Origin of the sequence: Clostridium sp. MCC328 (assembly GCF_018785465.1) — a bacterium.
GTDB classification, from domain to species: Bacteria; Bacillota; Clostridia; order Lachnospirales; family Lachnospiraceae; genus Pilosibacter; species Pilosibacter fragilis.
Genome location: NZ_WQPW01000029.1, coordinates 1 through 42,766, shown reverse-complemented (window position 1 = coordinate 42,766; position 42,766 = coordinate 1). Strand labels below are relative to the sequence as shown.

Annotated in this window: 39 protein-coding genes and 5 tRNA genes; 7 read left to right on the top strand and 37 right to left on the bottom strand. The window is 46.2% G+C overall.

Annotation, left to right across the window (positions count from 1 at the left end; all coding sequences use genetic code 11):
- Window positions 1–171: 171 nt before the first annotated feature.
- Together GPK83_RS05785 and GPK83_RS05780 are read left to right on the top strand one after the other, a co-directional pair.
- A complete protein-coding gene (locus GPK83_RS05785; RefSeq protein WP_215704249.1) occupies window positions 172–945 on the top strand; it encodes an ABC transporter permease subunit in 774 nt (257 codons plus the stop codon).
- On the top strand, window positions 929–1,612 hold the full coding sequence (locus tag GPK83_RS05780) for an ATP-binding cassette domain-containing protein (RefSeq protein WP_015552355.1): 684 nt from the start codon (window positions 929–931) through the stop codon (window positions 1,610–1,612). The genes GPK83_RS05785 and GPK83_RS05780 overlap by 17 nt, the downstream gene beginning before the upstream one ends.
- Window positions 1,613–1,670: 58 nt before the next feature.
- Here the strand turns inward: GPK83_RS05780 and GPK83_RS05775 are convergent, their stop codons facing one another.
- The gene (locus GPK83_RS05775) at window positions 1,671–3,035 is read right to left on the bottom strand and encodes an MATE family efflux transporter (protein ID WP_252196244.1); all 1,365 of its coding nucleotides are present in this window, start codon (window positions 3,033–3,035) and stop codon (window positions 1,671–1,673) included.
- A gap of 198 nt (window positions 3,036–3,233) precedes the next feature.
- The gene (locus tag GPK83_RS05770; protein ID WP_215704248.1) at window positions 3,234–3,479 is read right to left on the bottom strand and encodes a DUF6718 family protein; all 246 of its coding nucleotides are present in this window, start codon (window positions 3,477–3,479) and stop codon (window positions 3,234–3,236) included.
- 275 nt (window positions 3,480–3,754) lie between these two features.
- Between GPK83_RS05770 and GPK83_RS05765 the strand changes: the two genes are divergently transcribed.
- Window positions 3,755–3,826: transfer RNA gene (locus GPK83_RS05765), tRNA-Gly, on the top strand.
- Window positions 3,827–3,919: 93 nt separating this feature from the next.
- On the opposite strand, the gene GPK83_RS05760 is transcribed toward GPK83_RS05765, so the two are convergent.
- The gene (locus GPK83_RS05760) at window positions 3,920–4,237 is read right to left on the bottom strand and encodes a tyrosine-type recombinase/integrase (protein WP_252196243.1); all 318 of its coding nucleotides are present in this window, start codon (window positions 4,235–4,237) and stop codon (window positions 3,920–3,922) included.
- 4 nt (window positions 4,238–4,241) lie between these two features.
- Between GPK83_RS05760 and GPK83_RS05755 the strand changes: the two genes are divergently transcribed.
- Window positions 4,242–4,670 (top strand): hypothetical protein, encoded by a 429-nt coding sequence (locus GPK83_RS05755; RefSeq protein ID WP_215704287.1) that lies wholly within the window; start codon window positions 4,242–4,244, stop codon window positions 4,668–4,670.
- Between the two features lie 66 nt (window positions 4,671–4,736).
- Here GPK83_RS05755 and GPK83_RS05750 read toward each other — a convergent pair whose 3' ends face one another.
- On the bottom strand, window positions 4,737–4,973 hold the full coding sequence (locus GPK83_RS05750) for a helix-turn-helix transcriptional regulator (RefSeq protein ID WP_215704246.1): 237 nt from the start codon (window positions 4,971–4,973) through the stop codon (window positions 4,737–4,739).
- Window positions 4,974–5,094: 121 nt separating this feature from the next.
- Between GPK83_RS05750 and GPK83_RS05745 the strand changes: the two genes are divergently transcribed.
- Entirely contained in the window at window positions 5,095–6,603 is a 1,509-nt protein-coding gene (locus GPK83_RS05745) for a hypothetical protein (RefSeq protein WP_215704245.1), read from the top strand.
- Window positions 6,604–7,005: 402 nt separating this feature from the next.
- On the opposite strand, the gene GPK83_RS05740 is transcribed toward GPK83_RS05745, so the two are convergent.
- The 20 genes from GPK83_RS05740 to GPK83_RS05645 all read right to left on the bottom strand — a co-directional run bounded on the left by GPK83_RS05740 (window position 7,006) and on the right by GPK83_RS05645 (window position 26,549).
- Window positions 7,006–8,796 (bottom strand): VanW family protein, encoded by a 1,791-nt coding sequence (locus GPK83_RS05740; protein ID WP_215704244.1) that lies wholly within the window; start codon window positions 8,794–8,796, stop codon window positions 7,006–7,008.
- A 198-nt stretch (window positions 8,797–8,994) separates the two neighbouring features.
- Entirely contained in the window at window positions 8,995–9,558 is a 564-nt protein-coding gene (locus GPK83_RS05735; RefSeq protein WP_117552374.1) for a manganese efflux pump MntP family protein, read from the bottom strand.
- A gap of 333 nt (window positions 9,559–9,891) precedes the next feature.
- Window positions 9,892–9,971, bottom strand: a tRNA-Leu gene (locus GPK83_RS05730).
- 235 nt (window positions 9,972–10,206) lie between these two features.
- Complete coding sequence (locus GPK83_RS05725; protein WP_215704243.1) at window positions 10,207–11,319, bottom strand: transglutaminase domain-containing protein; 1,113 nt, start codon at window positions 11,317–11,319, stop codon at window positions 10,207–10,209.
- 201 nt (window positions 11,320–11,520) lie between these two features.
- Entirely contained in the window at window positions 11,521–12,759 is a 1,239-nt protein-coding gene (locus GPK83_RS05720) for an ATP-binding protein (RefSeq protein ID WP_215704242.1), read from the bottom strand.
- A 163-nt stretch (window positions 12,760–12,922) separates the two neighbouring features.
- Window positions 12,923–14,695 carry a bifunctional homocysteine S-methyltransferase/methylenetetrahydrofolate reductase gene (locus GPK83_RS05715; RefSeq protein ID WP_215704241.1) on the bottom strand — a complete coding sequence of 591 codons (1,773 nt, stop codon included), beginning with the start codon at window positions 14,693–14,695 and terminating at the stop codon, window positions 12,923–12,925.
- A gap of 113 nt (window positions 14,696–14,808) precedes the next feature.
- Window positions 14,809–14,879, bottom strand: a tRNA-Gly gene (locus tag GPK83_RS05710).
- 159 nt (window positions 14,880–15,038) lie between these two features.
- Window positions 15,039–15,111: transfer RNA gene (locus GPK83_RS05705), tRNA-Phe, on the bottom strand.
- Window positions 15,112–15,335: 224 nt separating this feature from the next.
- A tRNA-Tyr gene (locus GPK83_RS05700) sits at window positions 15,336–15,417 on the bottom strand.
- A gap of 46 nt (window positions 15,418–15,463) precedes the next feature.
- Window positions 15,464–17,545 carry a glycoside hydrolase family 13 protein gene (locus GPK83_RS05695; RefSeq protein WP_215704240.1) on the bottom strand — a complete coding sequence of 694 codons (2,082 nt, stop codon included), beginning with the start codon at window positions 17,543–17,545 and terminating at the stop codon, window positions 15,464–15,466.
- Between the two features lie 586 nt (window positions 17,546–18,131).
- Window positions 18,132–19,976 (bottom strand): ATP-dependent zinc metalloprotease FtsH, encoded by a 1,845-nt coding sequence (ftsH, locus tag GPK83_RS05690; protein WP_215704239.1) that lies wholly within the window; start codon window positions 19,974–19,976, stop codon window positions 18,132–18,134.
- Window positions 19,977–19,990: 14 nt separating this feature from the next.
- Entirely contained in the window at window positions 19,991–20,518 is a 528-nt protein-coding gene (hpt, locus tag GPK83_RS05685; RefSeq protein ID WP_015552347.1) for a hypoxanthine phosphoribosyltransferase, read from the bottom strand.
- The gene (tilS, locus tag GPK83_RS05680) at window positions 20,511–22,049 is read right to left on the bottom strand and encodes a tRNA lysidine(34) synthetase TilS (protein WP_215704238.1); all 1,539 of its coding nucleotides are present in this window, start codon (window positions 22,047–22,049) and stop codon (window positions 20,511–20,513) included. Before tilS ends, hpt begins: the two co-directional genes overlap by 8 nt.
- A gap of 130 nt (window positions 22,050–22,179) precedes the next feature.
- Window positions 22,180–23,604 carry a SpoIIE family protein phosphatase gene (locus GPK83_RS05675; protein WP_117483466.1) on the bottom strand — a complete coding sequence of 475 codons (1,425 nt, stop codon included), beginning with the start codon at window positions 23,602–23,604 and terminating at the stop codon, window positions 22,180–22,182.
- 161 nt (window positions 23,605–23,765) lie between these two features.
- Window positions 23,766–24,095, bottom strand: a complete 330-nt coding sequence (locus GPK83_RS05670) for a septum formation initiator family protein (protein ID WP_015552345.1) — start codon at window positions 24,093–24,095, stop codon at window positions 23,766–23,768.
- 53 nt (window positions 24,096–24,148) lie between these two features.
- On the bottom strand, window positions 24,149–24,475 hold the full coding sequence (gene yabQ, locus GPK83_RS05665; protein ID WP_242990631.1) for a spore cortex biosynthesis protein YabQ: 327 nt from the start codon (window positions 24,473–24,475) through the stop codon (window positions 24,149–24,151).
- A gap of 125 nt (window positions 24,476–24,600) precedes the next feature.
- A complete protein-coding gene (gene yabP / locus GPK83_RS05660) occupies window positions 24,601–24,879 on the bottom strand; it encodes a sporulation protein YabP (protein WP_215704237.1) in 279 nt (92 codons plus the stop codon).
- A gap of 450 nt (window positions 24,880–25,329) precedes the next feature.
- Window positions 25,330–25,569 (bottom strand): RNA-binding S4 domain-containing protein, encoded by a 240-nt coding sequence (locus GPK83_RS05655; protein WP_015552343.1) that lies wholly within the window; start codon window positions 25,567–25,569, stop codon window positions 25,330–25,332.
- 159 nt (window positions 25,570–25,728) lie between these two features.
- Complete coding sequence (locus tag GPK83_RS05650) at window positions 25,729–26,004, bottom strand: HU family DNA-binding protein (protein WP_015552342.1); 276 nt, start codon at window positions 26,002–26,004, stop codon at window positions 25,729–25,731.
- 149 nt (window positions 26,005–26,153) lie between these two features.
- Window positions 26,154–26,549 (bottom strand): MazG nucleotide pyrophosphohydrolase domain-containing protein, encoded by a 396-nt coding sequence (locus GPK83_RS05645; RefSeq protein ID WP_015552341.1) that lies wholly within the window; start codon window positions 26,547–26,549, stop codon window positions 26,154–26,156.
- Between the two features lie 525 nt (window positions 26,550–27,074).
- Between GPK83_RS05645 and GPK83_RS05640 the strand changes: the two genes are divergently transcribed.
- On the top strand, window positions 27,075–27,944 hold the full coding sequence (locus GPK83_RS05640) for a DMT family transporter (protein ID WP_215704236.1): 870 nt from the start codon (window positions 27,075–27,077) through the stop codon (window positions 27,942–27,944).
- Window positions 27,945–28,436: 492 nt separating this feature from the next.
- Here GPK83_RS05640 and spoVT read toward each other — a convergent pair whose 3' ends face one another.
- The 3 genes from spoVT to GPK83_RS05625 all read right to left on the bottom strand — a co-directional run bounded on the left by spoVT (window position 28,437) and on the right by GPK83_RS05625 (window position 30,084).
- A complete protein-coding gene (gene spoVT / locus GPK83_RS05635; protein WP_015552339.1) occupies window positions 28,437–28,985 on the bottom strand; it encodes a stage V sporulation protein T in 549 nt (182 codons plus the stop codon).
- A gap of 80 nt (window positions 28,986–29,065) precedes the next feature.
- On the bottom strand, window positions 29,066–29,497 hold the full coding sequence (locus tag GPK83_RS05630; protein ID WP_015552338.1) for a peptidylprolyl isomerase: 432 nt from the start codon (window positions 29,495–29,497) through the stop codon (window positions 29,066–29,068).
- A gap of 296 nt (window positions 29,498–29,793) precedes the next feature.
- Entirely contained in the window at window positions 29,794–30,084 is a 291-nt protein-coding gene (locus tag GPK83_RS05625; protein ID WP_117483468.1) for a helix-turn-helix transcriptional regulator, read from the bottom strand.
- Window positions 30,085–30,373: 289 nt separating this feature from the next.
- On the opposite strand from GPK83_RS05625, the gene GPK83_RS05620 reads away from it, so the two are divergent.
- On the top strand, window positions 30,374–30,592 hold the full coding sequence (locus GPK83_RS05620; protein WP_117483469.1) for a helix-turn-helix transcriptional regulator: 219 nt from the start codon (window positions 30,374–30,376) through the stop codon (window positions 30,590–30,592).
- 45 nt (window positions 30,593–30,637) lie between these two features.
- On the opposite strand, the gene GPK83_RS05615 is transcribed toward GPK83_RS05620, so the two are convergent.
- The 10 genes from GPK83_RS05615 to GPK83_RS05565 all read right to left on the bottom strand — a co-directional run.
- Complete coding sequence (locus GPK83_RS05615; RefSeq protein WP_117470870.1) at window positions 30,638–30,865, bottom strand: helix-turn-helix transcriptional regulator; 228 nt, start codon at window positions 30,863–30,865, stop codon at window positions 30,638–30,640.
- Window positions 30,866–31,313: 448 nt separating this feature from the next.
- Complete coding sequence (locus GPK83_RS05610) at window positions 31,314–31,760, bottom strand: DUF6431 domain-containing protein (protein ID WP_215704235.1); 447 nt, start codon at window positions 31,758–31,760, stop codon at window positions 31,314–31,316.
- A 413-nt stretch (window positions 31,761–32,173) separates the two neighbouring features.
- Window positions 32,174–32,326 (bottom strand): hypothetical protein, encoded by a 153-nt coding sequence (locus GPK83_RS05605; RefSeq protein WP_015552331.1) that lies wholly within the window; start codon window positions 32,324–32,326, stop codon window positions 32,174–32,176.
- Between the two features lie 263 nt (window positions 32,327–32,589).
- Window positions 32,590–33,510, bottom strand: coding sequence for a hypothetical protein (locus tag GPK83_RS05600; protein ID WP_215704234.1), 921 nt, complete (start codon window positions 33,508–33,510; stop codon window positions 32,590–32,592).
- Window positions 33,503–35,485, bottom strand: coding sequence for an AAA family ATPase (locus GPK83_RS05595; protein WP_215704233.1), 1,983 nt, complete (start codon window positions 35,483–35,485; stop codon window positions 33,503–33,505). Before GPK83_RS05595 ends, GPK83_RS05600 begins: the two co-directional genes overlap by 8 nt.
- 87 nt (window positions 35,486–35,572) lie before the next feature.
- Entirely contained in the window at window positions 35,573–37,954 is a 2,382-nt protein-coding gene (locus GPK83_RS05590; protein ID WP_215704232.1) for a helicase-related protein, read from the bottom strand.
- Complete coding sequence (locus tag GPK83_RS05585; RefSeq protein WP_215704231.1) at window positions 37,938–38,918, bottom strand: Hachiman antiphage defense system protein HamA; 981 nt, start codon at window positions 38,916–38,918, stop codon at window positions 37,938–37,940. The genes GPK83_RS05590 and GPK83_RS05585 overlap by 17 nt, the downstream gene beginning before the upstream one ends.
- Window positions 38,919–39,883: 965 nt before the next feature.
- A complete protein-coding gene (locus GPK83_RS05580; RefSeq protein ID WP_215704283.1) occupies window positions 39,884–40,420 on the bottom strand; it encodes a YHYH domain-containing protein in 537 nt (178 codons plus the stop codon).
- A gap of 840 nt (window positions 40,421–41,260) precedes the next feature.
- Window positions 41,261–42,601 carry a hypothetical protein gene (locus tag GPK83_RS05570; protein WP_117505420.1) on the bottom strand — a complete coding sequence of 447 codons (1,341 nt, stop codon included), beginning with the start codon at window positions 42,599–42,601 and terminating at the stop codon, window positions 41,261–41,263.
- Window positions 42,582–42,766, bottom strand: a 185-nt coding sequence (locus GPK83_RS05565; RefSeq protein ID WP_215704230.1) for a hypothetical protein, incomplete at its 5' end; no start/stop codon positions are given. The genes GPK83_RS05565 and GPK83_RS05570, both read right to left, overlap by 20 nt.

Below are 42,766 nucleotides of genomic sequence, written 5' to 3'. Positions count from 1 at the left end.
GCTGGAAGGCAAAAATCCCATCAGCGAAGCTGATCTGGAATGGATTTTTGCACGTAACTATGAAGGCACTGAATAGTTACTATAATTTTATTATTACGATTACATGCAGAAATTCAACCGCTGGAAAACAGCATTGATTTTTATTACACTTTATGAAAGGAGACAGCCGCCATGGATCATCGTTTTTCCGGATTTCTCCGCAGGCTCTCGATCATCCTGTTCTGGATCGTCCTCTGGCAGACCGCAGCCTCCCTGATCCGGAATCATATTTTCCTTGTGGGACCTGTCGATACGCTGCGGGCGCTCTGTGAGCAGATCGTTCTCCCAGACTTCTGGTCCGCCATCGCGTTTTCTTTCTGGCGGATCAGCATCGGATTCTTTCTGGCATTTTTTCTTGGACTTTTCACCGGATCTCTGGCATACCGTTTTCCCATCGTGGACGAATTTTTAGAGCCGCCGGTGCAGCTCATGAAGACGGTTCCCGTCGCGTCCTTCGTGATCCTGGCACTGATCTGGACCGGCTCTAAAAACCTCTCCGTCTTTATCTCGTTCCTCGTGGTCTATCCCATGATCCATGTGAACACGAAAGCCGGGCTGATATCTGCGGACCGGGAGCTTTTAGAGATGGCGGAAGTCTTCCACGTCCCGTTTATCCGCCGGGCGTTCTATATCTACCGCACAGCACTCTACCCGTACTTAAAAAGCGCCTGCCGCACTGCCCTCGGCATGGGATTTAAGTCAGGGATCGCTGCCGAAGTCATCGGTGTGCCGGACGGTTCCATCGGCGAGGGGCTGTATCTCGCGAAGATCTATCTGAGCACCGCGGAGCTCTTCGCGTGGACGGTCGTCATCATTCTTGTGAGCAGTCTGTTCGAAAAGGGATTCCTGTGGATTCTGAAAAAATGTGCCGGAAAGGGGGCCGATGTGAATGAGTCCGATAAATAAAAAAAATGACACTGCCCTCACACTCCGCTCTGTCACCAAATCCTACGACGGGCAGCCGGTTCTCTCCGATCTCTCCCTGGAATTTTCCTCCGGAACTTTCTACTGTCTGATGGCACCATCCGGAAACGGAAAGACTACAATGTTCCGTCTGATCCTCGGACTTGAAAAGCCGGATTCCGGTGTGATCCTGTTCGGTACATCAGCAGGGGATACCGGCAATAACGATATAAAAGCATCTTCCGGCACGGTATCAAAATCTGATCCTTGCAGGATCCGGGGAATGCGTCCCCTGATCTCCGCAGTTTTTCAGGAAAACCGTCTTCTGGAAGGCTATACCGCCATTGAAAACCTCCGCTTCGCTCTTGGAAAGCGATATTCCAGCGAAGCTCTGACCGCATACCTGCTCCGTCTTCTCCCGGAAGACGCCCTGAATAAGCCTGTCTGTGAATTTTCCGGCGGCATGAAGAGGCGTGTCGCGATCCTGCGCGCGATCCTCGCACCGACCGATATCATTCTCATGGATGAGCCGTTTACCGGCCTTGACGCGGATACAAAGCAGCTCACGATCGATCTGGTCAAAGAACTCTGCGCCGGAAAGCTCCTGATCATCGCTACCCATGCGGAGGACGACGCAGAGCTTCTGGGGGCGAAGATCATTCACTTATAAGTCAGGAAAACGCATTTTATTATTTACGCACTGTGCAGACAGTAACAGATTTTTCTCTCTATCTTGCCGCAAGCAGCTTATCTATCTTTCTCATATGGAAGAAATAGACCACGAACATTGAACATCCCGTAAACAGCCAGGACGCCACATACACATTCATCAACATATCATAAGTCGTGAACATGCGGAATATCGTTGTGATCCAGATCAGACGGAATACGACCGTACCGAGAATCGTGATGATGGATGGCTCCAGAGACTTTCCAGTTCCTCGCAGGCAGGAACTGGCAACCTCATATGTCGCAGTTAAACCTTCCAAGGCACACACACGATCCATTCGTATGATCCCGTATGCCGCCACCGCAGCGCTCGTCGTATAGATGCTGACGAAAAAATCTTCCCACACGATAAAGATCACGCTGAGGATCTCCGTAAATCCGAATCCAAAGAGCAGGCAGAGCCAGAAGATCTTTCTGCATCTCTTCATGTTGCCCGCACCAAAATTCTGACTTGTAAATGTAACCGCCGCCTGGGCAAATGCACCTGCAATATCATATGTAAAATACTCAAAATTCAGCGCCAGGGATGAACCCGCGATGGCCGCCTCACCGAACATGTTGATCCCACTCTGGATAAACACGTTGGAAACAGAAAAGATCGCACCCTGAATTCCTGCCGGGATACCGATCGCCAGCACCTTTTTCAGCTCATTTGTATCGATCCGCATCCTGTCAAACCAGAAGCTGAACTCATCATTCCTGCGGTACAGATGGGAGATAATGAGGAATGTGCTGACCACGTTGGAGATCACCGTGGCGATGGCAACGCCCGCAACTCCCAGATGGAATCCGATCACAAGGAGCAGGTTTAAAATTACATTCAGCACGCCGGACACGATAAGGTAGTACATCGGTCTCCTCGTATCACCGTAGCTTCTGACAATGGCAGCACCAAAGTTGTACGCGACCATAAACGGAATTCCCACAAAATAGATCCTGATATATAAGAGTGCCTGATCCAGCACTGTCTCCGGCGTTCCGGATGCCACAAGGACCATTCTTGCCACCAGCATTCCGATCACGAGAAGCGCAATTCCGAGAACCGCACCGAAGGTCAGGATCGTGTGGACCATGCTGTTGATCTTACCGCGGTTCTTCTGACCAATAAGGTTCGCCAGAGCTGCATTCGGTCCCACAGAAAGTCCGACGATCAGGTTCACGAAAATTCCAACCAGTGCCACACAGCTTCCCACTGCCGCCAGCGCCTGCTCCCCCGCGAATCTTCCCACAACGGCAACGTCCGCCGAATTAAATAGCTGCTGCAAAATACTGCTGAACGCTAACGGTATCGAAAACAGGATCAGTTTTCCTGCCAGTCCTCCGTTTAACATATCCATTTCCTTTGATCTTACTGATGTTTCCAATGGCTTTCTCCTCTTTAACATATCTGTATTCTATTATCTTCAGATCTTCTTCTACGTCATAGCACAATAAATACTATCTTTACCTCTTCCGCTACCTTATTTGGCCTCTGGCTATCAATATTTCTCCAGTCAAGCCCAAGTGAATGCTTAACGTCTAAAATCCCGCATGACACTTGTTTTCATGTCATACGGGATATTTTAAGCTGCACGATTTAAAGCGCTGACTTGATCAATAAATTCCTTCATATCCTCCACATAACGATATGGTGCATACTCTGAATAAATATCAGGATCATCCAATATTACAATCTGGACTCCATCCGCTCTTAATGCCTCCAGCGTTCCCGGAAGACATCTGGCCTCATTTATTGTTTTGCAGCGATACGCTATACAACCCTGGCGGTCAAATACTTTTGCAACAATATATATTTTTCTATCACCCATATAGTTCCTCCTCTGCTTATTTTTAGTATCCATAGTATAGCATACTCCAATTTTAATGTCATGGTATTTTGCTAAAATACCTTTTCTCTTTTATCTGATTCCATCAGTGATTCATACCCCATGGCTGCAGACAAAAAGCAAAGATCTTCGCCGGATCATTGTACTATTTTCATTTTTACTGCTGCTCAAAATCATGTAAAATATTATACTTTCATCATTGACAGGTAAAAAAACTATGGGTATAATAAAAATGTCTTTTAAATCAATTTGATTTTGCACGAGTGGCTCAGTGGTGGAGTATCGCCTTGCCAAGGCGAGGGTCGCGGGTTCGAATCCCGTCTCGTGCTTTATAGTTAAGTGTGCCGGAGCCTTTATTTACAAGGTTTTTCGGTCTTTTTTGTTCTATCCTGACTCATTCCAATGGGGTAGAGTGGGATAGACTAATTCACTAATGCATATTCCATATCTGCTTCTTTCTGTGCATCATCATTTCGGTTAAAACAATAATTATGCAAGGTGGTTCGTTCATCTTGATGACCGACTTGTTTTCTAACCTCATTGATATTGATTCCAGCATCTAACAAAGTTGAAATAAAGGATTTGCGGATCTTATGGGTGCTTTTCGGATTGATGTTGATGTGTTCACAGTATTTTCTGATCCTTGTATCTACTGCTCTGGGTGTGATACGTTTCCCTTTATCAACAAATAAGAAATCATGATCCCGATAGTGGTTGTTTTCGTTGCTATCCAGAATCAATTTTATGATCCGTCTGAAGTGCGATATTCGTAACACATTATCTGCAAGAGACCCAAAGCGACAGGAAGATCGAGTGATTAAAAGCTTATGCGAATATTTCAACATAAATAGGTTGGATGTACATATTACTCTGGAGAATCATATCGCGAATTATGATTTCGAACAGAAAAAGTTTAAAAGAGGTAGAAAAAGTCAGAAAGACATTGAATATTTTTTGACGGAGTACGATAAATCATGGAATACTGAAACGATTAATAGGTATCTTGACGAATGGATTGAAAAAGAAGAGAACGAATTTGGAAGGGATGATTCAGTAGATCAATTTATAGAGGAATTAGAGACTGAAGATAGCATTGAGGAATTTTATGCCAATTTTTTTATAGATCCAAAAGGTTCATTGGAGCGATTGGCACGTGCATTAAATAAAAATTAGGAGAGTCTGAAATTATTGAACATAGAGAAGGTACACTGATAATTGTGTACCTTCTCTGTTTGCTTATTATTCAAAAAACTTTTCAATCGGCACTTGAAGTATCTCTGATAATCCATAAAGTTCAATATCTGTAATTGTTCGTGAACCGTCCTCGATTCTGGAAATAGACCCCCTACATATATATACAGCCAGTGTTTCAAGCTTATCGGATAATTGTTGCTGGCTCAGTTTTCGCATTTTTCGGTAGTATTTAATCTTTTCACCAGTGATGTTCATGGATGTTCCTTCAATGATACGCGGCATTATTTTCAATCTCCTTTTATATCTTTTTGTCTTGTAATAGGACAAAAACAATGCTATACTGATTTATGGAAAAAATTGTCCTATAACAGGACAAACACTAAAAATAATGAGGAGGACTACAATGAGCAGTAAAAAGCTGGCGAAAAAAGTGCTGATTACAACGTTATCAGCAAGTATGGTGTTACCTTTTGGAAGTGCTGTATATGCAAATACACAGGCATTACCAAACGGAACGATTGTTACCGAAAATGGTGTAGGATATTTGAAGGATTCCAATGGTGAAAAATATTCCGGATGGTTTTTCGACTCTAATGATGAATGGTACTATTTCAATGAGACTAACAAGGCCATGAAAAAGGGATGGCATCATGATGATAAGGATGGCTATTGGTATTATCTGAATTCGTCAAATGGTAAAATGGCCACAGGATGGCAGAAAATTGATGGAAAAGAATATTTCTTCCAGCCTGTAAGAGATATGGGGAACTACCATTTTAATAATGAACAAGAAAAATGGCTGTATTCCATGAATAGCAAAGTTCCATACGGAGCAATGTATGTGAGCACAACTACACCGGATGGCTTCAAGGTAGATGGTAGTGGGGCCAAGGTTGCCGAAGAAACAGCCGCACAGTCTGGAAATACTAATGCTTCATCCGGTACACAGACAACAAAAAATGGCTGGGTATCTGAAAACGGAAGCTGGCACTATTATGAGAATGGTGCTATGGCTAAAGATAAATGGCTGAATGTGTCTGGAAAATGGTACTATGTTGTATCAGATGGTTCTATGGTTACCGGTACATGGAAAGATATTAGCGGTAAGTCCTATTATTTCGGTTCAGATGGAGCAATGTATGTAAGCACCACTACACCGGATGGTTCCAAAGTAGATAGCAACGGAGCAAAAGTAACCGGGCAGACAACAACACAGACAGGAAATGGCGGTACTTCATTTAGTACGCAGACAGTGAAGAATGGCTGGGTATCTGAAAACGGAAGCTGGCATTATTATGAAAATGGAACGCTGGCAAAAAATAAATGGCTGAATGTATCTGGAAAATGGTACTACGTTGTATCAGATGGTTCTATGATTTCGAATACATGGAAAGAAATCGGCGGAAAATCCTATTATTTTGGCGCTGATGGAGCAATGTATGTGAATACAACAACACCGGATGGAAAAAAGGTCAATCAACTAGGCGTTGTTATAGAAGAGGAGGTAAAACCAACAAAAATAAACTACGCTAACACCCTTGAAGGGACATTTATTCCAACAGCAGAATATGAATCATATAAGTGGTGGACAGAAAATGGAGATACCGTTATAAATGATGAAAGAATAAAGTATTATGGATATAATGATTATGATAGAATGGCATTTGCAGTTACTTATTATCCAGAGTTGGAAGATTTATATTGGACTGAAACATCTATAAGTAACAATGAATTTTCGACAACTGCGGAACAAGGTTTTATGGGAAAATTTCTTATTAGTGGTAGCATAATATGGAAAGGAAATGACATCGCCACTTTAGTTTATGACAGAAATAGTGGAAGTGGTGAGTTAAAGGTTTTAGATAACAATACTATTCAAATAAATGGGGATAAACTTATTAGAGTAAAATAGTAATCAAGGCTAGATTAGAGGGTACTGCTTCTAATCTAGCCCTTTTCAATAATGGGGAATTTATCGACCACTATAACAAGCAGTAAAGGGGTAAAATGTATCTGCTCTGCAGACCCCTTGACAGCTTTCCACTCTGATTTCTAAGTTGTAGACAGCCTGTAGACACACGTTAGACAGTGTGCATTCCTCCTTGATTTTAGTAGCTTTCCCGACATTGGGAGAGTTCGAATCCCGTCTCGCGCTTTCAATGATACAAAAAAGGAGGTATCCGCTGGATATCTCCTTTTTTTGTATGTTCAAGCCCTGCCGGGCTCGAACGGTTCGATTGTCTACGCTCCGCTTCGGACGTCGCAGGCGAACGTCCATCGGACGTTCTGCGACGTCTCGTTCTCTCACACTGAATTAGTTTCCCGGAAATCCCGCAATATTTCCAATGGCTTCCGCCGGTGCAGCTGCGGATGTTTCATCACCCGGGCCGTTTGGTGCGGCTGCCGTCGTTGCTTCTGTCTCCGGTGCAGCCGTCGTCGCTGCCTCAGTTGCTGCCGCTGTCGTCGATGCAGTCGTTGTCTCACTGTGTGTGCCCTTTGTCTCAGAGCCACCGGTGGACGCCGCTGTCGTCGATGTGCCGGAAGAACCGGCGGCTGTTGTCGCGGCGGCGGAACTCTCCGGTGCGACGCTCTCACCTGGAACGTACCCGTCCGGCATTCCGTCTACAGCTGCTGCCGACGTGGACTCAACGGCTGTCGTCTCATCCGGTGAAACCTTCACGGTTCCTGTATTTCTGCGGATCACAGCTGCATGTCCCTTGTAAGTCTTCGCGTGATCTTCTGTCTTCTCGATAACGGTTCCGTTCTTTGAAACGATCTTATAGGTAACCCAGCGGCTGCCGTTCGTCGCTGCCTTCTGTGTCACCTCGGTGCCCGGATCCAGCGTCGGGTCTTCCACATAGGTCGGCTCCGGCGGCGGAAGCTCATCCGTCTTCTCAGACTCCAGACTCCAGGTGATTCCATCTTCCAGAACCGGTACTCCGTAGAAGGAGACCGTCATCTTCCGGTTGCTGTAGTTCGCGCGGATACCGATCGCCGCCTTTGATGTATTGATAAACCTGAAATCCGGAATATCCCAGCTGATCGCCGCATCCTGTCCCGGAGTTACGTAGTTCGGCTCAAAGGTATGGGATCTTCTGTATGTGATCTGCATTCCGGACTGGAACGCGACCCGGTACATCGTTGAAGATACCTGGCAGACTCCGCCTCCCGGTTCCTGAACGACCTCGCCTCCACTGTAGGCAGCCGCTTCCTGATATCCCTTTTCCGCCGTGCGCTGTCCTACAACCTTATTAAAGGAAAATTCCTCACCCGGCCGCACGATGGTTCCGTTGATAGCTCTGGCCGCAAGCTTTACGTTTGTATTTCTCTTCTCGTTGGCGGTCGTCTCCGTCGTAAACGTAGAAAGAGTCTTATACTGCTCCTTCGCGTTCGCTGCGGAAAGCTCCGGCTGGCTCTCATTGACCTCAGCCTGTATCACGGCGTCATAGTTTCCGCTTGTCGCAGCCTCCACGAGGTCCTTTATAAGCTTCTCCTGGTTCACCGCCTTGCCCGGAGCTCCGTCCGCAAACAGGAACTTATCCGTCGCAGCGTCATACTCGGAGATCGAGCCGTTCTTTGCCTTCACATCCCACTTCGCCGCCGCGTCCGCCGCTGCCTCTGCCGCAGCGGACTGCAGATCCTCAGAGTCTTCAACCGCGAAGGTATACTCTCCCTCTGCCTTTCCCGTGCAGATCCCATCTAAAAACGCGTCAAGATCGGAGTCGATCAGGTTCTCCGCGTCGATGCTCTCCCCGTTGTAGGTGATCGTCACCTTCCACGGATATTCTTTTTCAATTGCGGCCTTCGCCTCACTTCGCGTCATTCCCTTTAAGGAAATTCCATTTACGCTGATATCGGATGCCTGGAATGTGGATTCCTCTATGGCTCCCGCCTCTGTCTCTTTTCCATGGCTCTTTCCGCCGGAAAAGATCCGGATCACGCCCGCGATCAGCACGATGCAGATCACCGCACTGCCGATCATGATCCGCCGTCTTATAATGCGCTTTCTCTTCCTGCGCTGCGCCCGGATCCATGCCGGGGAATGCTGGCGGTAATCATCCCGATATTCTCTCTGTCTGTTTGTGTTTGTATTTCTCTTTTCCATATTTTTTCAACTTTCTGGAAAATTAGAATCGTTTTCCATGCTTATGTCAACATAGTTACAGGGTCCGCATCAAATGATGCCGAACCCTGATGTATACAATGCTCACCGTACACTGCTGTACGCTTCTCGGATACTCACTCATTATATCGGTCTGTCAAACCATTGTCAAGAATCCCGGAGGTCTATTTGTATCTCATATTATCCGAGGAATCCCAGATGCTCCAGCAGGATCTTGATCCCCATGAGTATCAGGATCACTCCGCCGGCCAACTCCGCCCTCGACTTATATTTCATCCCAAATACATTACCGGCCTTTACCCCGATTGCTGACAGGACAAACGTCGTACAACCGATAAAGGTCACCGCCCAGACGATATTTACATGGAGAAACGCAAAGGTGACTCCCACCGCGAGGGCGTCAATACTCGTCGCAACCGCCAGCGCCAGCATGGTCTTCACATCAAAGCTCGCGCTGACCTCTTCCTCTTCGTCCTCTCTGGATTCTTTGATCATGCTTGATCCAATGATCCCGAGAAGCACAAAGGCGATCCAGTGGTCGATCTGGGTGATCATGGATTCAAACTGGCTTCCCAGAAGATAGCCAAGTGCCGGCATCAGCGCCTGAAATCCGCCAAAATATGCGCCGCAGAGCAGCGCATGCTTCGGTTCCATTTTCGTCACCGACAAGCCCTTACAGACAGACACAGCGAAAGCGTCCATCGACAGCCCCACAGCAAGGATAAAAAGCTCTAAAAGTCCCATAAGTCATGTTCCTCCTAAAAATTGCTTATTTTTTCTGATAAAAAGGAATCCGCTTTCCTGTGCAATCCTTCCGCCTCGCACATTGCGCATCTCAGGCATGCAGTGCCTTTTTGTTTAACAGAACGTTCCATCGGGATTTCCTCTTAAACAAAAAAGAGACTCTCTCTGTCATTTTCGACAGATAAGTCTCATCATTTCAAGTAAAGCCAGGAACATTTCCAGTATGTTGACCCTACTGCGCTTTCCGGCGCCGACTACTCCCTTATTCTGGTAAGTCCGTAACTGTATTGTATCGTCACAGTTACATGAGTATCTTTTTGTTCTACAGAAGAGTGCGGATGAAGGGATTTGAACCCCCACGGTTGCCCGCCAGCTCCTAAGGCTGGTGCGTCTGCCAGTTCCGCCACATCCGCGCATTCTCCGATAGACTCTCATTATAGCGTGTTTGAAAAGAATTGTCAATTACACAATTGCGGATATGGCATTTAATCGTGCACTGGCATTTACAATTTCAGATTGCCGGATTTTGCCGGTACATTGTGTTCTGCACCGGCAAAATCCGCAATTCCTGCTGCCCTGCGTTCCAGATCAGGAACCTCCGCAGTTTATTACTTTATACAATTAAGTCAGGAATCTTTCTTGATTTTGTTAATATCTCTTCTTCATATATTTGGAAACTGCTGATCTTCCATACTTTGTCGCCTTGCATGCCGGTTCCTTCGCAGTCCATCTGTGATCTTTCGCCATTTTTGAGTCTGTGATATTGATATACTCATTGCGGAGATTTCCGTATCCATATCCATTCTCCGGATCTCCATTCATGATCGGATCTTCCCATGTCACATCCACATGGTACCATTCCCCGTCAAGTTTGATCTTGTTCCATGCATGGCCGCCCCAGCCGCCGACGCCGTTTCCTTCTCCGCTTACTTCCATCGTCTCAAGTCCGCAGGCATCCGCGAGAAGCGTAAACGTATCTGTATAACCGGCGCATACCGCTGTGCCGTATAAAAGCGCTCCTGTCGTTTCATAGGAAGTTCCCGGAACCGTTTCTTCCAGGAAATTGTCGTAATCGTATGTGATATTCTGAACCATGTACTGGATGATCTCCATCTCCTTTTCAAAGTCCGTCATATCATCGGCGATATAATTATTGACAAAGTCCTTCGCGACTTTCTGGACCTCCGTCAGGTTCTCATTGTCCCACCATGCCGGTCTCTTTGATTTCTTTGAGGTATCGGAAGACTGGTTCTGGGAAGTGTTTGTATTGGTGTTGAAATTCACCGTATTTCCGGATCCCGGGATCCCCTTTCCTGCCTGATAAACAGCATTTCCGGATCCATCAACCCAGGCGCCGTCACTTCCGACGCGGCTGCCATCCGAAAGCGTGTTCGAGATCGCCATCGCTCCGCCGGCTGCCGGATCCAGATAGTAACATTTTCCGTCGATCCACTGCCATCCGGTCAGCATCGCTCCGCTGGATCCGCTTCTCGTATCAAAAAAATACCACTTTCCGTCCTTCTGGAGCCATCCCGTCTGCATGCAACCCAGACGGTTTCCTGCCTCCGGCCACAGATAGTACCATTTTCCCCCGTTATTTTTGTCCTGATACCAGCCGGTCTGCATATAGCCGTCCGCAGTTTTACATACCCAGCCATTTTCCTGATGAATCCAGTTATCCGCAAATGCCGGAAATGCTGCTGCCGCTGCGATCAGACCTGCCCCCACAAGTGTCCTGAAATAAAATTTCCTCTTTTTCATACGTCTCTCCTTTTTCACCGTCTTTAGTATATTTTCATCATAACTATACGGTATAAGGATGTCAATGTCAATGTCAATTTCTATTACATTCCATCATTCCATTTCGACATATGGAATTAAAAATCAATACGAATCCTGCACTCATTGCTGTCATTTTCCAAAAAAGCCGGCATCTGACGAATCAGATTACCGGCTTTCTTCTTATTGTTTATCGTAGTCATCCAGGAAATTGTAACTCCAGTCTCCCTTGTGATATCCGATGACCGTCTTCAGATTGATGTTGTGAACACTGTTGAAGATGTTCATGTCGATGGTGTCGCAGCGCTTCCTGAGCTCCGCGATCAGCTCCTTCATCTCGTCGCGCTTCGATCCCTTTTCGCCGCCGCAGGTCGCGCAGCGCTCAGTGAAGCGGCAGGCACATTGGATAAAGTGAAGGTGGTTGTAATCTCTCCATGCCTTGATATCCGCCTCGCGGACCATATACATCGGGCGGATCAGCTCCATGCCCTCGAAGTTCTTGCTGTGGAGCTTCGGCATCATCGTCTCGACTTTTCCGCTGTACAGCATGCCCATGAGCGTCGTCTCGATCACGTCATCGAAATGATGCCCCAATGCGATCTTATTGCAGCCAAGCTCCTTCGCGTGGGAGTAAAGGTAACCGCGGCGCATTCTCGCACAGAGATAGCACGGACTCTTATCCACGTCAGCGACAATGTTGAAGATATCGCTCTCAAACACGTTGATCGGGATGCCGAGAAGCTTCGCGTTGTTTAAGATGATATTCCAGTTGTCCTCGTTGTAGCCCGGATTCATCACAAGGAACACAAGATCGAATTTTACCTTGCCGTGAAGCTGCAGCTCCTGTAAAAGCTTCGCCATCAGCATCGAGTCTTTTCCGCCGGAAATGCAGACCGCGATCTTATCGCCTTCCTTAATTAATTCGTAGTCATGGACTCCCTTTGTGAAGCGTCTCCAGATGGACTTGCGGTATTTCGTGATGATGCTGCGCTCGATGGCTTTCGTCCGCTCTGTGACCTCTTCCTCGTTCATGACCATCATGGATAAGGACAGGCGCAGGAAGGAACGGTATCCGCCCTCCACGCTTCCGGCGTCAAAGCCCGCATCGCTCAAAAGCTCCGCAACGTAAAGGCTCTTATTTCCGGTATGACAGAGTACCCATACCGGCTTGTCCTTCGGGATCGCCGCGAGAAGCTTTCCCACATTCACGCCCTCTTCCCAGGCTTTTCCCTCACCGATGGTACCGGATTCCAGGTCCGCCTCTTCCGGATTCTCCAGATATTCCACCAGCTTGTCCTCCGGGATATTTAAGGCGGCGTCCATGGACCCCTTTTTGTATTCCTCCGCCGGACGGATGTCAATGATCGTCCGGTCAAAGGTTCTTCCATTGATCAGCTCAGCAGCTGTAATCGTTTTTATCATTCTTTTTCTGTTCTCCGTTTACGGCCGTCTCCGGGTGCCGGGGTGCCGTCACTGTTTCTATAAGAAGAAAATCCCTGTATTTTCAAGGGGTTTCCGATTTTATACAACGGTTGACATGATAACACAAGGAAAAAAAGCTGTCAATCTGTATCTTTGCAGTTCTCTATTTTTCCATAATGTCCTGTAACATGTATACACGGTTGAAGGGGAATGAGAAATAATATCCGTCCGCGAAGTCTTCCACCATCTTCATAACTTCCTTCGCGAGCTGGATTCCCGCTGCCTCGCCTTCCTTGCGGTTCGCTTTCTCCGGATATCTCGCCACGATCTCGTCCGTCACGTTGACACCCGCGATCTCGTTCTTCATGAACATGGCGTTCTTTCTGCTGATCAGCGGCATGATCCCGCAGAGGATCTTCGCGCCCGTCTCCTCCTTGATCCGGCGCAGTCTCGCCGCGTCCTCCTCCGTGAATACCGGCTGGGTCAGGAAGAACTCCGCGCCCTCTTCTATCTTTTTCTTCACACGTCCGATCTCCACATCCAGGTTCTTTCTTCCCTGGTTGATGGCGCCGCCGTAGCACAGCGGGTTCTTCGCGAAGACATCCTCGTTCATCTCCTTTGCGATCTTCATGAGACCAGTGGAGTCGGAGTTGAACACCGCCTTTACGGTCTGTCTCGCTGTGGACGGGATCGGATCTCCTGTAATAATTAAGAAGTTATGGATGTCATTGATGGCCGCTCCCAAAAACAGGGATCGCATAGCGATGGCATTCCGGTCACGGCAGCAGATATGCGGCATCACAGAAAGGCCTGTGGCCTGGCGGACCTTGCTCGCCATGAGGACGGAATCGACTCTTGTCCGTCCAGACGGGGAATCCGGGAATGTGAGGACATCCACGCCCGCATTCTTTAAAAGATGGGCAGATTCTAAAAGCTTCTCATCATCCGCGTCAAAGGGCGGAGCCAACTCCACCGCGATGAGCTTTTTCTGCTTTCTCTCTCCGTTTTCATCGTAGAGGAATCCATGTCTCTGGACATGTCCCGTCTGCTCCCCATTATCCGTCTCTGTATCCAGGACAATCTTGTTTAAGATTCCGTCCCATGAAGACATTTCTCCGATAAATTCCGGGGTCGTTCCACAGCAGCCGCCAAGAATATCTGCGCCGAGCGCCTGAAGTTCCTTCATCTTCTCCGCAAAGTATGCCGGTGTGTTGCCAAACTGAAGCTTATTTCTTGTCAATGTCGGATATCCCGCATTCGGGATCGCAAGCAGGAACTTATCCCCAGGACGTCCTGCCTTTTCCAGGATCTGGCGCATATGGGCCGGACCTACGCCGCAGTTTAAGCCCACCGCATCGATCTCCGGAACAGCCGCCGCATCCGCTAACAGGCGCTTCGCGCTGAGTCCCGCCGCGCTGTAGCCGAACTGGTTTACAGAGAAGGAGACCATGATAAACATCTCATATTCCGCGCAGATCTTTTTGATCGCCGGGAGAATTCCGTCGAGGTCCGCGAATGTCTCAAAATCCAGAACTGTGACACCGCGCTCCGCAAAGGTCTTCGCAATCTGATAATACTCGTCCGCCGCTGCCGCCGCGTCCTCCGCTCCATTCACCGGAATCGGGCCGATATCTCCCGCAATCCAGGCATCTCTCCCGTTTACCGCGTCTCTCGCGATCTCAACCGCCGCCTGAATGTTTTTCTCAACTTCCGCAAAGTTCTCCTGCAGTGTTTCTGTGTTTGACGCAAAAGTATTTGTCCTGATAAATTTCGCTCCGGCATCCAGGTATTCTTCGTGGATCTTCTTTACCTTCTCCGGCGCAGTAATATTTGTCAGCTCCGGGATATCCTGGGTCTGGTATTTTGCGGCAAAATAGGTTCCGAAGGCGCCGTCGGTGATGAGGTTGGTGGTTTTCAGATATTCGCGTAAATTCATGTTCGTCCTCCTGTGGGGTATCAGCTTTTATGGGGTAGTCTGACATTCTGACACAATTATTATATAGAAAAACCGGACCTCTGAGATTCAGAGATCCGGCAATTCATAAGAAGAGCGGGTGATGGGAATCGAACCCACGTATCCAGCTTGGAAGGCTGGTGTTCTACCATTGAACTACACCCGCGTATAAGTAATGAGAGGCAACTGATGACATCGAAAGTTTTCGTTGGGAGCTTGCTCACATAAGAAAAAATTTCTATGTCAGCAGTTATCGCCGTTGCAAACGGCGATTATGGAGCGAAGCTCCATAATACCTCGGAGTCATCCTCACCAGTACCTCTAATGCCCAAAGCTGGAATCGAACCAGCGACACGAGGATTTTCAGTCCTCTGCTCTACCAACTGAGCTATCTGGGCGCATAAATTTGGAAGCACAGAGGAAAAGTAAAAATTTAGAAAAAAAATTTCGTTGGGAGCCTGCTCACATAAGAAATTTTCTTTCTAAATTTTTGCGTTGATTTGTATTTACAAATCAACGTACATCTCGGGGACGCAGTTCCCGAGATGGGCTTTCCGCAGCTCGCCAAGAACTGCTCATTCCAATCTGGGGCTTTTCATTCCCTAACTTCCTGGATCAATAATGGGCGGAGGTGGATTCGAACCACCGAAGCAAGTTGCAGCAGATTTACAGTCTGTCCCCTTTGGCCACTCGGGAATCCGCCCATATCATTCTGACAAGTCAAAATGATACCATACATTAATTCAAAAATCAAGCAATTTTTTCATCATCCTGCCCAGAACTCCGCGCGATAAAGATCATCGCCCCATTTCCCGGAAGCTCCACTTCCATCACACCATCCACCACCGGGTATTTCAGGCTTCCCACATTGTAGCGCTTCGCGTCCGTGAGCATCACACGGACCATGACATCTGCGGTCACCTCCGCTTCCCATACCGGGATCCGGACTCTCTGTGCATAGTCCTCGCTGTTCACCACGACGACTCCCTGCTCGTCTGCGTCGAACCTTCCGTAGGAGATCATGCCATTCTCCGCCAACAGCGGCTTAAACGCACCCCGCCTGAACACAGAAGTCCTGTTCCGGATCCCCGTCAGATACCGGTGGAATTCCGTGAGCTCCAGATCTTCCTTTCCCCACGGGAACGTTCTCCGGTTGTCCGGATCTGTCCAGCCGCAGACACCGGCCTCATCCCCGTAATAGATCGTCGGAGCCCCCGGCCATGTCATCTGGATCAGGGCGCCGGAGCGGAATGTTCCGTAATTGATGCCTTTTTCCGCGTTCTCAGCGTCCTCCGGCTTATAAAGCCGTCCCACCACGCGGTTCGTTCTCGTAAGGAATCTCGAGTGATCGTGGTTCGAAAGCTCATTCATCGCCGCGTATAGCGATCCCGTCTGCATCCGGCTCATATTGGAAAGCATGGAGCACATAAACGCCTGGCTGTTGTGGAGCAGGTGCTCATCCTTCCGCTCGCTGTGCTTCTCAAGGCCTGTGAGGAACCAGGAGATCGGCTCCATGAACGCATCGTAATTCATCACCGTGTCCCACTGATCCCCGGAAAGCCAGTCTGAAGCATCCCCATAATGTTCCGCCAGGATCAGCGCGTCCGGGTTCGCCTCCTTCACCGTCTTCCGGAAATCTCTCCAGAACCGGTGGTTCATCTCCGGAGAATGCCCGAGATCCGCCGCCACGTCAAGTCTCCAGCCATCGATGGAATACGGCGGGGAGAGCCAGCGTCTCGCGATATCAAGCACATACTGATACAGCTTCTCCGATCCCTCATAGTTCAGCTTCGGCAGTGTGTTATGTCCCCACCAGCCTTCGTAGGAATCATTGTCCGGCCATCCGTCCTGATCTCCGAACAGGAAGAAATCCCGGTACGGACTGTCCGCTGTCAGGTAAGCCCCCGGCTCATACCCGCCGTCCTTCTCATAGATCTTCTCCCGGTCCATCCATTTATTGAAGGAACCGCAGTGGTTGAACACGCCGTCCAGGATAATCCGCATCCCCCTCTTATGGACCTCCTGCACAAATCGGGCAAAAAACTCATCGCTGGCCTCCAGATTTTCCCGGTCAGAGGTGCGCACGGAATACCGCTTCGCATTCCCGTTGTCTGACGCGTCTCCCGTCACAAGCCCGCCCTCATCCTTTACGATCACGCCGTAATGCGGATCGATATGCTCGTAATCCTGACAGTCGTACTTATGGTTCGACGGAGACACGAACACCGGACTCAGGTAGAGGACCTCCACCTTCAGACTCTGAAGATAGTCTAACTTATCCCAGATCCCCTGAATATCACCGCCGTAAAACCGGTCCACATCGAGAACCGAAAGCCGCTCATCCCATTTTTCCACCTTCGTCACCGGGAATCCGATGTAGACATACTCGTCCCCCAGAACATCGTTCGTCGGATCTCCGTTGTTAAACCGGTCCACGAAGATCTGGTACATCAGGGCACCCTTCGCCCATTCCGGTACATGGAATCCCGGAGTGATCACGAAAGGCGCATCCATGCCGCCGGCCTCCAGAACGCCGAGACGATTGTAATGGCAGACCTCGCTCCCCTTTACCGCCTCAAAATCATATCGCAGCGGGGTCTCTCCCACTAAAATCTCTGTCTCATAGAAATCAAATCTTCCGATGGATTCCTTTTTCTTAAGCTCCAGCCGCCTGCCCTCTTCCCGGCTTACGGCATCCCGGACCACCGCATACACATGATCCACATCCCCGGCTCCGGTCCGGAACCTGATCGTTACTTTATCCCCGCACTCCGGTTCTTCCGGAATGCGGTACTCTTTTGTCCCATCACTGAAAAGTGCCGCCTTCAACATATTTTGAATGGCCTCCCTTACTGATCTGAAACGGCTGCCCGGTCAGCACGCAGCCGTATGACTGATATCTGTTTTCATTTACTTCACTCACAAGTGTTATTATACAGGATTGCACACCTGTTTGCACGTTTTTTTCTGAAAATAGATAGACCCGAAAATAGAAAGACCTGAAACCAGCCGCTCTGAACTGCGGCAAAAATTCCAGGTCTTTTGTCTAAAAATGGGCAGAAAGAAAGCCAGCGGGGGGAACCACTGGCCTTCTTCCGGAAAAGGTATTATGTCTCTTATGGGGTATAGCAAAAACTATATAATGTATTGGGGGGTTACGTGTAGTAATATAGCATAGGAATCCGGATAAGTGTGCACAAACATTTAAAAACATGAAAATATTTTTTGTTCATTTTGCCATTGGTCCATTTTTCTTTATGCATTTTTATCATTTCAAGCAAAAAATCGACGTTTGGCTGTATTTCTTTTGCACAAACGTCGATTTGCTTAAGTTTTTAAAGTTTTACTCAAAATGACCCGTCAAAGCATTTCTAAGTCTTTCTTTTTCTGCTGCCCAGGGAACCACCGACGCAGAAATTTATTCTGTTGCTGCAGACTTTTCCTCAGCACCTGTAAATAAACGGTCAAACTCCGCCTGACCGATCTTCTCTTTCTCGATCAGCAGCGCAGAACACTTATGGAGAATATCCTCATGCTCCAGAATGATCTGTTTCGCCTTCGCATAGCACTCGTCGATGATCCGCTTTACCTCACTGTCGATATCGGAGGCAACACGCTCGCCGTAGGATCTCGTATGCGCAAGATCTCTTCCGATGAACACCTCGTCATCATCACTGCCGTAATTGATCATTCCGAGCTTCTCAGACATACCGTACTGGGTCACCATCGCCCGGGCGATCGCAGATGCCTGCTTGATGTCCTGGGACGCGCCTGTGGTCACATCACCGAAGATGATCTCCTCAGCGATCCGTCCACCGAGAGAAACCATGATGGTCTCTAACATCTTACTCTTCGTGTTGAACATCTCGTCCTTCTCCGGAAGCGGCATCGTGTATCCGGCCGCGCCCATGCCGGTCGGGATGATGGAGATCGTGTGGACCGGACCAACATCCGGGAGTTCATGGAACAGGATCGCGTGGCCTGTCTCATGGTAAGCCGTGATCTTCTTCTCTTTCTCGGAGATCACCTTGCTCTTCTTCTCCGCACCGATTCCGACCTTCACGAATGCCTGATCGATATCAGCCTGGAGAATATAGCGGCGGGACTGCTTTGCAGCGAGAATTGCCGCCTCATTTAAGAGGTTTTCCAGATCCGCACCGGTAAATCCGGCTGTGGTCTGTGCCACTCTTGCTAAATCTACATCGTCGCCCAGTGGCTTTTCCTTGGAGTGGACCTTTAAGATCTCCTCACGTCCGCGGATATCCGGTTTTCCGACTCCGACCTTCCGGTCAAAACGGCCCGGTCTCAAGATCGCCGGATCCAGAATATCTACACGGTTTGTTGCCGCCATAACGATAATTCCTTCATTGACGCCGAAACCATCCATCTCAACGAGGAGCTGGTTTAAGGTCTGCTCGCGCTCGTCATGTCCGCCGCCCATACCGGTACCGCGGCGTCTCGCAACGGCATCGATCTCGTCGATAAAGACGATGCACGGCGCGTTCTTCTTCGCGTCCTCGAAAAGGTCACGGACACGGGATGCGCCGACACCGACGAACATCTCTACGAAGTCCGATCCGGAGATGGAGAAGAACGGGACACCGGCCTCACCGGCAACCGCCTTCGCGAGAAGTGTCTTACCGGTTCCCGGAGGGCCCACAAGGATCACTCCCTTCGGGATCCTCGCGCCCACATCCGTATATTTCTTCGGATTCTTTAAGAAATCAACGATCTCTTCGAGCTCTTCCTTCTCCTCCTCAAGTCCTGCGACATTTGAGAAGTTCACGGAATTTGTCCGGCTCATCTTCGCGCGGCTCTTTCCAAAATTCATCATCTTGGAGTTTCCGCCGCCGCCACCGCCGAGTCTCGCGTTCATGAACATAAACATGAACATGATGACCACAGCGCTCAATGCTACCGGGATGATAACGGACATCAGGTAATTCTCCTGTGGAACATTCTCGACAATATAGTCGATAGAGTTTTCCTGGAGAAGTTTTTCTGCTTCTTTTACATCGGACACTGCGACAACTGCCCGGTCTCCGCTTTTCAGCAATATATCCAGGATTCCGGTCGGCGGCTGCTGGTTCTGATTGATGTCTACGGATTCGATGGTCTTATTCTCCACGGCCACCATGAATTCCTGGTGGGTCATCTCCTGGCTGAATAAGCTCCCCTGGCTCGTCAGGCTTGACGCGAATGTGATAAGCGCGATCACAAGCAGGACGAGACCGATTCCGCGGAACTGCTGGTTCTGTTTCAACTTGGGGTGCCTCCTTACTGCTGCTCCACAACGCCGATGAACGGAAGGTTGCGGTATTTCTGGTCATAATCGAGGCCATAGCCTACAACGAACTCATCCGGGATCGTAAAGCAGGTGTAATCAACTTTTACCTGTTTCTTTACGCGGCGCTCCGGCTTGTCAAGCAGAGTGCATAAGTGGATGGAGTTCGGATTTCTCTTGTGTAAAATATCGATAAGGTACGCAAGTGTGCGTCCGGAATCGATAATATCCTCCACGATCAGGACATTCTTTCCCTCAAGCGGCTGGTCCAGATCTTTGATGATCTTTACAACGCCGGAGGACTCTGTGCCGCTGCCGTAGCTGGACACGGACATAAAGTCCAGTGTAACCGGGACAGTCAGGCGCTTTGCAAGCTCACAGGTAAAGAATACACCGCCCTTTAAGATACAGATCAGATGAACCGCTTTTCCCTCATAGTCCTTGTTGATCTGCTCCGCGATCTCTTTGATCCGCCTGTCAACTTCTTCTTCATTTAATAATACACGAATTTTATCAGCCATGGTCTTCTCCTTTGCAATTCCAGATGCCTGCCTGTCTGCCGCCTTCCGGCTCTCCCCCACCAGGCAGGATCACCTCCGCCTCCAGGATGTGCTCAGTCTCATCTGTTATTTTATAATAATCACTGATTCGGTATCCGACTACCCATAATACATGGTCTCCATCTGCAAGGACCGGGATCCGGTCCCGCTCGTTTTCCGGGATCTTTTCATCGATCATATACCTGCGGAGCTTCTTTTTTCCACCCCCGGAAAGTGTGAGATAATCCCCATTTTTCCTGTATCTTATGGATAATCCAACGTTTATTTTATCATAGTCAAACCATTTCGTATACTGGTTTTTCGGAATTTCCGGCTCTTTTTTCCGGTGGACGGCATGGAGGCGGATGTGTGTTCCGCCCAGGTCCAGAATCTCATCCATATCTGTTTCCAGGTTGATTTTATTTTCAAAAACTGGTTTTCTCTCCTGCTTCTGATCTGACTCAGACATCTGTACGATCCCTAATGTCTCATATCCACGCACCGCTTTGAGACCATATGGCAGGTCTACAGTATGCCCACCACCCGGACCGGAGAGATCCATTACGGAGCGGATATGGCGTTCCGTGATATCTTTCGCTTTCCCTGCGGCGTTTAGGATCATGCGGCGGACGATGTAGGTTTTCAGGATCTCGGGCTGTGGATCGAAAATGTCTGTGTTTATTTTTGTACACATTTTCATCTCATTTTCTGCCACTTTCGAGCTCTGACCTGTCCCAGACTCTCTTCCATCTGCTTCCCCCGCATTTTTGGAATTCGGCTGTTTCCCCTCTTCTCTTCTTTTTGAACAGCTTTCTTCCAGAATTCTCTCTGCTTCCATCTCAAAATATGCGTCTGCCTGCGCCGCAAACTCCGACACCGCCAGAATATGTTCTGCTACCCGGCTGTTTATATTCTCTGTCACCCAGGGCAGAAGTTCGTTTCGGATCTTGTTCCGAGTGTAGTCATTTTCCTTATTTGTGGAGTCTTCGCACCAGGAAAGCTCCTGCTCATTCAAGTATCCCTCAATTTCTTTCCGTGAAACACATAATAACGGCCGGATAATATTCTCCCGCACCGGCCGGATCCCGGAAAGTCCGGTAAGTCCGCTTCCCCGGAACAGATTCAAAAGCACCGTCTCCGCATCATCATCTTCATGATGTGCGACAGCGATCTTCGCGCATTGATACTTTTCCGCAGTCTCTCCCAAATGATGATATCTCAGGATCCGCCCTGCCTCTTCGCCCGATAAACCACGTTCCGCTGCATATTCTTCCACTTTCTCATGCGCCACGGTGAGCGGAATATTTAACCGCTCACAGAGTTCCATCACAAACTGCTCATCCCGGTCAGCCTCCGCTCCGCGGATCCCATGGTTCATATGAAATGCAAAGACTTTAATTCCAAGCTCCGCCGCCATCTCATGCAAAAGCAAAAGCAGGCAGACCGAGTCCGCGCCTCCAGATACTGCCGCCAGGACGCTGTCTCCCCGGTCTGTCATATGATTTTTCTTCATAAAGCTAAGAACTTTCTGCCGAAATCTGCCCGCTTTTACATCTGTTTTCACTGCTATTTTTCCTGCCATTTTCTTCTCCGCTGTTTTTCCTGTAGTGATATCTAAAATCTTTGTGCGTTTGTGATTACCTTTACCCGTATATTCCGCCCACCAGCACCGTCATATCATCCCGCGGCTCTCCCTCAAACGACAATGCAAACGTCAAGATCATCTCCGCCGTCTCCTGCACCCCCGCGTCGGGCAGACCATCCAGAAATTCCCGGAACGCTTTCTCCTTCTCCACTCCTGGCATAGCATCCAGGACTCCGTCACTGACCATAATGATCTTATCTCCGTCCCACAGCTTCCTCGATATCATCACCGGTTCCACGGGATTCAGCACTCCCGCCGGGACTGTTTCTGACTCCAGGACCTCCGCCTCGCCGCCGCCCCGCCGGTCCGGCAGTAAAAACGATGCCGCCGCCCCGAGCTTCATCATCTCCAGCACCCCCGTATAGAGGTTCACAAGTCCCAGATCCATCGTCGCCGGCCGGTCACCCATGCCATTCAGCAGGAGCACCGTGTTGATGAGCTTTAACGTAGACCGCGCCGAAAATCCCGTATCCAGAAGCTGCTCCGCCAGCTCCATGACCTGCTCGCTGTCAGCCCCAGCCGCCGGTCCACTCCCCATTCCGTCGGAGAGACTCAACGCCACCTGCCCCGGCAGCGTGTTCCGGAACATATAATTATCACCGGAGACTTCTTCCCCCTCTTTCGGGGTCTTCGCGCATCCAAACAGGATCCGGTAGCTTCCCTTTTCGATGAGACGCACCATGGACGATTTTCTCGTGACCAGCGTCTTCCCATTCCTCGCCGGGATAAATTCCGCCCCCACAGCCTGTCCAAACAGCGCCGCCATGTCCTTCACGGTCACACACCGTCCGTTTCCTGTCCGTGCCGTGAGGAATGCCTCCCGGCGTCCATCCCCATATTTCAAAACGAGCATGTCCTCCAGGGCGATCCGCCGTTTCCGAAATGCCGCCCGCACCGCCGGAACCAGCGCCTCCGTCACATCCGCCGCCTGCTCCATCTGCCCGGAGAACTCCCCCAGGATCCCCGCCATCTCCTCAAACTGCAGCATGACCGCGTCCCTGCTCTCCAGAAACCGGTTCTTCCAGGCGAGATTCATCGTGGACCGCCCAAGACTTCTATTTAATTCCCGCAGATAATCCGTTTTCTTCCGGCACCGGTCCAGGAACTCCCTGGGCATGTCCGGATATTCCAGAGCGCCCTTTTTCTCGAAAGAGCGAAGCAGATAATAGAGGAAATAGTTCTCCCCGTCCTGATCCTCCAGGCATTCCTGTTTCATGCCACAGCGGTCGCAGCTCCCGCAGACCATGGACGCCGCCGATTCCAGTGCCGCGATCCCGTCCTCCCTGGAAAGTCCGGGATCTTCGCCGGAATTTTTCATAACCTTCGCAAGCTGTCCTAATGACTCAGATATCTCCGCAAGCCGCCCCGCCGCATAGCCCCCGGTCCCGGACAGCTTTCTATGTACCTCACGATTTCCAAACACAAAAATCCCTCCTAACCTGCGTACCCTGTCACAAAGACCGTTCCGATCTCCATGACCAGCTTTAACGGCGCAGAATACGCCATTTTATTATATGCAGGCAGGCGGGAAATATTTGTCGGATTCCCGTATTTAATTTTTAAAAGTTAGCGACATGATTCGCCCTAGCTTGATTCATCGGCCTTAAACAGAATTTCATCCTTATTTACAAGCCCCAGTTTCTCTTTCGCGACCTTCTCAATATACTGCTTCGTCTGAACATACACGCGGTACTCCTCGAGTTCCGCGGCTCTCGCCTCTTCCTTCGCGAGGGACTTCTCAAGCGCCTGTTCCCGCGCCTGATATTCCAGATCGCGTTCTCTCAGGGAAGCGCCGCCGATATGGACTACCACAGCAAGACTCGCTACGACCACCGTGATTCCAATTAACGCCATCCGGTTGCTCAGACTGTTTTTCGATTTTCTTTTATTTCGTCTGTTCCGGTTTTCTCCCATGATTTCTCGCTTCCTTCTGGATTTTCCCTCCCGTTCTAACCAACAAAACTATTCTATCTTTTAATCTTATACCATTTTTTCAGCTTTTTCAATAGCTGAAACACATTCCGGCTAATGATTTTATCATAAAAAATCATGCCGAAAAACACACACGCAATGATGTACGCCCGAACAATACCGCTGTTCTCGTAAAACAGCAGAAGAAACGTCATGACAGCCGCATAGATCCAGTAAAAAAAATCCTCGATCCCCGTCCACAGCCGCCCATGGGGAACAAAAAAGCGGAATAGCCGCAAAAAGTCATAACTCGCCATCAAAATAAAGCCGAGCACCGTACTCATGCCAACCAGGCGGACTTCCAGAGTAAGATAGGGACTCACAAGGCACCTCCGAGTTTAAATTTCCTGCTTATTTTCTCTTTCATGGTCTCATTTTTCGTCACATGATCTATTTTCTGCGGTTACCTGAATTTTTCCTCATGAACTCTTTCATCACTGCTTTTCCACTACTTAAATAATTTTGCAAAAAATGATCCCCCGCTCTTCGCGCCGCCGCCCGCCGAATACACAAGGCTGTCCGTCCTGCCCTCAATATCGATCTCACCTTTTTCCAGACTCAGCCGGTTTACATGGAGGTCTTTTCCCTTGATGGTCAGAAGTCCCATGTCCGTGTCCAGCACGATGGTGTTCTCGTCAAAGGAGATCACATCCAGGATCCCCGTGAGATTTCCCTGATTCCGATTATTCAAAATGATCTTATGCGCCATTCCCGGATTCTCTTCCATAAAAACCTCCTGTATATGTAAATATGTTTTAAATATATGAAGTTAAAAAATTTTTATGCTGTTTTTCACTTTTGGCATATTGAAATACATTTTTGCATATGCTACAATATCGGTAACCAGAAATGAAATTGTATCCATGCAATTCACAAGCGAAAACCCCAGAGAGGCCATTCTCTGGGGTTTTCATTTGGGCTAATTGCCACTGTCGTTTCCGTCTAACCACTTGCAAATATAGTATGCGATCACACTTGCCATAATGGAAACCAGAAATGAAATTATCGACTCCATGCATTCACCCCCTTTCTGTTGCCAGATTGGGTGTGACAACGAGTCGATTATATCATATGGATTCACTTGAATCTATGGACTCCGGTATAATAAAGAGTATGTTTTGGTATGTTTTCGCGCCTTACATAAAAAACCTCATCAGTTTTCACTGTGAGGTTTTTCCTAAATATATTCAAACATTTCCTTCGTATCTTCCTTGCGGATCGTCTCCTGCACGCTCGTCACACGGACCTTGACGGCTTTTGTTCCAAATGCCACCTCAATCACATCTCCGACCTTAACTTCCGCGCTGGCTCTCGCAATCTTATCGTTCAGCATCACACGGCCGCTGTCGCACGCCTCGTTTGCCACGGTTCTGCGCTTGATGATACGGGATACCTTCAGATATTTGTCTAAACGCATAACTTGCTCCTTTTCTGCGGCACCATCGCCGCCGGACTTCCTGCTGCCCGCCTGTCCAGGCGAACCCCGGAAACAATTTACCCCTCCGCAATACGCATATCACGGAGGGGATCCAAACACGTGCTGCCTACACAGCCACTTTTATCATTCTAAACAGAATTAAGCGTTAACCATATCCTTTAAAGCCTTACCAGCTTTGAATTTCGGGTTCTTGGAAGCTGCGATCGTGATCTTCTCGCCTGTAAGCGGGTTTCTTCCCTCTCTAGCCTCTCTCTCGGATACCTCGAATGTGCCGAAGCCAACTAACTGTACCTTCTCACCTTTAACTAACTCTGCTGCAATAACATCTGTGAAAGCCTTCAGTGCCTTCTCAGCATCTTTCTTGGAGAGTTCTGCCTGCTCAGCAACTGCTGCGATTAATTCTGTCTTGTTCATTTGTTTTATTTCCTCCTAAAATTCATTTCAAACCTGCGGACAAAGCCTGCCCGAAGGACCTTTGCATTGCACTCTTACATTTATATATGTTTCTGCATTCTTTGTCAAGGATTTTTGCCCGTTTTTGCCGTGTTTTTGCGCACTTTTCGTCAGTGTGCGGCGGCCCGTTTTTTCTTTTCCTCCCGCTCCTGTTTCTTGATCGCTTCCCAGAGGTCCTTCTCGTTCTCCACCTCCGGAATCTCGCCTCCGAAGACCCGTGGATGGCGGCGGATCATCTTCTCGCAGATGCCGTTCACCACATCATCCACGGTAAAATTTCCCTGCTCCGCCTCGATCTCACTGTGGAACATGACCTGGAACAGGACATCCCCCAGCTCCTCGCAGAGATTTTCCGTGTCATGAGCATCGATCGCCTCCAGCACCTCCGCGCATTCCTCCACGAGATGCTTTTTCAACGTGTCATGATCCTGCGCCCGGTCCCATGGACAGCCATCCTCCGCACGCAGTGTCTTCATGATCTGCTTTAAGTCCTCGAATGTATACATAGTATTTCCTCACCTTATCCGTTTTCATTCATTTTTCTGCTGTTTCGAGCCTCTGACGATCGCCCGGTCCTCTCCCCGTCGGTTCCGCCTACGCTCTCCGCCAACAGTTTTAAATACTATTTTGTAACTATTCAGTACCTTCATAGTTACGTGCAAAAATCCATTCCAGATCAGCTTCGCTGATGGGATTTTTGCCTTCCAGCCTATGTTTTCTTACGGTCAGAGCAGCAAGTGCGCAGACCTACTGAACAGTTACACTATTTTCTGCTATCATTGTAACTGGATTCTATTTCTCTGGCAATATGCATTCTGTTTTTTAACTGCAGTCCATCACCGTCCATTTGTTCCAATTTAATCCGCACCAAACATACTCCACATGTCCTCCTGAAATCTTTTATTTTTTCTACATATTTGCACCAATTGACGATTCCATGAAAAAAAGTTATACTCTTAATTGTCGTGTCTTTTGACATATCATCACTCTAATTGAGCTATTCCTCGATTACAATTTCACAGGAGGACATCATGAATATCACACAAAAACAAAAGGGCATCCTCTTTATGATCCTGTCCGCGCTTTCTTTCGCCTCCATGCAGGTCGTTGTCCGTATGAGCCGCGAAATTCCAACGATGGAGCAGATCTGCGTCCGCAATCTCTTCATCCTGATCGTTTCCTTTTTCATCATCCGTAAAAAACGTGGTTCCTACTACGGCCCGAAAAAATACCAGCCGTACCTGTTCGGCCGCTCTTTCTTCGGATTTCTGGGCCTGATCACGCTGTTCTACGCCTCCAGCCATGCTGCACAGGGAGATGTCACCGTATTAAATAAGCTCTCCCCGATCTTTGTCACACTGCTGGCGGCTGTGTTTATGAAGGAGAAGCTTTCCCCGATCCAGATCCCGGCGCTGGCACTGTCCGTTATCGGCGCATTCATCGTATTCCGTCCAAGCTTCCAGTCCGACCCATTTCCGCTGGTAGTCGCGCTGCTCTCCGCCATCACATCCGGCGTTGCGTACACGTTTCTCGGCTACTTTAAGGGAAAAGTCGACGGAATCACCGTTATCATGCACTTTTCAACCTTCAGCGTGTTCGGTTCCCTGCCGTTCGTCATCAGCAATTTCGTTATGCCGGACCCGCATCAGTTTATGCTGCTCATACTGATCAGCCTCTTCGGCTCCCTGGGCCAGGTATTCATCACCTACGCTTACCGCTTCGCCCCGGCATCCGAGATCAGTATCTACAACTACTCCGGAATCCTGTTCAGCATCGTTCTCGGCGCAGCGATCCTCGGCGAGCCTGTAAAATCCACCTCGATCCTCGGCGGCGCATTGGTTGCGATTGCTTCGATCATGGTGTATATCTATGGGAATTCGAAGAAGCAGACTGGGAAATAAAGTTCTTTCAGCCCAAACTAGCGTAGACCGAATAATTACGTGCATAACGAATGTCAGAATCCGAAAAGTCTACCCGCATGAACATAGTCTGGATACACTGTTCACCTGCGGAACCGCCACCGGCAGCTTCTTCCGGATGCATGGCAATTAGAAATGTGCATTTGCATAATGCCTTTTATTTAGATCGTTTGTAACTATTCAGTACCTTCATAGTTACACGCAAAAATCCATTCCAGATCAGCTTCGCTGATGGGATTTTTGCCCTCCAGCCTATGTTTTCTTACGGTCAGCGCAGCAAGTGCGCAGACCTACTGAACAGTTACGATCGTTTTTTGATTCGTTGTAAATAAAAGTCAAAGTCCACATGATAATATTTATTGAAGTGATCTCTTCTAAAATATCATCATGTGGACTTTTTTCGTTTTTTTATCTTACCAGGCATATTTTCTCAACATTTTTACTGCTGTTTCAAATCTCGCCCAGCCTCAATTCTCAGCTCTCCATCTGCCGTCCCAGGAATCCCGCCGCCGTCGCTGCCAAACGCACCTCCGCATCCGCGAACTTCGCCCTCGGCTCCCTGCTCATCACAATGACCGACCCGATCGCGTCACCTTCACAGATGATCGGAGTGATCACCTGCGCAGTGATTCCCTCGCTGTCATCGTCCGTCACAGGCGTGAACGCCCGCTCATCCTTTCCCGCCTGCACCGTCATCCGCTCCTGGATCACATGCTCCAGCGCCCGGCTGATGGGCTTCTGGAAAAAGTCCTTTTTCGCCCCGCCGGCCGCCGCGACCACCTGGTCCCGGTCCGTGATGCAGACCATAAGCCCTGTCGACTGCGCCATCGCGTCTGCATACTGCCCTGCAAACGCATTCAGTTCCATCATCGGCGAGTACTTCTTCAGAATGATCTCCCCCTCACGGTCCGTGAAGATCTCTAACGGCGTTCCTTCGCGCAAACGAAGTGTCCGCCTGATCTCCTTCGGAACCACCACACGTCCGAGGTCATCAATTCTTCTTACAATTCCCGTAGCTTTCATAACGTCTATTCCTCCTGCATACCACTGCTTCCATATCGTGTGACTTATGGGTAGTATGTGGAAAAATGTCGGGATTATTCCTATTTTACTTCAACCAGTTCAATCTTGAAGTTCAGCTCTTTCCCCGCCATCTCATGGTTCGCGTCAAGAGTGATCATCTTCTCGTCCTTCGCGGTAACCTTCACCGGGAACGGCTGGCCGCTCTGGTTTGTGAGGTATACCTGCTGTCCAACCTCAAGGTCCTCGGAACCCGGGAGATTTGCGATCTCGAGTGTGAGGATCATATTCGGATTCGGCATTCCGTAAGCTTCCTCCGGCATCAGGTGGATCTCCTTGATCTCACCGACCTCCATATCCGCAACAGCCGCGTCAAATCCCTTGATCATCTGTCCAGCGCCACATACAAACTCTAACGGCTCGCCGCGGTCGTAGGAAGAGTCAAACTGTGTACCATCGTTAAAAGTACCTCTGTAATGTGTGCGGCATGTCTTTCCAACATTGCGTCCTGTCATCTTTAAGTTCCTCCGATATTCTCTATTATTTCCTGCACGCCTGCGTTCTATCACGGTCAGCGCAGCAAATGTGCAGACCACATCCGCAAAACCTGCCGATAACAGGTTTTTCACGAATGTTCTATAACGAAATCATGCATTCCTATCCAGTATACCTGTTAAAAAGAATATTGGCAACTTATTTCAGGTACCGCCGCGCTTCATTTTTCTATTTCACCGCCGGATTCTGCTCACGATATCGCAAACAGATGCATTTCCGCAATCTGTTATGCACCAAATTTTGCCACACAGGAGCTTTACTGTCCCTGCCTCTTCTTTTTCTTCTCCAGCTCCTCCCGCTTCTGCCGCTCCTCTTCCAGTCCCGGAGACCATAAAAGCTCGTCGCTCTCATCGAACACGATCTCCATCACATCCTCCACGCGGCAGTCCAGAATTCTGCATAAAGTCTCCACGGTATGCGTCGAAATATATAAATTCTTCCGCAGCCTGTTCAACTGACCATTGCTGATTCCATATGTCTTGATCAGGCGATACTGGCTGATGCCTTTTCTCTGCATTGTCTCCCATAACCTTGTATATTTAACCATACCGTTTCCTCCTTTGTCTCATTTCTCGCCGTTATTTCCAGGACATTCCAGGCTGACCCGTTCAATCCATAGACTCGTAATCCGGCAGAAACCGCCTAAATTCTTCTCTTTCGGTTTCCACGCCTGCTCACCAGCGATACATTTTCTATTTTCTCATTTGTATTTCCTGCCAACATCCGCAAGATTCGACCTGTTTTTCCTTATATTTCCACAAATTCCCCTAAATATCTTTTATTCTTTACTATGGCAGAACTTCTGCCGCATTATATAAGGAAAGGAGGCGTTTCTCATGATCGATTACAGCCCGCTCTGGAACACCTTAAAGTCAAAAGGCATCAGCCAGTACCGCCTGATCCGCAGCTATCATTTCAGCTCCGGCCAGCTCCATCGGATCCGTAAAAATGAACATGTATCCACACATACTCTGGAAACTCTGTGCTGGATCTTAAACTGCAGCGTTGCGGACATCGTCCGCATCTCATTTGACCGCGTGGAAAAAGAATCGTAAAAATATCTGGTCTTTATCGGAACTCTTTTCCGGTAAAGATCAGTGTCAATTCGCCTTATTTTCCTTCTCCTCGTCCTCGAAAGAAACCTCCATCACATCCTCGATCCGGCAGTCCAGGATCCGGCAGAGCGTCTCCAACGTATGCGTCGAAACATATGTATTCTTCTTCAGACGGCTCATCTGGCCGGAGCTTAAGCCAAACTCCTTGATCAACCGATATTGACTGATCTTTCTCTTCTCCATGGTCTCCCACAAGCGATTGTAACTTATCATTTTATCCTCCGTGCATATCAGCCCAACACACTTTTCAGCCCGCAAAATATCCGCGAATCTGACAAACAGTTACTCTGATGTCTTCTATATAACATACATTGACACTATTTGTATATTGCCCATATTCGGACTATATATGTTCCACGTTCGGTCACGGTCAGGTATGCGACGCGCGAATGGCCAATTTTTCAGCTTATGCACGGATTCTGTGCTCTGTTTCAATCATTGTTTTCTATGAACTGACAGAATCTTCTTCTGACATTTTTTCGGATACATGGCAATCAAAAACGCCGGTCAGCCATTTCTGACTGACCGGCCATCATAATCACTGATCACACAAATTACAGGCATCCGCCTGCCGCTTTTTCATTTTCCCCTTTTCAGGCAGTTCACCTGCTGCTTTTTCATTTCCCCTTTTGCAGGTATTTCACCTGCCGCTTTTTCATATTTAATTTCCTGCGCACCTGCAGTTATTATCGCCGTCAGTCCGCTTTGCTTCCGGACTCTTATCTTCCACCTGAACCAGCAGACGTTCAAGCTGCATCTTCTCCCGGTTCCAGCGGTAAATCGTCGACTGCTCCGCGGAACAGTTTCTCTCACCATTTATCGTATTGATGATCGCCGACCTCGAATAATGCTTATGAGGAACCATGATGTCCGGGAGTTCCAGATGAACACGCCCACACACCGTACACTTGTATCGCCGCAAAACAAATGTATCCACCGTACCATCCGCAAAAATCACCTTCCGCCTCTTGCTGTCACGGATCTTCATCTCTCCACCGCACTGCGGGCATCCCGGAACGCTTGACGGAACAATATAATACATTCCATTCTGCTCTTTGATTTTGTAATTCTTTAACACGACCATATTCATTCCTCCTCCATTCGTCATATTCGTAGGACCACATCCGCCTATCGGTTCAAATAAACCTGTATTCCGGTTCTTTAGGGTTTTAACCAGAATTTCACCAAAGTTCTGCCGCCGTCTGCCGTTTTCCGTTTTCCGTTTTCAGCTCATTTCTCTGGCAAACGACCACGTTTTTTCGGAAAAATTCCGGTCTGATCAACATGTTCTACTAATATAAACGTAATAAAATTGGATTTGTGACGAAAAAATGGAAAAAAATTGAAGTTTTTTACTTTCTTTTGTTACCATTTCACCTCCCGAATCTCCATAAACTCATTTTTATCCTTCTCCACTCTTCAACTGCCGGAACATGTTCCACCATTTTTTGAAGTTCTGCTGCCAGCGCACAAGTTTTCGCACGCATAAGAATTTTTTCTCTCGCTATGCTCTCAGTATCATCACTGCAAGGCACTGTTGTTTTTACAAGCTACATTAACTTTATATTCAGCAGAGGCAGCACACTCTCCGATAAGTAATTTTTCTTCGCAAGGCACAAGAAGAAGTCGATTAAATTCATTTCCTTTCAGCTCTTCCTTACTATTATTATTCATAGACTCATCCTCACTTCTGCTCTTCGATTATTTATTTTTATACTATAAATGAGCAAATTTGAAAAACTGCACTATTAAGTCTTTCACATGCAGACATTAAGAATATTAAACGAATCAATGTCCGTGTTACATGCACAATAAGTCATAATTTTTGTGCACTTTTCGGTATTTGCTCATTTATAGTTTTATCCTTATTTTAAATTCTACCGAAGGACGTGCGTTGTACCGTTTACCCCTCAACCACGCAGCCGGGCATCCTCTTCTCACCCTCTACCTGCAATATTCCTCCTCAACTTCCTCAAAATCCCCTCTTCCGCCTCCTCATCCAACGGCTCTCCATACAGCACCCTATACGCGAAATCCTTTGTCGGGAACATTCCCATTTTTACCATCTCTTCCACTTTCGCATCGTCATACTGCTGCCGCAAAAGAAGATATTTATGCGCTGTGGCTTTATGCCGCTCATAGCGTTCTTCCAGATGAAGCGCCTTCACATTCTTCTCCATTCCCGCCTTCGGATGAAAGTGGATCGTGCAGTCAGCAGCCGGGACCTTTTCCATGTTAACTCCCACGGGCAGATCCGGGTAAAGCCATGTACATCCTTCGATTCCCTCTTCATAAGGATTCATTCCCAAGAGCTCCTCTCGCTTCATTCCATTGCAATTCTGCCCGCTGGGAACAAGATTATAGAAGCACATTGCGAGCGCCGGATATTTTCCCTTCGGAAAGAAATGGTCGATCTCCAGTGTCCTCTGTTTTCCTCCATTTCCATTCTCAACAACATCCAGATACTCCTCGTCACAGTAGGGACAGATCGTGACACCAAGGTTCTCAATAAACGTGTACGCATTATATTTCGTTGACGCATCCACATATTTATCACTTCCGGCACTGAAATAATCGGAATACATTCTCTTAAACTCATTAAACTGCAGCAGCTCCGGCCTGCCGATCATCTGCTTCAAAGTCTTCACATCTGCCAGGATAAAATCAGAAAGCCAGCTCCAGTCATCCCTGGCACTCATGTCCTCAAAGGTCCCTGAAACAGTCATGACACGGCTGATATTTGCAAACAGGTCTCTCCTGTATCCCTCCGTCTTCCTTTTCACAAATGCTATAACTGCTTCAATATGAGCGGCCTTAGCTGCGGAAAGCCGCCCCTCTTTCTCGGGTATTTTAATCATGCTTTCTCACCTTCTCCATCTGAAGTTCAAATGCCCTGCGGATCATCCGGTCTCCGATGTGCGGGATCAACTGTTCCATCGACATCAAAAACGACTCATCAGCGTCACCATGATCCGCGTACATCTCCAGCCGCGAAAAAGCATTCTGCAGAAAGCTTCTGGAATACTCCCCGATGGTGTAATCAAGGAAAAATCCATCCGCCAGAATCGTGTGAATATTTGCACCAAAATATTCCTTATCTGACCCGTTCTTTACCAACGCATTTCCTGTCTCCCGGTCGATCGTCAGCCTGGTGATCTCCTCCGGCAGGACATCGGAAAGCATAAATGGCGAATGCGTGCTGAGTATGATCTGGATCGTAGAAGATCCCTGATATTTCTCAACAATTTTCAACATACGGGCGATAAACTGCCGTGCCAATTCCGGATGCATATACGCCTCCGGCTCGTCCATCAGTATGATCTTGTCCAGCCTTCTGTTAGCCCTGCCGGAAGACGAAAGCTTCAAATAGTCCTCCAGCCCACCAAGAACCTTGGCATACTGGTATTCCCCGGTGCTGAGTCTTGTAAACTCGTATGGAAGAAGACACTCTGTAAAAATACCTGCATCATCCGGACGATACTGCTCCATGCGTTCAAAGAGCTCATCAAACACTTCCCGATACTCCGGTCTCTCCATATCGACCACCGGTATGGAGCATGTGTCCACCGTGAAATACCGCTCATCCAGCTTCTCGAGAAAACCGACAATGTCCTTAATATCCCCCATGATCTGCCATAACAGCCCATGCGGATCCCCATCCCCGGCTCTGTCTATATACTCCGCCAGCCAGGTACATCTCCTGACAATGGACATTTTTTCTCCATCCGGCAGCACAGTCGGATCGATGCTCTCCCTGCGCGTTTTCCCTATATAATAGTCCATAAACTCCTGGTAAGCATCCAGGTCCTCCGCCGGCTCCTCTTCCGCATTAAAGTTCCGGATCTTCTCGACCCATTTCCGCAGATACTTCGCGTAATCCGTCCACAGATCATGAATGAACATCTGCTTGTTCGTCAGCGTTTTCTTCTTTTTCCTCTTCCGTACACGTTCCCTGGTCTCCGCATCATAAATTGCGCGTTTCTCATCCTGTAGTCTGTCATAAAACGTCCAGTATTCCTTCTCCACTGCCTTAGAAAGCTTTAACGGATACTGATCCGCAAAATTATGCGTCGACAGCACAAACGAAACCTGACGTTTCCCGCTCCCTGGTTCCAGACTCGTAAGATATTCCCGAATATAGCCGCAGATTTGCCAGAGCGATGTCCTCTGATAGGGGAAAGCCGCCCTGCCGATCCAGTCACTCCTGAAATCCGTAAAATCCTCCTTATCATCCGGATACGGCGGCCGTATAAACGCATGAACATCATAACAGTTCATGATCATCGCCATGTCGCGGACCTTTAATTCCGGAAGATTTCTTTCGTATCCATACTCTTTTACCGCGCAAAATCTGACCGCCGTCTCGCCCGGCTTCAACGCTTTTTCCAGCGCAAAACGCACCGTCCGCAGCGTCCCCGCACGCCTCGCATTCTCCCTGATCGGCTCCGGAATCGTCAAATCATCCCTCTCCACAGGCTTCGGAAACTGCATGATCTCCATGTCACATATCTCAAGGAAAAATTCCGTATCGCTGATACTATAAAGAAGAAAATACGAGTCAGCCTCTCCTTCCCACTTCCTATGATACCGCACATCATGCTTCGCCCCGATCATCTGAAGCAGATTCGTCTTTCCAGACCCTGTTTTTCCAACAAGAATATGCAGGTTGTCAGGTTTCCTGTCTCCACGGATGACCGCAGACGCTGATGATTGACCACGGTATTGGATCGACAGCTTTTCGTTTGAGAAATTGATCTGCCAGCGGGGATCGAAGATGATTTCCTGGGTGGTGTAGTTTTTGAATTTGTTTATGTAGGCGTAGATGAGAATCATAGGTATTCTTCCTTTATTGGACCAGATTTTATATTAATATAATCTGACTTAATTTTTTTATATAGTTCACAATTTACTTAACTAACCTTAGCTACAAATCGATTTTAAAGCTTTATCTAATAATCCTCTCTCATATGAATCCAACAACTGCTTAATATCCTCCAAGTGTTCTAATATGTATTTTTGACTTGCACTTGCATCCATAGATAATAACCTTAAATTGTTATCCTCAATTCTTTTAATTGCATCAACTGGGAATCCGAATTCAATTAGTTGTTCTCCAATATAACTTTTTACACCCGTTTCATAAAAACGCGAAACTTTAGATAATGAAAAATTATCTAATGTTTTTCTCCTCAACAATGATGCATATGAAAAAATAGTTTCAAATAGTGCTAGGATCTTAGGAATTTTATGTTCTATAATATCTTTTTGTGTTTTGAACGCATCCATGTACGCTTTATCGATACGTTTATGTTTCACCTTATCTCCTCGGGCATTGTCTATTTCATACCTCAATAATCCATGAAATCCTTCATTACAGTATGTATTGCTAACGGCTTTATATCTTCGAACAATAGTAGCGTCCAGTAATCCTGATTTTTCAAAAATATCAAGCACAGTATTCATTGCATGGTATGTCGTAAATTGCATTAATATATCTGGGTAAGATAAATACCTATAAAATTTATTATAAAGAATATTATTATCAAGTAGAAATCTTAAAAGTATCTCTTGATATTCTCTTTTTATTAATCTATTTTTTTCATATATATCATTTGTCAATAAGTATTCTTTAAACTGTTCCTCTCTTTTATGTTTGAGATTTTTATTTATGTCCGAAAGATCCATATACTCTGAATTATCTATATCTACCGGATCCAATTCTTGATCATCATATGTAACAAAATTAAGCGTCAAATCCTCTGTATGTTCAAATTTTTCTAATTCTTTATCGACTAAAAAATATCTCCCGACAAAATTATGATAATACCTACCCGCTCTACCAATGATATTTTTAAAATCAAAAACTGTTAGTTCTTTTGTTCCCTTACTATGGTTTAATACAACCATATTCTTTGCATTGGTGTTAACGCCCTCTACAATAGTCGATGTACAAAAAAGTAAATTAAATATGCCCTCATTAAATAAATCCAAAATTTCTTTTTGTATATACTTAGGCATTTTTCCGTGATGCATTCCGAATCCCATTTCCAGCACATTCACAAAACTCCATTCATTAATAGATCCATCTATATTATAATTTCTTTTTAGATGCTCTATAAACTCAGAAAATCTTTCATTTTTAACAACGTTCCCCTGATGATTTTCCGCTAACTTAGTGGCATATTCATTCGCTTTTGCAGGCGTTGTACAATATAATATTGTAGCACCATATCCTTTTTGCTCGATATAATTCACTACATCACAGATCCTGTCATTAACCTTGCTATGTATTTTTACTATTCCTGGTTTTTCTATATACGGCAAATTTGTATAGTCCTCGTCTATTACCTTATTATATGCTTTTACCATTATTCTTTTTGTAGGTTCGAACTCTATTTCTTTAACTTGTATGTTATTTTCAGCAATATATCTTTGCATTCCTTTTCCAAACTTCTCTCTTTTCAGGTTGGGTCCAGCTAAATAATAATCTTTTACTCTTTTTGAAAGCAAATATAAACAAATACGAAAAGTCTTTGCTCTTGCTTCATCTAAGAATGTTCGTTCCGCATATGAGTTTTTCTTCTCATCATTATCATCTGTTTCATCATTACAATAATCTTCATCAATTTTATACATTTCATCATAAAAGAAGAAATCTATTTCTATATTAGGATATTGAGCTAAAAGCTGCATCGCTCGTTCAGGCGTAAGTACAAAGATATTTCTATCCTGGCAATCTATTTCGCGATCAATAGATTTAATAACATTATATCCCATTTTCTTATCCTGATTTAATTCTTCCATATTCAATGCATTTTCTCGCAATAATGCAACTGTTGGGAAGACCAGCAATATGTTTTTATATTTTTCTTGATTTAAGTATAAGATTTCCCGCATAATAAATGTCTTACCATAAGAAGTTGGCGCACTAATCAACATTCTCTTTATGTCTAATGACTGATAAAAATCTATAATACTTTTCTGACTTTTATCTAGAATATTGTTATTTCTTACTTTGGATCTATACATGTTAACAATGCTTTGATTGTATAAGGCCTGTAATTCCGATATATGTTTTTCATTAATATTTTCTTGTTTATAAAATCCATTCTGCACATTGTACCCAAAAATACGCATTTTATGCGATGCTGTATACAATAATTCTTTAATGAGGGGATCACTTTTTACGCTATCATTTTCAGAAATAATGCACACTAAGTCCCTTAATCGATTTTTACTATCAACATCATCTTCATTATATTTATTTATTGCATCCAAAAGCAAATTAACATAATCCAGCATAAAATCCCTCATTTCCTCGTAAGGCTTCGATATTCTCTATTGGAAATATAATAAAAATTAATTTTGGTTTGATATCTTCGAATTTAAAGTTCTTTTCAAAGTAGTGTTTCATCCAATTCATTTCCACCTTCATCTTATTTTCAATATTCATAGTCTCAGAATATATATTTGAGTTATCATAAGCCAGAAGGCAGGGTATACATATATCTATATTTTTACTTTTTAGAAAATCCATCAATTGTTCAGCGCGTTTTTTATCATTTTCCAATGCATTTAACATATTTAATTCACTTAATAAGTCAGCAAGTTGCTTTCCCTCGTTAGTAAGTCCTGACGGTTTATCTGCCAGAAAATAAATTTGTTCCGCCAAATATAAACTTGAGTATTTTTTATTTAAATCATCTAAAATTCCATTTTTACAGTATTGCTTGCTGCCCATTTTTGCCTGACCAAGCCATAATGTTATTTTTCCATTCACGTTTGTAAAATAAGTCAAATCATATCCTTTAATTTCGTTATTATCATTCTGGCGAAATATTGTTCGAACAGCCAATTTATATGCGCCAGGAACTAATGATTGTACGATAGCATCCAATAAAACTTCGCTTGGTAGACCATCCATCTTGGGTTCACGGTGCGGCAATCGCATTTTGTAAGCTACTTTTATAGCCTTTTCTAAATCAGCAAAAAGCCCGTTATTAAACTTCGCTACCACTTCATCTTCACCGTAACAGTAAAAAACAATATTCTTTCTCATTAGTTTCCCAAGGCTCTTATAACATTGATGGTCACATTTATTGACACATTTTTCCTTGCAGTTATGACTCAATGGCTGATAATTATTTATTTCTGTTTCATCTTCATAAATGGCTATTTCCCTTTTTAATTCCCTGTTTACTTCATTATCATATATTTTTCTATATTCATCCTCTATAGGCATATGTATCACCCCATCATGTTCCACATATTGTATTCTACATATGATTATGCATCTATATTTGGGTTTGTCAACCTTTATCTGGAACAAAACACGATAACCCTGATGATTATTAGTCTTACTGCACTAAAATTCCTAACATAGATATTTTTCGCTAAAGTAGGATTAGTGCGAAAGAAAGTAGAGGGAGACAATAAATTGGCACACTTGAATAAACTGTCTAAGGCAGGCAACTTTTTGAAATGATATAGAGCGTGTAATGATAGCGTGTGGATTCCATACAGACATCATGACAGTCATTGTCAAAAAGCCATTGCTTGAATTCGAGAATTGAATTATTAAAGGTAGAAAAGCGTTTCTTTTGGTAAGAGGGTTCAATACCACCGCTGGTTTTAACGATTGTGGCAACAAGAAACGATGAGTAATACGTTGTAAATTATCCATCTAAACAGACAATACCTTAATCATCGATAGCTCTGGTGAAAAATCTGAAGGCTTCAATGTTCTTTGCTTTTATTTGTTCTCTTATTGTTATATATTTTTCCATATGTCTGCTTTTATCCCCCTGCCTGTCAACTCATTCTAGCATACCATCGTGCACTTCTTCTAAACTTTTTAATCAAACGTTCATCGTCTCGCAGGCATAAATCTCACTGCAGATATTCTAACTTTTAAAACAGAATATTGATTTTCACACGCCGGACAGGTGATGGATTTCAACCCGTATTATTCATAAAAACTGTCTACGTTACAACCACCACTTAGAGTATTGGCTTCCGTGGTCGGAAAAACTTCCAACTGAGATACATAAACAATAAACCTGGCTATCTGAGATTAAATCAGGCAGCTTATTTTTTAGCAAGAATATGCGTTGTACCGTTTACCTTTTTCTGTAATTCACCGTCAAAATCTAAAAAGCAACAGTGCCGCCGCATGTATAAACAACTCATACACGCAGCGGCACCTCTGTTTTATCAGGACCACGCTCTCCCTTAATGCGTCCGTCCTTCCGCCCATCCAGTATTCATATAATGCTCATAGTACTTCCTCAAATCGCTTCCAAACGCGGTCTGAAGATCGGTATTATTCTCTTTGTATACATTCACATCAAACTCCGCGCACCCCTTTCGTCCCTCCGCCATGCCAGAATTATAAAAATGCGTGAACAGTGCCAGCTTATCTGTTCCAATCGCAGTCTGAAGATCCGGATATGTATTGTAGTAATAATCTGGATCAAACACTCTGGAGTAAGAGTTCATCAGATCATAGGTGATCGAAGGTGCTTCTGCTGCCGCGGTGCTGCTGTTTCCTGCAGAACTATTATCTGTCTGGCCCCCCACTGCATACGGGCATACACCGTTCGTATGCAAATGTGCAGGATGCCCGTTACAATGGTAATGATAACTTCCCAGCCCACTCTTATTCTTATTGTCACGATGACCTCCATTAGCATCTGTACGTCCCGAATGAGCTTCGGCGATGATCGTGTTTGCAGTAAAAACAGTAGTCGTTGCCGCGGACAGTGTCATGCATGAAAGGAAAATGATTCCGCACCTTTTCAGTTTATTCATAATACCAGCCCCCTGTATTGTATTTGTTATACTTTATTATAGGACGGACGCTGGCGGGTGTAAACCGTAAAGCGGGTGTATTGCAGAATTTTTCTTTCTTAACAAGCACTGCCCCACCTCTATCCGATTCGAACACAGGTGGGAGGTGGCGGAGGAATTTTTCTTGAAAAGGAATCTCGTTTAACACGTAGACCATACGGCAATACATTGGAATTGCCGGAATTAGAAACATTATTAAAGCTATACCACATGCCTTCTGGAACAGATTGGGAGCACCTGTACTCCATTATAATGAAATATGGGAGACTATGAGAAAGGCTCGGTAAATAAGATTCTTCTATGATAATTAAGGGCGTTAGGCTCTCTTGCAACAGAATTTACGATTCCACTTAAAAATACACAGACCCATTACTAAGCAAAGGAACTGACTATGTAGGGATTCCTGCTCCACTGATCGTTAAAAACTGACCAGGAACCATGAGGTTCGCCTCCGTTACAGTATCTCAGAGACAGCAAAGCTGAATGACCTGCGCCCATATTACTATTTTCGATACATCCTTGCAGAACTACCGAAGCGCAGTGATGAAAATGGAAATATAGATCCCTCAAAACTGGATGATCTGATGCCCTGGTCCTCAGCGCTTCCAGATGCATGCAGGAAACTACGCCGCTGATGAAGCGGCGTTTTATTATTGGCAGGCAAATGGTTTGACGTTTACGCTTTAACGACATTTTTCTATAGGTAGCTGTTATATATAACAAGCGCGACAAGCCTGATTCACAAGCTTATCGCCCTCCTTACTTTCTCTCTTCAATAATTTCATCTAATGCATCCGACAATAGCTTCGCTCGTTCCCACTGCTCGGATTTTGGCTCCGAATAAGTCATAATGTCATTATAACGATATCTTAGTGATACAAGAATATTTATTTGGGATTCTGGGGAATTTTCTGCGTATTTCAGGCTTTCAAAAAGCCATTTAACTGACTGCAGATAATATGAAGTAATAATATCCCGGTCACCATTATAGTATTGGTAAGCCAAGGCATAACAATGAAAATCTTCAGCCAGAAGTCTGGCAAGCGAAGCTTTTCCATAAATTGTATATGCATCCAAACGAACAGTAATAATATGATCTTTTTCTCTTGAAGATACCAAAGTATTATCCTGGGCACTGGCTTCCGAAACCAAATTTCGGAGTGATTGATCTGCTCTAATATCAAAATCATTCAGATACTGACATGCAATTACTGCTTCAATATCAGCCTTTAACTTGACTGCAGCTTGCTCAGCAGTCCAATTTGTACTAATGGCATATTCACCTGTCATAAAGAGGAACTTTGCCCGATCCTCAGCAGATATGGACCAGTCCTTTGTCGGGATTTCCAACCGCATTCTGCGAGCCTTTTCTATCTGTTCAGCTTTTACAGCTGTTTCATCCATAAGAGAATAGTCTGAATTTTTAACTGAATAAACCTCCATAGACAATTCATCCCGAATGTCTTGCGGCTCTAATGTTCGAGATGACTCTACATTACTATATTTGTCATCTGAAGATACCACCGTTTTATCGACTATTGTTTCTTCTACATCTATATCAGTTTTCTTTTCTTCCATTTGAGCAGCCTCATCAGCAGGTCCATATGCAATAAATGCCTTTACTGCCGCAGCTGTACGCGCATTTCCATGAACACTCGCCCATACTGCCCCACCAGTAACGCTCAGCATGAGTATAGCTCCAAAAAAGACTTCTCCACTCTGCAAGACAATATCAAAAAGACACCCAAACACTATTACAGTTTTCTGCCATGGACTCTGTGAAGAACTCATCATATTCTTATATTCATCAGTGCTTTTATATCGTTCTTTGACGATATCCCATATTTCCTTCAGGATAACTGTAACAATAATACCGTAAATAGACCATAATAAAAGCCCTGGAACATGTTCCAAGGCCAATTCAAACAAAATACCAAAAATGAGCGCTCCTATAAGTCCAACTTTGAAAATCTTAAAAAAGTGAAATTTTTGCGATATAATCCGTCTGGTCTTATCTATAGGTAGTTTCTGGTGATCGGCCTTTTGAAAACCGGATATACGATTGCTCTTCAACAACTTTTTATTTCCGGGCTTTTTCATGTGCCAACCCCCTCTTCCTAATAAAATCGTACCTTTTAAGGGTAACACTATTTTTCATAGATTGCAAGTTTTTCTTTTGCCCATACCACGACAAACGCATGAATGATTGTCTACCACCAATTCTGTTTTCAGCTATTTTTAAGCTTCTAAAAGTTCTTCCAGATA

What these genes read in the sequence shown, in the direction of transcription:
- GPK83_RS05785 (WP_215704249.1), top strand. Translation starts at nt 172, where the DNA reads ATGGATCATCGTTTTTCCGGATTTCTCCGCAGGCTCTCGATCATCCTG.
- GPK83_RS05780 (WP_015552355.1), top strand. Translation starts at nt 929, where the DNA reads ATGAGTCCGATAAATAAAAAAAATGACACTGCCCTCACACTCCGCTCT.
- GPK83_RS05770 (WP_215704248.1), bottom strand. Translation starts at nt 3,479, where the DNA reads ATGGGTGATAGAAAAATATATATTGTTGCAAAAGTATTTGACCGCCAG.
- GPK83_RS05755 (WP_215704287.1), top strand. Translation starts at nt 4,242, where the DNA reads ATGATCCGTCTGAAGTGCGATATTCGTAACACATTATCTGCAAGAGAC.
- GPK83_RS05750 (WP_215704246.1), bottom strand. Translation starts at nt 4,973, where the DNA reads ATGCCGCGTATCATTGAAGGAACATCCATGAACATCACTGGTGAAAAG.
- GPK83_RS05745 (WP_215704245.1), top strand. Translation starts at nt 5,095, where the DNA reads ATGAGCAGTAAAAAGCTGGCGAAAAAAGTGCTGATTACAACGTTATCA.
- GPK83_RS05740 (WP_215704244.1), bottom strand. Translation starts at nt 8,796, where the DNA reads ATGGAAAAGAGAAATACAAACACAAACAGACAGAGAGAATATCGGGAT.
- GPK83_RS05735 (WP_117552374.1), bottom strand. Translation starts at nt 9,558, where the DNA reads ATGGGACTTTTAGAGCTTTTTATCCTTGCTGTGGGGCTGTCGATGGAC.
- GPK83_RS05725 (WP_215704243.1), bottom strand. Translation starts at nt 11,319, where the DNA reads ATGAAAAAGAGGAAATTTTATTTCAGGACACTTGTGGGGGCAGGTCTG.
- GPK83_RS05720 (WP_215704242.1), bottom strand. Translation starts at nt 12,759, where the DNA reads ATGATAAAAACGATTACAGCTGCTGAGCTGATCAATGGAAGAACCTTT.
- GPK83_RS05715 (WP_215704241.1), bottom strand. Translation starts at nt 14,695, where the DNA reads ATGAATTTACGCGAATATCTGAAAACCACCAACCTCATCACCGACGGC.
- GPK83_RS05695 (WP_215704240.1), bottom strand. Translation starts at nt 17,545, where the DNA reads ATGTTGAAGGCGGCACTTTTCAGTGATGGGACAAAAGAGTACCGCATT.
- hpt (WP_015552347.1), bottom strand. Translation starts at nt 20,518, where the DNA reads ATGGCTGATAAAATTCGTGTATTATTAAATGAAGAAGAAGTTGACAGG.
- tilS (WP_215704238.1), bottom strand. Translation starts at nt 22,049, where the DNA reads ATGAAGAAAAATCATATGACAGACCGGGGAGACAGCGTCCTGGCGGCA.
- GPK83_RS05670 (WP_015552345.1), bottom strand. Translation starts at nt 24,095, where the DNA reads ATGGGAGAAAACCGGAACAGACGAAATAAAAGAAAATCGAAAAACAGT.
- yabP (WP_215704237.1), bottom strand. Translation starts at nt 24,879, where the DNA reads ATGGAAGAGAATCCGGGAATGGCGCATAAGATCATTTTGAATAATCGG.
- GPK83_RS05655 (WP_015552343.1), bottom strand. Translation starts at nt 25,569, where the DNA reads ATGCGTTTAGACAAATATCTGAAGGTATCCCGTATCATCAAGCGCAGA.
- GPK83_RS05650 (WP_015552342.1), bottom strand. Translation starts at nt 26,004, where the DNA reads ATGAACAAGACAGAATTAATCGCAGCAGTTGCTGAGCAGGCAGAACTC.
- GPK83_RS05645 (WP_015552341.1), bottom strand. Translation starts at nt 26,549, where the DNA reads ATGTATACATTCGAGGACTTAAAGCAGATCATGAAGACACTGCGTGCG.
- GPK83_RS05640 (WP_215704236.1), top strand. Translation starts at nt 27,075, where the DNA reads ATGAATATCACACAAAAACAAAAGGGCATCCTCTTTATGATCCTGTCC.
- spoVT (WP_015552339.1), bottom strand. Translation starts at nt 28,985, where the DNA reads ATGAAAGCTACGGGAATTGTAAGAAGAATTGATGACCTCGGACGTGTG.
- GPK83_RS05630 (WP_015552338.1), bottom strand. Translation starts at nt 29,497, where the DNA reads ATGACAGGACGCAATGTTGGAAAGACATGCCGCACACATTACAGAGGT.
- GPK83_RS05625 (WP_117483468.1), bottom strand. Translation starts at nt 30,084, where the DNA reads ATGGTTAAATATACAAGGTTATGGGAGACAATGCAGAGAAAAGGCATC.
- GPK83_RS05620 (WP_117483469.1), top strand. Translation starts at nt 30,374, where the DNA reads ATGATCGATTACAGCCCGCTCTGGAACACCTTAAAGTCAAAAGGCATC.
- GPK83_RS05615 (WP_117470870.1), bottom strand. Translation starts at nt 30,865, where the DNA reads ATGATAAGTTACAATCGCTTGTGGGAGACCATGGAGAAGAGAAAGATC.
- GPK83_RS05610 (WP_215704235.1), bottom strand. Translation starts at nt 31,760, where the DNA reads ATGACGAATGGAGGAGGAATGAATATGGTCGTGTTAAAGAATTACAAA.
- GPK83_RS05605 (WP_015552331.1), bottom strand. Translation starts at nt 32,326, where the DNA reads ATGAATAATAATAGTAAGGAAGAGCTGAAAGGAAATGAATTTAATCGA.
- GPK83_RS05600 (WP_215704234.1), bottom strand. Translation starts at nt 33,510, where the DNA reads ATGATTAAAATACCCGAGAAAGAGGGGCGGCTTTCCGCAGCTAAGGCC.
- GPK83_RS05595 (WP_215704233.1), bottom strand. Translation starts at nt 35,485, where the DNA reads ATGATTCTCATCTACGCCTACATAAACAAATTCAAAAACTACACCACC.
- GPK83_RS05590 (WP_215704232.1), bottom strand. Translation starts at nt 37,954, where the DNA reads ATGCTGGATTATGTTAATTTGCTTTTGGATGCAATAAATAAATATAAT.
- GPK83_RS05580 (WP_215704283.1), bottom strand. Translation starts at nt 40,420, where the DNA reads ATGACACTGTCCGCGGCAACGACTACTGTTTTTACTGCAAACACGATC.
- GPK83_RS05570 (WP_117505420.1), bottom strand. Translation starts at nt 42,601, where the DNA reads ATGAAAAAGCCCGGAAATAAAAAGTTGTTGAAGAGCAATCGTATATCC.